Below are 56668 nucleotides of genomic sequence, written 5' to 3'. Positions count from 1 at the left end.
CGCACGCAGGCCGAGATCGGCGTTGACCACCGGCGGGTTCCACAGCAGCACGTGCTTGGGCCCGCTGGGCGCACCGGATTCGGTGATCGCGGTGACCGGCGCTTCAATCAATGCCTCGGCATGCGCCTGCGGATTGCCGATGGTCGCCGAGCACAGGATGAACTGCGGCTCCACCCCGTAGAACGCGCAGATCCGCTTGAGCCGGCGCAGCACGTTGGTAACGTGGCTGCCGAACACGCCGCGGTAGGTGTGCACCTCATCGATCACCACATAGCGCAGGTTCTCGAAGAACTGCGCCCATTTGGTGTGATGCGGCAGGATCGCCTGGTGCAGCATGTCCGGGTTGGAGACCACGATGTCGCCGTGCAGGCGGATCGCCTGGCGCGCATCGCCTGGCGTATCGCCATCGAAGGTGAAGGCTTTCACGCCCAGGTCGCCGGCGCGGTTGAGCTCCAGCAACTCGGCCACCTGATCCTGGGCCAGCGCCTTGGTCGGGAAAAGGTACAGCGCCTTGGCCTTGCCCTGCATCGCGGCGCTGACCACGGGCAGGGTGTAGCACAGCGACTTGCCGCTGGCGGTGGGGGTGACGATGGCCACGTGCTCGCCGCGCTGGCTGGCCTCCCAGGCCTGCGCCTGGTGGCTGTAAAGCTGCTCGATGCCGCGCGCCTTCAGCGCATTGACCAGCGCGGCGGGCACATCGGCCGGGATCGGCGCGTACTGGCCCTCGCGGGCGGGAATCGTGAAGCTGCCGGTGATGCGGTCGTTGTAGCGGCGCTGCAGGCGTGCGGTCAGCAGCGCACCATCGCGCGAGGGCAGCCCATCGGTGGTGGCGAGGCGGCGTTCGGCGTCCTCGGTCCGCTTGGCGAGTTCGTAAGCCATGGTCACAACGGTCTGCAAAGGACGCTATGGAAACATGACCGCGTCTCAATGTCTGAGACATCGCGATGCGGCCCGGTGAATGGTTCAGTGCCCGCCGCGCCGGCCGGACAGGTGCCATCAACGAAACCTGACGCCGGCCTCCGTATGCTTTGAGGCCAGCCCGCAACCAACATGGATGGAGTCGCTGTGGCATTACGTGGAGATCAAGGTGCAGCGTTGCTGGCCGGCCTGGTGCTGGCCGCTGCCGTGCAGGCACAGCAGGTGGCGCCACCCGACGCCGTGGAGCCGCCGCCTGCGCCGACGCAGGGGGATGTCACCACGCTGGGCGAGGTGCGTGCGCTCAAGCCCGACGACGAGCCGCTGGATCTGTACCGTTTCAAGAATCCGGTGCAGGTGCAGCCGAACCGGTTCAGCCGCACCTGGAGCGAACCCCCCTCGCCCGAGCAGGTCAGCATGAGCGGTGGCTATCTGATGATGGGCATCAACAAGGGGCTGGCCGCCGCGGCGCAGGGGGTGAACAAGCTCACCGGCGGACCCGACCAGATCCAGTCCGCGAGCGCCCGCCCACCGCCGGAGTTGACCGACGACGAGCAGCGCCGGGCACAGGAAGTGTGTGTGCAGCAGGGGGGATGCCCGGCGCCGCCGGCGCGCTGATCTGGCAGGGCAGTATCGCTCCGTCGCGCGTCAAGCGGGCCTCGCCCCCCGCCGCCGCTCCATCCACCACAGCAGCCCGGCGGCAAGCACGAAGCCCAGCAACCACGGCCAACGGGCCCCCGGCGTTTCGATCACCCCGGCCGACGTCGTGGCGGCGCCCGCCGCCAGGCGCTGCGCGGTCGCGTCGCGCAGCTGCTGGCGATGCAGCGGGCGTGCCTTGGCCGGATCGAATACGTAGAACGCCTGGCTGCGCTCACCCTGCTGCAGCTGATGCCAGCCAGCCTGGTCGGGCCAATAGCCGGCGCACCGCTCGGCACCGCTGGCTGGATCGATCCGCAGGGGAATGTGCGCGCCATCCGGTGCGCGCACCTGCGCGGCCTCCTGCAGCTGGCACAGCGCCATACGCTCGCCCGCCCATGGGGTGACCGCGTCGATCCGGGGCGCCTGCGCGGCAGCAATCGGGCGGGCCACGCTGGCCAGCACGCCGCTCCACAGCTCGGCGTGGCGATCGTCGCGACCGGCCAGCACCAGTCGATAGCTGTCGGTGACCGGCAGCAGCGCAACACGGCCCCGGCCCAGCGGGCGATAGCCGCCGATCGCGTTGCCCTTGTCATCGTGCAGCAGCGGTGTCGCGTCGTTGACCGTCACACCCAGTCGCTCCAGCACCGGCAGCGCGGCCTGGTGCGAGGCCATGTCGGCTTCGTCGATGTAGGTGGTGGTGTCCGCTGCAGGTCGTTGCGGGCCACGACGCGCCTGCAGCAACGCGGCATCGGCATCGGCCGGCAGTGACAGGGGCGCGGCCTGGTTGCCGCCGGTGACGGACAGTCCCCAGCGGCGCAGCGTCTGGCGCGCGCTGTCGCCAAGCGGGCCACCGGTGCGGACGAGAACGCCCAGCCCGCTACGGACCGCCTGCTGCAGCGTGCTGCGCTGGGCAGCGGACAGGGTGCCCAGGCTGCGCTCATCGAGCAGCACGGCATCCGTCGCCGCCAGCGTCGCCGCGGTGAGCGCGACCGGCGCATCGCCGAGCGACACCCCACCGCCGGCATGGGCGTGCGCTTGTACGGCCAGCCCCGCATCGGTCGCCCAGCGACGCAGGTACTTCAACTCGGGCCCCGGCGCACCGGCGAGGATCAGCAGCCGCGGCGCTGCCGCGCCCACAGTGTCCACCGGTACCTCCAGCGTATCGACCACGTGCTGCCCGGCATCCAGCAGGCGCAGACGGAACGTGCTCTGCCCCGGCACGCGCGCGACACCATCAAGCTGCACGCGACCATCGGCCCCGGGCATTGCGCGGTCAACCACCAGCCCGGCCGGGTCCACCAGCTCGGCGCGTGCATTCGGCACGCCCTGCGCACGCGCGTTGACGGTGAACACCGCACCGGGCGCAGCAACCGGTGGCGGCTGCAGTGCGATCCAGCCCTGTGGTGCGCTGGGCCATTCGATACGCACGCCACGGGGCAGCGCGGCATCGCGATCGCGGGCCGACAGGCCATCGCCGATCAACCGAAGGGAGGTGGGACCGGGATGCTGGCGCAACACGGTGGCCAGGTCGGGTGCGGCGAGGGCGTCTGCTGCTTTCGTCGCTTCCGGCAGTGCGACCACGGTTTCGCCCGGCGCCGCTGACCAGCGCACCTGATCGGCCGCGCCAGTCAGCACGGTCAGCTGGCCACCGGCCACGCGCTGCATCGGTGGCACCAGGGTCAGGTAGAGCAGCACGGTCGCCACGGCCTGCAACACCAGCAGGCTGGCGAACACACCGGGTGCCCGCGCCGGTCCACGCCATTGCTGCCAGCACAGACGCGCGCTGCTCAGCAGCAGCACGGCGAACAGCGCGATCAGGGTCCAGCGCGGGTCGCTCACGGGGTGGCCTCCAGTGCATCCAGGTAGCGCTGACCCATGGCATCGGCGGCGTTGCGCCGGGCGACCTGCGGCAGTGGTCGCAGCAGCGCACGCCACAGCTGCGCGCGCAGGGCCTGATGGCAGTTGGCGCAGTCCGGGGTGATGCGCAGTGTTTCGATGGCGGCGGCCAGGCTCAGCGGGTCCGGCAGGCGCGCTTCATTGCGTCGCAGCCAGTGGGTCAGTGCATCCAGATCCGGCGCGCTGGCCGGATCGGCCAGCTGCTGCCAGACCTGCACGATGGCCTGGTCGGGTGCCTCCAGCGCACGCAGTGGCAAGGTGCGGCTGGCCAGGTCGGCGCGATCGCCGCTCATGCGTCGGCTCTCGTCGATCGGCGGCAGTTCCGGGCCGACCCGTGCCAGGTAGATGCGCTCGGCCTGCTGCACTTCCTTGATGAAGCCCAGCGCCTTGTAGGCGTAGGGCAGGGCACGCTCGGGCTGGCCCTGGCGCAGCTCGCCTTCCGACGACCACATCTGATCGAGCGCCGCCTTCAGCGTGGCGCGCGTCTTGGGATCGAGCAGGGTGGCGGCCTCGGCGTGATCGTGGGTATGGCCGTATTCGGAGAGCACGTCGGTGGCGCTGCCGAACACCGGGGCGCTGCCATCGGTCGGCGCGCCATGATCATGGTCGTCGTGGCCGGCCTGCGCCTGGGTCCTGGCATGGTCGCCATCGTGATCGTGATCGTCATCGTGCGCGGCCGCCGGTGTGTCACTGGTCGGCAGGGCATCGCTGGTCGGCGGTGGCTTGGCCCCGCCTTCGCTTTCCTCGCCGAGGAACTGGCCATAGCGCAGGCGCAGGATCCGCTGGTCCACGCCGATCGCATCGGCACGCTTCACGAATTCCTCTGCCGGCAGCTGGCGACGCTGTTTGATCAGCGCTTCAGCGTCGATGATGATCTGGCGCTGGCTGCGGAAATACGCGGGCAGGGTCTTCTTGACCATGCCCTCCATGTCGGTGCCCTGGATCTCCGCTGCGCTGGGCAGGCGCAGGATCACGCTGCTGCTCTGGGCGCTCTGCGCGCCGGGCGTGTGGGTGTCGCGCACGGTCAACTGCGCGATCACATCGTTGCCTTCGGTGGCGCCCAGCGCGGCGAGATCGAGCGTGCGCGCGAAGCGCCGCTGCGTCGCCGGTCCGGTGCCGGCGAGGTTGAAGGTCTGCTCGCGGAAGGTGATGTTCTCGCCGCTGCCCTGGGCCAGGGTGACCTTCAACTGTGCCGTGGCGACCACGCCGTAGTCGTCGGTAGCCTCGAACTGCAGCGGCCACTGGCGTTGGCCGGGCGTCCCCAGCACGAGACTGCGGTCCGGAGCGATCACGCGCACCACGGGCGGGCGATCGGGCACCACATCGAGCCGGTACAGGCGGGTGTCGCGCAGGGCAGGCTCGGTGATCACGCGGTACAGCGCCGGACGCGTGGCGGTCCACTGCGTGGTCCATTGGTCGCCATCGCGTTGCAGCGCGATGCGCTGGCCATCGTGGAACTGGAGCGCAGCGGCCTGCGGTTGCGCCGAGAAGCGCAGCGACCAGTGCAGGCGGCTGTCCTGCGGGACCTTGCCGTCCAGCGTGCTCTGCACCCGCGCGGCCTGCCCGGTGTAGGCCGGGGCGGTGATCTCCAGCCGGGCGGAACGCAGCTGCGGGGGCTGCGCAGCTGTGGCCAGCGGTGCCGCCGTGCCCGGCAACAGGGGCGCCGCGTACGGGCCGCGCGGCCAGCCCAGCGCAAGCGCCATCACCACCACCGACGTGATCACCGAGGCCAGCAGCCACCGGCGCGGCCAGCGTGGCCGCAGTTCGGGCATGCGCGCCTGCAGGGCGGCGGCGACATGCGTGCGCTGCCGCTGCTGCAACGGGTTCAATGCCGCCGGTGGGGCAAACAGCAGGTCGGCACTGTCCTGTGCGACCGGATGGTCGTTCAACCGGCGGACCAGCCATTGGCGATCCAGACCACGTGCGCGCCAGGTCGCCACGCCGGCGCTGACCAGCAACGTCAACAGCAGGACCACCGTAGCCGCGTTGAAGCCGGCCAGCCGCCACGCCACCGCGCTGATCGCCGACGCGACCGGCACCGCGAGCAGGGTGGTGATCCACCACTGGCGCCGGCGCGCGCGCTGCCAGGCGTGCTGGATGGCAGCGTTCATGCGCCTGCTCCGCGGCGCGGTGAGGTCGCCATTGCCCGTTCCAGCGCGAACAGCAGCACGATCAGCGCCAGCAGCCAGGGGCTCAGCTCGCGCGGTGCGGGCAGCGGCGTGGCGCCGCCGCGCAGCGGCTGCTGTGTCGCTGCCGCCGCGAGGGTCGGCGGGGCGGGTGCGGCGAGGACGGCCAGCAACTGGCGCGGGAAACCGGGATCGCGCAGCACCGGCAGGGCCGTCGGTGTCAGCGGCGACGCGAAGCGCAGCAGGCGACCCTGTCCTTCGGACCGCTGTTCCAGCACCACTGCACCCTCTGCATCGCGCAGGATGGGCATCCAGCCGGCCTCCGCAGCACCGGGCGCGACCAGTACGCTGCCGCCCTGGTGCACCCACGCCTGCCAGGCAGCAGGCAGCGGCGCAGCGGCGAGCCACACGCCGGTCTGCCCGGCATCGGGGGCGGTACCGGCACCGCGGGCAGGAGACAACGCCTGGTTGGACCAGGCACGCTGCAGCGCGGCCAGCACGCGCTGCTCGCCTTCTGCGATCTCGCCACCGACCTGCAGCACCGGCGGTGCGGCGGTGCGCGTGCTGGCCGGCGCCAACGGCACCGGCCGCCAATCCACGGCACGCGACAGGCGCGGGCGCTCGCCATCCAGTCCGGGCATCGGGTCGGGCACGTACACCGTCAGCGGTGCGCCGGCAGGCAGTGTCTGGTCCAGCTCACGCAGCAGGCTGGACAGCGCGGAAGCGGTCGCCGGGGCGGCATCGGCCAGTGCGGGGAAGCCCGGAGCCAGCCAGCGCCAATCTCCTTTCGCGTCCTGGCCACGCAGGGCCGTACCGTCCAGACCAGGGGCGACCACCGTGACCGGGTGGATGTCGGAGGCGCCACCGTGCAGTACCGGCCGCGCCAGCAACAGGGCCAGTGCAGCCAGCAGCAGCAGCCGCACCAGCAGCAGCGGCCACGCGTCGAAGCGGATCTTCTGGCGCGGCCGGATCCGGGCCTGCAGCCAGCGCAGCGCGGCGAAGTCGAGTGGCGCGTACTGGTGCCGACGCGCCAGGTGGATCAGCAGCGGGACCAGCCAGGCCGCCAGTGCCAGCAACCCCAGTGGAAACAGCAGGCTCACGCGCCGCCTCCGGCACCGAGCAGCGCACGCAGCGGCTGATCCAGCGGCTGGTCGAGATAGCCGGTGGCATGCACGATGCCGCTGCTCTGCAATCGCGCCTGCAACGCGCGCTGGGCGGTATCGAAACGGGCCAGGTATTCGGCACGGATCGCACGGCCGTCGCCCAGCAGCTCATCGCCGGTTTCCGGATCGCGGAAACGGTGGCCGTCGGTGAACGGGAAATCGCGCTCTTCGGCGGTCAGTACCTGCAGGTGCAGCACCTCGCGGCGGGCGGCGGCCAGCCGCTCCAGCAGCACGATGCCGCCCTCGTCGAAACCGTCGCCCAGCGCGACCAGCAGGTCGCCGGCCTGCACCCGCTCCCAGACCGGGGCCAGGGAAGTGACCGGCGGCCACGTGCCGCTGGCCCGGAGCTGGCGCAGCAGCAGGTGCACGCGGTCGCGCTGGCGCGGGCCGTGCCCGGCGGGGACCAGTTGCACGCCCTCGCCGCTGATGGCGATCACGCCGAAGCGGTCGCTTTGCTGCAGGGCCAGTTCAACCAGGCAGGCGGCGGTGGCGCAGAGGTGGTCCAGGCGCGACCAGTCCGGTCGCGCACGGTCGCTCTGGCGCGCCGAGGCGGTCGCATCGATCAGCACCCAGGCCGTGATCGGGCTTTCGCGTTCGGATTCACGCACGAAGAAGCGGTCCGAGCGCGCGTAGAGCTTCCAGTCGATCTGGCGCAGTTCATCGCCAGGCTCATAGGCGCGGTACTGCGCAAACTCCAGCCCGGCGCCGCGGCTGCGGCTGGCGTGCTGGCCGATGCCGTGCGCGCCGCGTGCACGCCGTGGCAGCAGCCGCAGCGCCTTCAGGCGGCTGCGGACATCGGCGGGGATCGCGATCGGTGCGTTGCGGCTCACGGTGTGCGGATCAACCCGGGAACGGCACGGCCTGCAGCAGCGCGGCGACCACGTCGTCGGCGCTCTTCTGCTCGGCCTCGGCAGCGAAGGACAGCAGCAGGCGGTGACGCATCACCGGTGCCGCCAGCGCCTGCACGTCCTCGCGGGTGGCCGCGAAGCGGCCCTGCAGCAGCGCGCGCGCCTTGGCCGCCAGCACCAGCGATTGCCCGGCACGCGGGCCGGCGCCCCACTTGATCCACTGGTTCACCGCCGCCGGTGCGTCGCTGCCCGGGCGGCTGGCACGCACCAGGCGGGTGATCCAGGTGAGTACGTCGTCGCTGATGTGGACCTCGCGCACGGCTGACTGCAGCGCCAGGACCTCGTCAGCCTCCATCACCTTGGGGACGCTGCCACTGGCGCTGCCGGTGGTCTGCAGCAGGATGTCGCGCTCTTCCTGTTCGGTGGGGTAATCCACCCGCACGTGCAGCAGGAAGCGGTCGAGCTGGGCCTCCGGCAGCGGGTAGGTGCCGGCCTGTTCGATCGGGTTCTGCGTGGCCAGCACGAAGAACGGCGCCGGCAACGCATAGGTGGTGCCGGCGTAGCTGACGGTGCGCTCCTGCATCGCCTCCAGCAGTGCGGCCTGGGTCTTGGGCGGGGTGCGGTTGAGCTCGTCGGCCAGCAGCAGGTTGGTGAAGATCGGGCCCTTCTGGAACCGGAAGTGGCGGTGCCCGGTGCCGTGGTCTTCTTCCAGCAGTTCGGTGCCGAGGATGTCGCTGGGCATCAGATCCGGGGTGAACTGCACGCGCCGGAACTGCAGCTCCAAGGCCTGGCCTAGCGAGCGCACCAGCAGGGTCTTGCCCAGCCCGGGGGCGCCCTCGAGCAGGCAGTGGCCGCCGGCCAGCAGGCCGATCAGCAGCTGTTCGACCACCGCGTGCTGGCCGACCACGGCCTGGGCCAACGCACCGCGCAACTGCTGCAGTTTGGGGAGAAGGGCATCAAGGCGGTCGGTCGTCATAAGGCACTCGCAGGATCGGCGTAGAGCCACGCCATGCGTGGCTGAAAAAGCAGGAAGAAGCTCAGCTGTTCAAGGCATACATCACGATGTTGACCGCAAAACGGGTGTTGTCTTCGGCCAGGAAGCGCTTGTTGCGCCAGTCGTAGTCCCACTCGCACCCGTAATCCTTGTTGCTGTAGAGCACGCCGAGGCGGCCATCGATCTGGATGCCCTTGAGGTAATCGTGGACCAGATCATCGCCCCAGCCATTGAGCTCGAACCCGGTGGCCGGCGGGCCATCGGGGAAGCGGAAGAAACTGCGGTAGAGCGCGTGGTTGTTGGGCAGCTTGTTCAGCGCCTTCGGCCCGAACAGCTTGGCCATCTGTGCTTCGAAGGACTTCGCGAACAGACCATCGATATCGTGGTTGCAGTCATCGACGAACACGAAGCCGCCATTGCGCACGTAACGCACGAAGTTCTGCCGCTCGGCGGCATTGAACTCGACCAGCTTGTGCCCGGCCAGGTAGCAGAACGGTGCCTCCAGCATGCGCGGATCGGACAGCGCGATCACGTGCTCTGTCGGGTCAACGCGCAGGGTGGTGTAATCGATCAGCGAGGTGATCACGTTGGACGGCATGCGCGCGTCCACGTCCCAGTCGCCGGAGTCGTACTTGAGGCGGGTGAACCAGAAGTCGTACCGCCCGGCCTGGGCGCGCGCCGGCGCGGGCAAGGCCGCGAACGCGGCACTGCCCAGCATCAGCCGCAGGAACTGTGCACGGTTCATCGCCGCGCACGTTCCCGGAAGCGACCGGCCAGACGAAGAGACGGCCAGTGGCCGTCACGACCGTTCATCAGACCGCGTCGGACAACGAGGTGAAGGTGAAATCGCGCAGTTTCATCGGCGGGATCATCATCACCAGGCTGGATTCGTCACCGGCCACACGCACCGGCTTGCCCAGCTCTTCGATGTTGTTGAGCATGATCACCGGCGACTCGTTGAAGCGGAAGTTCTTCACCGGGTGCTTGATCTGGCCGTTCTCGATGTAGAAGGTGCCATCGCGGGTCAGGCCGGTCAGCAGCACGGTCTGCGGATCGACCATGCGGATGTACCAGGTGCGCGTGACCAGGATGCCCTTCTGGGTGCCACGGACCAGCTCGGCAGTGCTCTTGTCGCCACCGGACATCAGCAGGTTGCCCGGGCGCGCGTTGGCGGTCTTGCCCTGCTTCTGCGCCCAGAAGCGCGAGTAGTTGAGGTTGGCGATCTTGCCGTCCTTGATGATGTCCAGCTTCTCGCGCGGCTGGCCTTCGTTGTCCCACGGCAGCACGGCGGCTTCGGGGTGCCACGGGTCGGCGACCATGGTCACGCGCGGGTCGTAGACCTGTTCGCCCAGCTTGTTGCCGCCGCCCTTCCTGGACAGGAAGCTGCGGCCTTCATCGGCCGAGCGCGCATCGAAGAAGTTCATCATGAAGCTGATCAGGCCGGCCGCGGCCGCCGGCTCCAGGATCACCGTGTACTTGCCCGGCTCCAGCGCCTTGGCCTCGGCCGATTCGGTGGCCTTGCGCATGGCGATGCGGATGTCCTGGTCGGCCTTGAAATCGGCGGCATCCTTGAGGTTGCGACCCACCCAGCCCGAGCCGCGGCCGTCTTCGGTGCGCACGGTGCAGGTGTAGTCGAAGTTGGTGCCGCGCTGGTAACCGAAGTTGCCGTTGCTGTTGGCGGTGGCGTAGAAACTCTGGCCGTCTTCCAGGAAGCCGGCCGCGATCAGACCGTTGCCACGGCACGGCGCGATCGAGTCGGCGGCGACCTTGGCGCGGAAGGCCGGGTCGATCGCCGCAGTGGATTCACTGAAGGTCGGGCTGGGCCGGTAGGTCTGCTTGCCGATCGCCGGCAGGAACTCCGGGTTCTCCGGGGCCAGGCGGGCCAGATCCTCGGCGCGGCGCACCACGCGTTCCAGCGCGGCATCGTCGAACTCGTTGATCGAGGCGGTGCCGACGCGCTTGCCGAAGGCGACCGTGACGGCCAGTTCGGTGTTGTCGACGATGCCGCTGGTGGAGACATTGTTCAGTGCGAAACGGATGTTGCCGTCGATCGAGCCGGCCAGCACGGCAGTGCATTCATCGGCCTTGGAGAGCGCGATGACCTTGTCGAGGATGGCCTTGGCCTGGGCTTCGGTGAAGATACTCATGGATTGGGGCTCCTGACCGGTCAGCCGAGGCTGCGCGCGGTGTTGATGACGTTGATGCCGTTGAAGCGCGCGGTGGACGAACCGTGCGAGACCGCCGAGACCTGGCCCGGCTGGCCCTTGCCGTCGAAGAACGAGCCGCCCAGGCGGTAGTCGCTTTCATCGGCCACGGCGGTGCAGGCGTTCCAGAACTCCGGCGTGCGGATCTGGTAGGCCACGTCCTCGAGCATGCGGGTGATCTGGCCGTTCTTGATTTCATAGAACAGCTGGCCACCGAACTGCGCGTTGTACCGCTGCTGATCGATGGAGAACGAGCCGTCGCCGATGATGTAGATGCCGTTCTCGACGTCCTTGATCATGTCGGCCACGCTCAGCTTGGTCTTGCCCGGTGCCATGGAGACGTTGGCCATGCGCTGGAACTGCACGCTGGACCACGAATCGGCATAGCAGCAACCATCGGACTCGGTCTTGCCGAGGATGTGGGCCTGGTCGCGGATGGTCTGGTAATCCACCAGCTTGCCTTCGCTGATCAGGTCCCAGCGCTTGGTCTTGACGCCTTCATCGTCGTAGCCGACCGCGCCGAGGCTGCCCGGCTGGGTCTTGTCGGCGAAGATGTTGACCTTGTCGCTGCCGTACTGGAAATGCTGCTCGCGCTTGTCCAGCGTGGCGAAGCTGGTGCCGGCGTAGTTGGCTTCGTAGCCGAGGACGCGGTCCAGTTCCAGCGGATGGCCGACCGACTCGTGGATGGTCAGCCAGGTGTGCGACGGATCCAGGATCAGGTCGTACTTGCCCGGCTTCACCGACGGGGCCTTGAGCTTCTCCTGCGCCTGCCTGGCCGCGGCGATCGCATCGGCCTTCATGTCGTAGGAGTTGCGGTAGTTGACCACGCCGTTGGGCGAGACCGCCTTGCCGGTGCCGACGCCATCGAGGTACTCGTAGCCCAGGCCCATCGGCGAGGACAGCCCCGAGCGCGTGCGGAACTTGCCGGTGCTCTTGTCGATGGCGGTGACCGTCATCGGTGCCCAGATGCGGTGCACGTCCTGGTCGATGTAGGAGCCGTCGGTGGAGGCGAAGTACTTCTGCTCGTTGACCAGGAACAGCATCGAGTTGACGAAGCTGGCGCCGGCGCCCATCGCGCCAGCATTGACGTCCAGCAGCAGCTCGACCTTCTCCTTGATCGGCACGTCCATCGCGTTCTTGCGGATCGGGGTGCGCCAGGACACCTCACCCACGCCGGGCGCGGCAGCCAGCTGCACCGGGGCGGTCTGCACGCCGGCGTTGGCCTTGGCGATCGCCGCGGCCTGCTGTGCGGCGCGGGCCACGTCGGTGGTGCCGAGCTGGTTGGTGGCGGCAAAGCCCCAGGCGCCGTTGACGATCACGCGGATGCCCACGCCGGTCGACTCGGTGTTCACCACGTTCTGGACCTTGTCCTCGCGGGTGATCACGTACTGACGCAGGTAGCGGCCGATACGGACATCGCAGTAGGTCGCGCCCGCCTGGCGCGCAGCGGCCAGGGCGGCGTCGGCCAGGCGCTTTTTCAGGGCCGGGTCGAGGCTGCTCTGCAGTTGCTCGGCGGCAATGACCTTGCCGAAGAACGACGGCACGATCAGTCCGCCAGCGGTAAGCCCGGTCAGGGCGAGAAAGTCACGTCTTTGCAAGGCAGCTCTCCACGTCGGTGTGGGGGTGGCAGGGAAACAGCGACATCAGGGCGACCGCCGCGGCGGCACAGCCGATTCTTGCGGCCATGCGTGCGCCGCGGTAGTGACATTCGGCACGGAGCAGGGACGGGCTCATCCCAGGCTGCGTGCGGTGTTGATGATGTTGATGCCATCAAAGCGCGTGGTCGCCGAGCCATGCGAGACCGCCGAGACCTGGCCCGGCTGGCCCTTGCCATCGAAGAACGAGCCGCCGAAGCGGAAATCGCGCTCATCGCAGATCGCGCTGCAGGCATTCCAGAACTCTGGCGTGCGGATCTGGTAGGCGGCATCCTCGACCATGCCGGTGATCTCACCGTTCTTGATCTGGTAGTACAGCTGGCCGCCGAACTGCGCGTTGAAGCGCTGCTGGTCGATCGAGTACGAGCCGCGGCCGTGGATGTAGATGCCGTTCTCCACGTTCTTGATCATGTCGGCCACGCTCAGCGGGGCCTTGCCCGGCGCCAGTGACACGTTGGCCATGCGCTGGAACTGCACGCTGGACCACGAATCGGCGTAGCTGCAGCCGTGGCTTTCCTTCTCGCCGAGGAGGTGCACCTCATCGCGGGTGGCCTGGTAGTTGACCAGGATGCCGTCCTTGACCAGGTCCCAGCGCTTGGTTTTCACGCCTTCATCGTCGTAGCCCACCGCGCCCAGGCTGCCCGGGGCGGTCTTGTCGGCGAAGAAGTTGACGATGTCGCTGCCCCAGCGGAAGCCCGCCTCGCGCTTGTCCAGCGTGGCGAAGCTGGTGCCGGCGTAGTTGGCTTCGTAGCCGAGCACGCGGTCCAGCTCCAGCGGGTGGCCGACGTTCTCATGGATGGTCAGGAACAGGTTGGACGGGTCCAGCACCAGATCGTACTTGCCCGGCTTGACCGACGGCGCCTTGAGCTTTTCACGGGCGTGGCGGGCGGCAGCAATGGCATCTTCGACCGGGTCGTAGGAATCGCGGTAGGCGACCACGCCGCCCGGCAACGCGATCTTGCCGCGCGCGTCGCCATCGAGGAATTCGTAGCCCATGCCCATCGGCGAGGACAGCCCGGCGCGCGTACGGAACTTGCCGCTGGCCTTGTCGATCGCGGTGGCGGTGAACGGCAGCCAGATCCGGTGCACGTCCTGGTCGATGAACGAGCCGTCGCTGGAGGCGAAGAACTTCTGTTCGTTGACCAGGAACAGGGTGGAGTTGATGAAGTCGGCGCCGGCATTGAGCGCGGCCGCATTCAGCGACAGCAGCATCTCGACCTTGTCCTTGATCGGTACCGCCATCGCGTTCTTGCGGATCGGGGTCTTCCAGCTCACGTCACCCACGCCGGTCACCGGCGCCAGCTGCACCGGGCGGCTCTGGATGCCGGCGTTGGCGCGGGCGATCGCCGCGGCCTGCTCGACCGTGGCCAGCACCGCGGCCGGGGTCTGCTGGTGGGTGGCGGCAAAGCCCCAGGCGCCGTTGACGATCACCCGGATGCCGATGCCCGAGGATTCGCTGTTGGTGACGTTCTGGACGTTGGCCTCGCGGGTGATGATCGCCTGGTTGAGGTACCGGCCGATGCGCACATCGCAGTAGCTGGCACCGGCGCGTTTGGCGGCGGCAAGCGCGGCCTCGGCCAAGGCCTTGCGGCGACCCACATCGCCCGGTTCGAGCAGCTGCTCGGCGGCGATCAGCCGGCCATGCGGCAGTACCAGGCCCGCCAGGCCCATTCCAGACAGCGCTAGAAACTCACGACGTTGCACAGCTCACATCCCCCAAGGACGGCCGGCGGCGCGCAGGCGGCCGGCGTTGGACAAGTCTTCGACTTTCGGTGGCATCGCACAGTGGCACAAGTGACTGCGGTCATGGTTGGATGGACATCGATTCCCTGCCGATGTGACATTGCGATGAGCCAGATACGCTGGTCCGAGGCCTGCGACCGCAACCGCGCGCCGATCCTGGCGGTGCTGCAGCGCCACCTCGCCGACCGCCACCGGGTGCTGGAGATCGGCAGCGGCACCGGCCAGCACGCCGAGTCCTTCGCGGCGGCACTGCCCCACCTGCAGTGGCAGGCGAGCGACCATCCGGATCACCTGCCGGGCATCGCCGAGCGGCTGGACGCCGCGGGCCTGCCCAACACACCGGCCCCGTGGCCGCTGCAGGCCGTGTTGTCCCCCGCGCCCGGGCTCGGGCCGCTGCCGCCGGACGCGCCGTTGGCGTTCGATGCGGTGTTCAGCGCCAACACCCTGCACATCATGAGCTGGGCGCACGTCCAGGCGCTGTTTGCCGGGCTGCCGGCAGTCATGGCGGCCGGTGCCGTGCTCTGTATCTACGGTCCGTTCAATGCCCATGGCGAGTACAGCAGCGACAGCAACCGCCAGTTCGACGCATGGCTCAAGGCGCGGGACCCGGCCTCGGGCATCCGCGACGCCGAGGCGGTGGATGCGCTGGCGGCGGGGGCGGGCCTGCAGCTGATCGAGGACGTGGCGATGCCGGCCAACAACCGCCTGCGGGTGTGGCGGCGCGCCGGCTAGCGCCGACCGCTGGTCGGCCGCGCTTGGTGTCCGGCGCATGCTGCGGTTAGGATCAGGAGGGGAGGTTGTTGTGACAACCTGGGGGAGTTTGCATGGCAATTGCAAGACAGATGGTGGCCGGCGTGATGCTGGCCATGGGGGCGTGTGTGTTCAACGCGTCGGCGCAATCGCTGCCGGCCGTGCAGGAGTTCTACTTCGACAACGACGTGGCGGCCGCCCCGATGGTGGTGGTGCAGGGCCAGGGCGGGGAGCTCGTCGACCAACTGATGAAGCAGCGCGAGCGCGGCCGCAAGAGCCTGGAAGCGACCGTGCAGCTGGCCGGCGTGGCGATCGCGCAGGGCCGGCCCGAGTTGGGGCGCAGTCTGTACGAACAGGCCGCGACGACCGCATCGGCCAGTTCGGTGCCCGGTCGGTCGGTGCGCTGGAACTACGGCTGGGATCTGTTCCGGCTGGGTGAGGCCGACGCGGCGTTGGTGCAATGGACCGCGGCGCAGAACACGCTGCGCGGGAATCCGGCGTGGGTGCCGCCCACCTTCGCGCTGGCGCTGTGGACGCTGGGCCGCAAGACCGAAGCCGTGCAGTGGTACGCCGCCGCCGTGCGCACCGAGCCGCAACAGTGGAGTGGGGCCGATCGCTACGCCGAACTGCTGCCTGGTTGGCGCGACAGCGAGCGCAGCACGCTGGCCGAGGTGCAGCGTGCGTGGGCCGAGAAGCCACCGGCCTGGCCATGATTCCGCAGGCCGGCCCGTGCAGGCGGGCTGGCCTGCCATAGCGCGGGCGATGCGGGCTTCGACCATGGTCGGAACATGCCATGCAGGCGATTGGGCTAGGCTGTCGCGATGGCTTTCGAAGCATTCGCTCTGATCCTGACCATGCTCGGCCTGGGCATGGCGTTCTCGCGCCTGCGCGCGCTGCCGGAGAACACGGCCGATGTGCTCAACCGCATCGTGCTGTACGTGTGCCTGCCGGCGGCGGTGCTGATCTATGTCCCGCGGCTGCATCTGGACACCAGCCTGATCGGGGTGGTCGCCACGCCGTGGCTGTTGATGCTGTGCACGCTCGCACTGGTGAGCCTGGCCACGCGCGCGTTCGGCTTCGCCCGGGATGTGCATGCGGTGCTGCTGATCTGTGTGGCGCTGGCCAATTCCAGCTTCATCGGCTATCCGATGGTGCGTGCCCTGCTCGGCGATCACGCCCTGCCCTATGCGGTGGTCTACGACCAGTTCGGCACCTTCGTGCTGCTGTCCACCTTTGGTCTGTACGTGATCGCGCGCTACAGCGGCGACACCCCGCCCACCGCCGCACAGATCCTGCTGCGGATCGCGAAGTTCCCGCCGCTGTGGGCGTTGCTGTTCGCGCTGACCCTGATGCCTGAGCAGCCGCCGGGCTGGATCGGCACCGGGCTGAAGCAGCTGGCCGATGCGATGCTGCCGCTGGTGATGTTGGCGGTCGGTTTTTCGATCCAGCTGCGCCTGCCATTGGACGAGCTCAAGCCGCTGGGCATCGGGTTGCTGTTGAAGCTGCTGGTGATGCCGGCGCTGGCGCTGCCGATCTCGTGGGCGTTCGGCCTGCAGGGTTCGATGCTGCAGGCCAATGTGCTGGAGTCGGCGATGCCGACCATGATCACCGCCGCCGCGCTGGCGATGTCACATCGCCTGGCCCCGCGCTTGGCTGCCGCGCTCGTCGGCTACGGCATCCTGCTGTCGCTGGTGACGCTGCCGGCGTGGGTGTGGGTGCTGCAGCGCGGGGCCGGTCTTCATGGATCGCCGTGATCCGGCAGCCGGCCAACGGTCGGGCGCTACCCGTCCGCGCTGACGGTGCGCCCGCGGGCCCACTCGCGCAGCGCGGTGACCTGCTCGGCCATCAGCACCGACAACGGCCGGCTGCCGCGGATCTCCTGCATCAGCAGCTGGGTATCCAGCCCGCGTGATTCGGCGTGCGCGGCGTACAGCCCGGCGACCACCGCCTGTTCGATCTCCGCCCCGGAGAATCCGTCCGCCGCGGCCGCCAGCGCCGGCAGCGCGAAATCGTCGGCGTTGAGCTGGCGCTTGCCCAGGTGCAGGCGCAGCAGTTCCACCCGGGTGTTGGCATCGGGCAGGTCGACGAAGAAGATCTCATCGAAACGCCCCTTGCGCAGCAGCTCGGCCGGCAGCTCATGGACCTGGTTGGCGGTGGCGACGATGAACACCGTGCCCTTGCGTTCGGCCAGCCAGGTCAGCAGGTGGCCGAGCACGCGGCGCGAGACGCCACCATCTTCGCCGCCACTGGCCAGGCCTTTCTCGATCTCATCGATCCACAGCACGCACGGCGCCAGCTGCTCGGCCGAGGCCAGCGCATCGCGCAGGTTCTTCTCGGTCTCGCCGTGGTATTTGTCATACAGGCTGCCGAAATCCAGCCGCAGCAGCGGCACGCCGAAACCGGCGGCCGTCGCCTTGGCCAGCATCGACTTGCCGCAGCCCTGCACGCCCAGCAGCAGCATGCCCTTGGGCGGGTCCAGGCCCGCCGGGCCGGCGCCGCCGAGGAAGACCGGGCGGCGCTGGTTGACCCAGCGCTTGAGCCGGTTGGCACCGGCCACGTCGGCGAAGCGGGTGGTGTCGTATTCGTAGTGCAGGTGGCCGGCGCGGTTGAGCAGCTCGAACTTGAGCCGGGCCAGCTGCGGCAGGTCGTCCTGGCTGAGCGCACCGTCGGCGAAGATCAGCTGGCGGGCGATCCGCCGCGCGTCGACCAGGCTCAGCCCGCGCAGGTTGTGCAGGATCTTCTGGACCGCCTCGTTGTCCACCTCCACGCGCCGCCCGCCATGTTCGCGGGCATAGGCTTCGGCTTCCTCGCGCAGCATCTTCAACAGCGCGTTGAGGTCGGGCAGGCGCGGATTGAAACGGGTGGCCAGCGCTTCCAGCTCGGCCGGCAGTTCCACCTTGGCCCCGATCAGGACCAGCACGTGGGCCTGGCAGTGGCGCCGCTGGATCAGGTCGCGCAGGGCGCGCTGGTGGCTGGCATAGCCCAGGTAGGGATGGAAATCGAGCAGCAGGTAGATGCCGCGCTGCTCGGCCTGGCGGATCATCTGCAGGGCCGCGCTGGCGTCGGGCGGGCCGACCGGGTCGTCCTCGCGGTCCATGTCGATCCGGCGCAGCCCCTCGGTGATCGACCAGCGGTGCAGGGCGCGCCAGACATGCATTAGGGTCTGCCGGAACAGCTCGACCACGCGGCCTTCATCCTGGGTCTCGATGATGATCAGCGGCGTGTTGGCGCGGATCAGCGCGCTCAGGTCCTGTAGTTCGCTCATGCGGGCGGTCAGTCCATTGGAACCATCCACGATAGCAAAGCCGTGGGCGCCGGTTCTGGTTCAGCGCCGCGACTATCTCCGTCACAGGCGCCGGTGTAGGCTGCGGAAACGTTCCCCGGAAGCGAGGCCTGCATGAAGACGATCCTGGTGGCCGGTTCCAAAGGCGGGGTGGGCAAAACCACCGTCGCCACCCACCTGGCGGCGCATTCGGCATTGGAAGGCAAGCGGACCGTCCTGGCCGATGCCGATCCACAGGGCTCCAGCACACGCTGGGCACAACGCCGCTCGGTCCTGGAAAGCGCCGTGCTGCCGATCGACGTGTACCGCAAAAAGAGCTGGGAACGACTGGTTCCCGACGGCACCGACGAAGTCATCATCGATGCGCCGGCCGGTGCGATGGCCGACGATATTCCGCATTTCCTTGACGTTGCCGATGCGGTGGTGGTTCCCGTGCTGCCTTCCGCGCTGGACATCGAAGCCATCGTCGGCTTCCTCAACAGCCTGTCGCGCGTGGCCCGCGTCCATGACCGCAGCCTGCCGGTCGGGTTGGTGCTCAACCGCACCAAACCCTGGACGCAGACCTCGCAACAGGCGATACAGATGTTGGCCGATTGGCCTTACGAGGTCGTTGCGCAGTTGCGCGACAGCCAGAGCTATGTGGTGATGGTCGGGCTGGGACGGAGTCTGTTCGACTACCGCTCGGCCCAGGTGCGCGAGCACCAGAGTGACTGGGAGCCGCTGTTGAAGTGGCTGAAGAAAGCCTGACACGAGAGATCCCATGCGAGAACTGATACTGCTGCGTCACGCCCATGCCGAAGCCGCCAGCACCGGCCAGGCCGATCTGGACCGCCCGCTGTCGCCGGTCGGTCTGGCCGAAGCCGAGGCCGCCGGCCGCTGGCTGAAGGAAAACAACCTGCTCCCCGACTGCGTGCTCTGCTCGCCGTCGCGGCGTACCCGCGAAACCCTGGAGGCCGTGCTGGGCATCACCGGCTTCGTCGAAAAGCGCCTGGAGGATGCCGTCTACGAGGCCACCCCGGGCACCTTGATGGGGCTGATCGATGCGCGCCGGGACGTCGACCGCCTGCTGGTGGTCGGGCACAACCCGGGCCTGGAACAACTGGTCGCCCTGATGAGCGAGGGCACCAGCAGTGACTACCGGGGCATGCCACCGGGCGGAATCGCGGTCCTGGCCTTCGACCGTGAGGCTGCCATCGAGCCGGGTGTGGCCAGCCTGACCGCCTTCTGGTGGCCGTAACCCGTGTGGGCAGTCCGCGCGGCGTGGGTCGGGCTGCTGTTGATGGCAGGGGCGGCCCATGCCGCCCCGCCCTCATCGGTGCCGGCCGCCACCAGCCAGGCCCTTGCCTTCGATACGGCCACCTCGCGCTTCGGGTTTGAGATCCGGACGCGGCTGGGGCAGCGCATCGAGGGCATCTTCCCCCGCTTTGAAGGCAACATCGAAGTGCTCTCCGACGGCCGCCACCAGGTGCACCTGCGGATGTTCACCCGCTATGTCGAGATTCCCGGCAAGGCCCGCTACACCGGCTGGATGCGGGGCGAGGAGTTCTTCGATGCGGCCCGCTACCCGGTCGTGGAGTTCGACTCGCTGCCCTACTGGCCCGAGGTGGTCGATAAGGGGGGCAGCATCCAGGGCCGGCTGATCCTGCGCGGGGTCAGCCACCCGGAAACGCTGCGGGTCGAGCCGCCGCAGTGTGCCCGGGCCGGGTATGATTGCGACGTGGTCAGCCGCGGTACCGTCCAGCGTGGCCGGTATGGAATGGACAGCTGGCAGCTTGCCCTGAGTGATCGAGTGACCTTTGTATTGCGTGCGCGTCTGAGCGAGGCGCCGAAACCGTGAACCCATTGCTGCGTCTGTTGGTGCTGGCAACGCTGTTGCTGGGCAGCGGCTGTGCTTCGCTGTCCAACGCCGAGCGCGACCGTGCCGCCGGCATCGCCGTACAGGCGCGTTCGACCGTGGTCGACTGCGCCCAGCCGGACCGCTGCGCGCTGGATTCGCCGCTGCGTGCCCTCGGTGGCCGCGCCTTCGCCGAATCGCACGCCGGCCAGCCGCGGCACTACGCCACCATCCTCGACGAAGGGGAAGTTTCCCTCGTCGCGCGCTTGAACCTGATCCGCAGCGCCACGCGCAGCATCGACCTGCAGACCTACATCTTCGACAAGGACGACAGCGCCCGGCTGGTCCTGGACGAACTGCAGGCGGCCGCACGCCGCGGGATCAAGGTGCGGGTGCTGATCGACCAGCTCTCGGCGATCTCCGACCTGGAGATCCTCGGCGCCCTGTCCGGCAGCCATGCCAACTTCGAACTGCGGGTCTACAACCCGACCTTCGGCAAGGCGCGCCTGAACTACTTCGATTACGCCGCCAGCGTGGTGTGCTGCTTCCGCCGTTTCAACCAGCGCATGCACAACAAGCTGCTGGTGGTCGACGATGCACTGGGCGTGGTCGGTGGGCGCAACTACCAGGACGACTATTACGACTGGGACAGCGAATACAACTTCCGCGACCGCGATGTGATCGTGGCCGGCCCGGAAGTGCGTGAGATGGCCGCCAACTTCGATGCCTTCTGGCGCGCGCCGCGCAGTGTGCCGGCCGAGCGCCTCAACGATGTCGGCCGCACGCTGCTGCGCCAGGGCGTGCCGGCCATGCCGCCGGCCGACTTCCGGCGGCCCGAGCGGGTCGAGCGGGTCAGTGAAGAGGCCGACGATCCGGACTACGTGCGCCGCACCTTCGTCGATACCGCCCTGCCCGTGGCCTCGGTGCAGTACGTCGCCGATCTGCCGCGCAAGCATCGCCGCGAACGTGCCAGCCAGCCGGCCAACGGCCAGCACGTGACCGAGCCGCAGCTGGATGCGCTGATCGCCAGCGCACAGTCCGAAGTGCTGCTGCAGACGCCGTACCTGGTGTTGTCCAAGCCGGCGCAGCGCCTGTTCCGCGACCTGCGCAAACGCGAGCAGGCACCGCGCGTGGTGGTGTCCACCAACAGCCTGGCCGCCACCGACAACCCGATCGTCTACGCGCTGTCCTACAAGTACAAACGCCGCAACCTGCGTGAGCTCGGGTTCAACATCTACGAGTTCAAACCGTTCCCGCTCGATGCCCCGGTGGACTACCGCAACCTGCTGCCGGCACCGCTGGGTTCCGAGGCGCCGCCGTCGCAGGGCAAGCGCAGCAGTCTGCTCGGGGGCAGCGCGGCCGGCAGCAATGCGCGCGCTGGCAGCGACGGCCGTGCCAGCGATGGCCCGCGCCGTGGCAACGCCGACCGCAACAGCGCCAGCGGGCGCCGCCGCAGTACCGATGGCAGCGAAGTGGAGCGCCGCGTGCTGCGTGCTGAAACCCGGCCCTCGTTCCTGGGCACCAAGGCGGTCAACAAGCCGCTGCCGGTCACCCGCAAGGGCGCCCGCATGGGCCTGCACGCCAAATCGATGGTGGTGGATCGCCGCATCGGCGTGATCGGCACCCACAACTTCGACCCGCGCAGCGAGAACTACAACACCGAAGGGGCGGTGATCATCGATGACCCGGTGTTCGCCGAGGCGCTGGCGCAGAGCATCCTGCGCGACATCCACCCGCAGAACTCCTGGGTGGTCGCGCCGCGTGCCAAGCCGCCGGTCCTGTCCGGCCTGAACTACAGTGTCGGCAAGGCCTCCGAGGCGCTGCCCGTGCTCGATTTCTGGCCGTGGCGCTACGCCACCGATTACGAGTTCCAGCCCGGGCCCGAGTGCCCGGATCCGCTCAAGCGGCAGGACCCGGCCTTCCACACCTGCTACGTCGCCGTCGGGGATTTCCCCGAGGTGAATGTCGGGCCGAAGTGGCTGCTGGTGCGCATGCTCACCGCCTTCGGTGCCGGGCTGGTTCCGATTCTGTAAATCTGCAACCCCACGGAGAAGCTGCATGCCCCAGGTATTCCGCGACGCGGTGTCGATCCAGGCGCTCAACACGCTCAGCCGCAACACGCTCATCGAGCACCTGGGCATCGTGTTCACCGCCGCGGGCGAGGACTGGATCAGCGCCACCATGCCGGTGGACGAACGCACCCGCCAGCCGTACGGCATCCTGCATGGCGGGGCGTCGGTCGTGCTGGCCGAAACTCTCGGCAGCAGCGCCGGCAACCTGTGCGTGGATACCACCAGGGAGGTCTGCGTCGGGTTGGAGATCAATGCCAACCACATCCGCGCGGTGCGCGCCGGCACGGTCACCGGCACCGCGCGTGCGGTCCATGTGGGGCGCAGCACCCAGGTGTGGGACATCCGCATCGAGGACGCGGCCGGCAAGCTGGTCTGCACGTCGCGGTTGACCCTGGCGGTGGTGCCCGCGGTGCGCCCGGGCTGATCGCACGCATGGCACGGATGCTGTGTTGCGTGGCCCATGACAGTGCGCCGGCGCATGTGCGCACGGCCGTTGTGCCGCCGGTGGCCGTTGGCTTGACAGCGTGCGGCGGCTGGCTTGGGCCTGCCATCGATTTGTCCGGATTCCGCTGGCAGAGCCTGCGGCGCTCGGGTATCGTTCGCGGATGAATTCCCCCACTCCGGCCTCACGTGGCGGCGTGGCGCGTGTGTGCCGTTACCTGTACCGCGTACCGCTGCTGCTGGTCCACCTGTTGCTGTTCCTGCCGATGCTGCTGATCGCCATGCTGCCGCCGTGGGGGCGCGTGCGCGTGGGCCAGCGCACGTTCGAGCATGCGGCGGTGAACGCCTGGTCGGGCGGGCTGATGTGGATCTTCGGCTTCCGCCTGCACCGGATCGGCACACCGCTGCCGGGTGCGGTGCTGTTCGTGGCCAACCATGTCAGCTGGGTCGATATTTCGATGCTGCACAGCCAGCGCATGATGGGCTTCGTGGCCAAGCAGGAGATCGCCGGCTGGCCGGTGGTCGGCTGGCTGGCCGCGCGCGGGCAGACCATCTTCCACCAGCGCGGCAGCACCGAGTCGCTGGGTGGGGTGATGCAGGAAATGGTCGTGCGCCTGCGCGAGGGCAAGGCAGTGGGCGTGTTCCCGGAAGGGCGCACCCGCGGTGGCCATGAAGTCGGCCCCTTCCATGCGCGCATCTTCCAGGCCGCGGTCGAGACCCAGGTCCCGGTGCAGCCGGTCGCGTTGCGCTACGGCTGGCGCGGTGACGCGCAGACCATTGTCGCGTTCGGCCCGAAAGAGAGTTTCTTCGCCAACTTCCTGCGTCTGCTGGGAGAGCCGGCACGGCGGGCCGAGGTGCACTTCCTCGCGCCCATTGATACCCACGATCTGGAAGGCCGTCGCCGCATCGCGGAAACCTCGCGCGCGCGCATCCTGGCGGCCATGTCCGCCGAGTAAGCGGTGGTGGTCCTTCACACGCCAGCGTCGCGGCCGGGAGCAGGCTCGCGCCCATGTTGACCGCTGCCGACTATCACCCCCCGCGTTGGCTGCGCAACCCGCACCTGCAGTCGATGCTCAGCTCGAGCCGGATGCGGATGCAGCGCGGGCTGGTGCTGCTGGCGGCGACCGGCGCGCACACCGACGAGCTGATCCTCGATGGCGGTGAAGGCGTGCGCCTGCAGGGCTGGCACAGCTACCTCCAGGGGCGCCAGCCGGTCGGCATGGCGCTGCTGCTGCATGGTTGGGAAGGCAGCGCCGAATCGAGCTACATGCGCATGACCGCCGCGCGGCTGCTGGAAGAGGGCTACGACGTGGTGCGGCTGAATTTCCGCGACCATGGCAATACCCACCACCTCAACCCGGGCATCTTCCACTCCAACCGCATCGATGAGGTGGTGCACGCAGCCGGTGACATCGCCCGCCGCTGGCCCGAGCTGCCGCTGGTCGCCGCCGGCTATTCGCTGGGCGGCAACTTCGTGCTGCGCCTGGCCCTGCGCGCGCCCTCGGCCGGCGTGCCGCTGCGCCGCGTGGCCTCGGTGTGCCCGGTGCTGGACCCGGCGATCACGATGGAGAGCATCGAGAACGGCCCGGCGATGTACGATTGGTACTTCCGGCGCAAATGGGCCGGCTCGCTGCGTCGCAAGCGCGATCTGTTCCCCGAGCTGAGCGACTGGGACGACCGCGTGCTCAAGCTGGACATCCGCGCGCTGACCGCCTGGCTGGTCGAGCACCACACCGAGTTCGGTTCGCTGCAGGCCTACTTCGATGGTTACTCCATCGCCGGCGACCGCCTGGCCGGGCTGCAGGTGCCGGCCGACATCCTGATGGCGCAGGATGACCCGGTGATCCCGTTCGCCACCTTCAACGGCTGGCGGCTGCCGGCCCATGCCCACCTGGAAATCGCCCCGTGGGGTGGCCACTGCGGTTTCCTGGAAAACTGGCGTGGTGATGGCTTCTCCGAGCGCTGGGTGGCCCAGCGGCTGCGGATCGAGGCGAACACGCCGGCCTGACAACCGTTCTGGCCGGCCGGCCCCGCTACAATCGGGGTTTGCCCTCGAGTTCGGACCGTCATGCAAGACCAGATTCTCCAAGCCCTGCGCCGCAATGCGGTGGACGATGCCGTGCAGCTGGCGCGCGAGTGGATCGCGGCCGAGCCGGAGCAGCCGCAGGCGCACCGCTGGCTGTCGCTGTCGCTGCAACAGCAGGGCCAGTTCGATGACGCGCTGGCCAGCCTGCAGCAGGCCCTGACGCTGGCGCCGGACAACGCCGACCTGCATCTGCAGCAGGCCGGCCTGTTGCTGGCCCTGCGCCAGTTCGACGCGGCCGGCTCGGCGCTGGACCGCACCGCCGAACTCAACCCCAACGAACTGTCCGCGTACGTGATGCAGGCGCACCTGGCGCTGGCCCGCAATGACGTGGACGACGCCGACCGCCTGACCCGCCTGGGCCTGCGCGTGGATGAGGAACATCCGGAGCTGGCCGCCCTCTCGGGCATGGTCGCGCTGCGCCGGGGTGAGGTGGATCGCGCGCTGGCCCAGCTCTCGGCGGCCAGCCAGGCGCTGCCGGATGATGCCCGGGTGCTTTACGCACTGGGCTTTGCCTACCTGGGCAAGGACATGCTGGCCTTCGCCGAGCAGGCCTTCCGCCGGGTACTTGCCCTGAATCCGGCCACCACCGCCCTGCAGGGGCTGGTCGTCCAGCTCGCGCTGCGCCAGGGCAACCTGGAGAGCGCAGCGGACATGATGCGCCAGGTCCTGGCCGTGCCCGGCGGCGATACGCCGGCCATGCGCCGCCTGGCCGGCGAGCTCGAACTGCAGGCCGGCCAGCCGTTGCAGGCGCTGGAGCACCTGCTGCCAGTGCTGGCGCAGTGGCCCTCCGATCGGCACACGCTGCAGCTGCTGCTGATGGCGTGGCAGCGCCTGGGCCGTGAACAGCAGGCCCGCGAGACGCTGGATGCGACCCTGGCCGATCATCCCGAGGTGCATGACCTGTGGATGGCGCGCCTTACCGTGGAACCGGTGGGTGGCCCGGAAGCGGTGGCCGTGGGCGAACGCTGGCTGCAGGCCATGCCGGAGCACCTGCCGGCACTGGAGACGCGTCTGCGCCTGCACGACATGAACAACGAAGCCGACCAGGCCGAGGCCGTGGCCGAGCGCATCGTCGCGCTGGAGCCGGGCCGGGTTTCCGGTGAAGTGCGCCTGGTCGATGGACTGCTCACGCGTGAGCCGGCTGCCGCGATCGCGCGCGTGCAGGCGCTGCTGGACACGGCCCCGGAGGATGCCCGGGCGGGGCTGCGCGCCTGGCTGGGCTCTGTGCAGGACCGTGCCGGCCAGTACCAGGATGCGCTGCGGACGTGGGTCGAGCTGCATGCGGCCGAGGCGCCGCAGCGCCTGCCCCTGCCGCCGCAGGCCAAGGCACCGCTGAGCTGGCCGGACCTTGCGCCGGTGGCTGAAGACAACGCGATCGCCCCGTTGTTCATCTGGGGCGCACCCGGCTCCGGCGTTGAACGCGTGGTCGCCGCGATGGCCGCCGCCAGCCCGGTGATGCGTGGTGACCGCTTCGGGCCGACGCCGCCCAACGATCCCTTCCAGCGCTATCACACGCTGCAGGAGCTCTCGACCGGCAAGCTCACGCCCGAGGCACTGGTGGAGCAGTGGCGCAGCCAGTTGCCGGCCCGGGGCATCGCCGACGGGGCGGTGATCGATTGGCTGCTGTGGTGGGACAACGCGCTGCTGTGGGCGCTGCGCCCCCAGCTGCCGGAGGCACGCCTGGTCATCGTGCTGCGCGACCCGCGCGACATGCTGCTGGAGTGGATCGCCTTCAGTGCCCCGGCCCCGCTCGCGGTGACCTCGGTGCACGAAGCGGCCGAATGGCTGGCGCGTGCGCTGGCCCAGGTCGCCACCCTGCACGAGCAGAGCCTGTACCCGCACGCGCTGTTGAAGATCGACGAGATCGGCAACGATCCGCAGGCGATGGCCGAGTACCTCGGTGCCCACTTCGGCATGCGTTTCCCGCCGGCCGGCACGCTGGGCCCGGCCCGCATGGCCCCCGGCCACTGGCGCGATTACCGCGAGGTGATGGGGCCGGCGTTCGCGCTGCTGACCTCGGTCGCGGTGCGCCTGGGTTACCCGGAAGAATGAGGAGACCTGTATGCATCTGAGCAGTGACAGCATCACCAACGGCCAACCGATCGCCGCCACCTTCGCGGCCGGCGATGCCGAAGGCTTCGCCCCCAACCGCAACCCGCAGCTGGCCTGGCACGATGTGCCGGCCGGCACCCGGTCGTTCGCGCTGCTGTGCATCGACCCGGATGTGCCGACCGTGCCCGATACGGTCGGCCGCCAGGATTGCACGGTGCCACGCGATCAACCGCGTGCGCACTTCGCGCACTGGGCGATGGCCGATATTCCGGTCGATGTGCGCGCGCTGGCCGCGGGCAGCTGCAGCGACGGCTTCACCGTGCGCGGCAAGACCCAGCCGGCCGGCCCGGCGGGCAGCCGCCAGGGCCTGAACGATTTCACCGGTTGGTTCGCCGGCAATCCGGACATGGCCGGCCAGTACCTGGGCTATGACGGCCCGTACCCGCCGTTCAACGACGAGCGCGTGCACCGCTACTTCTTCCGCGTGTTCGCGCTGGACGTGGCGCAGCTGGAGCTGCCCACGCCGTTTACCGCTGCCGATGTGCTGCATGCGATGCACGGGCACGTGCTGGCCGAAGCATCGCTGCATGGCACGTATACGTTGAACCCGGCGCTGGCGTGATCCCCCGGTGGGTGCCGACCGTTGGTCGGCGTTACATCCGGTAGGTACTGTCGGGAGCCGGCCAGCGGCCGGCACTACAGGATGAAGAAGGGCGGCCAGCGGCCGCCCTTCTGCGTTCTTATTTCTTCTCGTTCGCCGACTCGACCACCATGTCCAGCACGTAAGCGTTGGACGAGGCATCGGCCGGTGGGTTGGCGATCGTGTAGCGCTTCACGCGCACCACGTTGCGCACGCCGTCTTCGTGGGTGTAGCCCTCGATGACGTCGTAGAAGTTCTGCCACTCGCCCGGCTCGCCCTGCTTGATGCCGTTGGCGTCGTAGCGGATCTCGCGCGTCTGCAGGCACTGCTTGTCGCGGATCAGCGGGTGCGGGCACGGCTTGGTCTGCGCGGCCACCTCCAGGAATACCGTTTCGCCTTCGCCGCCGTAGCGGGTCTCAGCGGTCGGCTCCGGGGTGAACACCAGCACATCGCCGTTGGCGGTACGCAGGGTCAGTTGGCCGGCATCGCCCAGCTCGGTCGTGAGCGCGCCTTCCAGGCGGCTGCCCACGGCCTGGTCCAGCGCCATCAGGTTCTTGTCGGTGCAGGCCATCATGGTCGAGGCCATCGGCGAGACGGTCAGCGAACCATCGGCCAGCGTGTAGCCCCCGCCCATGCGGTTGCAGGTGTTGCTGATCGCGATGCGGTCATCCTTGAAGTCCAGCGTGACCGGCTTGTCCGCGCGGGCGAACAGCGCATCGATGCGCTTGCCGCTGGCATCGGTGGCAGATTCCAGGCGCCAATGGCTGCCCTGCAGGCGCTGCACATCCAGGCGGGCCACGGCAGCCTGGTCGGCGGCGGCGGTCGGTGCCGGGGCGAGGTCATCGCGGCCGGCCGGGGCGGTGGAAGGGTTGCTGCAGGCGGCCATCAGGGCCAGCGGCAGCATCAGCATCAGGGTGCGTTTCATGTACATCTCCTTGGGAACCTGGGGAAAAACGCCGGCGCGCCCCCAACGGGGTCAGGCCGGCGCCGGGCTGTTCAGTTGCCAGCGGGCAACCAGAGCAGCAAGGCCGCGCCCAGTGCGATGCGGTAGACCGCGAACGCCGTGAACTTGTGCGACTTGATGTAGCCCAGCAACCACTTCACTACGATGAAGCCGGTGACGACCGCGGCAAGGAAGGCCACGCCGACGTCGGTCCAGTTCTCACTGGCGAGCTTGCCGTCCTTGGCCAGTTCCAGGAAGGCATAGCCGCTGGCGGCGAACATGGTCGGGATGCCGACCAGGAACACGAACTCGGTGGCTTTCGCGCGGCGGCTCAGGCCGAACAGCATCGCGATGAAGATCGCCGCCGCCGACCGCGAGGTGCCCGGAAACACACCGGCCACCACCTGCGCCACACCGACCAGGATGGCGACCTTCCAGGTCACCTCATCGCGCTCGGGCAGGCGTGCGGTGTAGGCCTCCACCAGGATCATCCACAGGCCGCCGATGATCAGTGCCCAGGCTACCGGCGTGACCGTCTCCGGCAGTTCCCAGCCGGCCAGGCGGACCGGGAGGCCGACCACGGCGGTGACTAGGAAGGCGGTGCCGAGCTTGAGCACGTAATCGCGGTTGGCGCGCTCATGCAGGCCGGTCGCCAGGGTCCACAGCCGCTGCCGGAACACCAGCGTGATCGCCAGGATCGCGCCGGCCTGGATGATGATGTTGAAGAAGTCCGAGCGTGCGCCCAACCAGTGCTGGGCGATCAGCAGGTGGCCGGTGCTGGAGATCGGCAGGAATTCGGTGAGGCCTTCAAGAATGCCCAGAAGGAGGGCGGAGAGCAGGTCGGACATCGGGGGGGCTGGGGCTCGGAATGGGTGAAATCGGGAGGCAGCATAAAACATCCGCGTCCCGCACCAAATGTGTGCGTGGTGCAGGGGGCGCACTATTTTGGTGCGGATGGGCGTGCGCCGCGGGGTCGGGCAGCCCAGTGAAATCAAGGGTTTGTGAAGTCTGAAAAGTTGGCACGGGGATTGCTCTATCCACTCAGGCAATCACCCATCTGAGGTTTCACCGATGTCCGTGGAAAATGTTGAGAAGCTGATCAAGGACAACCAGATCGAGTTCGTCGACCTGCGTTTCGTCGATATGCGTGGTATCGAGCAGCACGTCACCTTCCCGGTCAGCATCGTGGAGCCGTCGCTGTTTGAAGAAGGCAAGATGTTCGATGGCAGCTCGATTGCCGGCTGGAAGGGCATCAACGAGTCGGACATGGTCCTGCTGCCGGACCCGTCCAGCGCCTACATCGACCCGTTCTACGCCGACCCGACCCTGGTCATCAGCTGCGACATCCTCGATCCGGCCACCATGCAGCCGTACGGCCGCTGCCCGCGCGGCATCGCCAAGCGCGCCGAGGCCTACCTGAAGTCCTCCGGCATCGCCGAGCAGGCCTTCTTCGGCCCGGAGCCGGAGTTCTTCATCTTCGATTCGGTCCGCTTCGCCAACGACATGGGCCACACCTTCTTCAAGATCGATTCCGAAGAAGCGGCCTGGAGCACCGGTGACAAGTACGACGGCGCCAACAGCGGCTACCGTCCGGCCGTCAAGGGCGGCTACTTCCCGGTCCCGCCGACCGATTCGCTGCACGACCTGCGTGCGGAAATGTGCAAGACCCTGGAACAGGTCGGCATCGAAGTGGAAGTGCAGCACCACGAAGTGGCGACTGCCGGCCAGTGCGAAATCGGCACCAAGTTCAGCACCCTGGTGCAGAAGGCCGACGAACTGCTGCGCATGAAGCACGTCATCAAGAACGTTGCCCACCGCAACGGCAAGACTGCCACCTTCATGCCCAAGCCGCTGGTCGGCGACAACGGCAGCGGCATGCACGTGCACCAGTCGCTCTCCAAGGGCGGCACCAACCTGTTCTCCGGTGATGGCTACGGCGGCCTGAGCCAGCTGGCGCTGTGGTACATCGGCGGCATCTTCAAGCACGCCAAGGCGATCAATGCCTTCGCCAACTCCGGCACCAACAGCTACAAGCGCCTGGTCCCGGGCTTCGAAGCCCCGGTGATGCTGGCCTACTCGGCCCGCAACCGTTCCGCCTCGTGCCGCATTCCGTGGGTGTCCAACCCGAAGGCGCGCCGCATCGAAATGCGCTTCCCCGATCCGATCCAGTCCGGCTACCTGACCTTCACCGTGCTGATGATGGCCGGCCTGGACGGCATCAAGAACCAGATCGACCCGGGCGCACCGAGCGACAAGGATCTGTACGACCTGCCGCCGGAAGAAGAGAAGCTGATCCCGCAGGTCTGCTCCTCGCTGGACCAGGCCCTGGAAGCGCTGGACAAGGACCGCGAGTTCCTCAAGGCCGGTGGCGTGATGAGCGACGACTTCATCGACGGCTACATCGCGCTGAAGATGCAGGAAGTCACCAAGTTCCGCGCGGCGACCCACCCGCTCGAGTACCAGATGTACTACGCGAACTGAGCAACAGGTGACGATGACGAAGGATTTCCCTCCCACCCTTCGTCATCGTCGCCGCTTTTCCGGCTGGGGAGCCGGCAAGGCGACCATGTTGTAGAGCGGACCGTCGGTCCGCTGCAGAAGGTAGAGCGGACCGTTGGTCCGCTCTACCCCCAGGGGCAAGAGAGACCGGACGCGTGTCATGGGCCCTTCCTCCCTCCCGCGTCACCGCTGGCGTCGCCCTTCGGGCGTCGGCAACGGCGTGGCCCATGCAACGTTCGGCGCAACGACCGGCGGCCATGTGCAAGTGGCCGCCGGTTGACCTGACATCGGCCCCACGCGGGCCGGTTCCATCCACCATCGGGATATGCGCATGAAACTGATCTCCGCCATCATCCGGCCGTTCAAGCTCGACGAGGTCCGCGAGGCCCTCTCCGACGCTGGCGTGTCGGGCATCACCGTGACCGAAGTCAAAGGCTTCGGGCGCCAGAAGGGCCACACCGAGTTGTATCGCGGCGCGGAGTACGTCGTGGATTTCCTGCCGAAGATCAAGATCGAGACCGTCGTGACCGACGATCGCCTGGAGGCCGTGGTCGAGGCCATCCAGACCGCGGCCGGCACCGGCAAGATCGGCGACGGCAAGATCTTTGTCACCGCGGTCGAACAGGTCGTCCGCATCCGCACCGGCGAAATCGGCGCTGACGCGCTCTAACCCCACTCGGAGCCCACAATGAAGACCTCTTTGTTCACCGGGTGGCAAGCCCGGTTCCATGCCGTGTGCCTGATGATGCTGCTCAGCGCGCTGGCCGTTGGTGCGTTCTCCAGCAGTGCGCACGCCCAGGCCCAGGTCACCCCGGCGCCGTCGGAGACGGTCGCGGTCGAGCCGCTGCCGGCCACGCCGGAAGCCACGGCCGCCCCGGTCGCCGAAGCCGCCGCGGCGGCCACGTTCGATCACGGCGATGTCGCCTGGATGCTCACCTCCACCCTGCTGGTGCTGCTGATGGTGGTGCCGGGCCTGGCCCTGTTCTACGGCGGCCTGGTGCGCTCCAAGAACGTGCTGTCCATCCTCAGCCAGATCCTGGTGGTGTTCTCGCTGGTGCTGATGCTGTGGGTGGCCTACGGCTACAGCGCGGTGTTCAGCCAAGGCAACGCCTTCTTCGGCTCGTTCACCGAGTTCGCCTTCCTCAAGGGCTTCGGCCCGGATACCGTGGGCAACACGCCGATCGCCGGCCTGCCGGACTACCTGTTCGTCGCCTTCCAGTCGACCTTCGCCGGCATCACCACCGCGCTGATCGTGGGTGCCTTCGCCGAGCGCATCAAGTTCAAGGCCGTGCTGCTGTTCTCGGCCCTGTGGTTCACCCTGAGCTACATCCCGATGGCGCACATCGTGTGGGGCGGCGGCTATCTCGGTGAGATGGGCGCGATCGACTTCGCCGGTGGCACCGTGGTCCACATCAATGCCGGCGTGGCCGGCCTGGTGGGCGCCTACTTCGTGGGCAAGCGCATCGGCTACGGCCAGACCGCATTGAAGCCGCACAACGTGCCGTTCACCTACATCGGCGCGATGCTGCTGTGGGTGGGCTGGTTCGGCTTCAACGCCGGCTCGGCGGCTGCGGCTGACACCGTCGCCTCGCTGGCCTTCATCAACACCATCCTGGCCACCGCTGCTGCCGTGCTGGGCTGGACCCTGGTCGAAGCGGTCAGCAAGGGCAAGCCGTCCGCGCTGGGCGCTGCCTCCGGCGCCGTCGCCGGCCTGGTCGGCATCACCCCGGCCTGCGGCACCGTGGGTCCGCTGGGCGCGATCGTGATCGGCCTGGTCGCCGGCGTGGTCTGCGTCTGGGGCGTCACCGGCCTCAAGCGCCTGCTCAAGGTCGATGACACCGCCGATGTGTTCGGCGTGCACGGCATCGGCGGCATCGTCGGTGCACTGCTCACCGGTGTGTTCAGCGCGCAATCGCTGGGCGGCACCAAGGCCGACCTGGACATCGGCCACCAGGTGTGGGTGCAGCTGGTCAGCGTCGGCTTCACCATCGTCTGGTGTGCCGTGGCCACCGTGCTGATCCTGCTGGTGGTGCGCATGGTGTTCGGCCTGCGCGTCACCGAAGAAGCAGAGCGCACCGGCCTGGACGTCACCTCGCACGGCGAGTCGGCCTACGAGGCCTGATCCGCGCGCGCTACCGCATTAGAAACGAGAGAGAGATGTTTTACCTTTGCCGGCGGCCTTCGGGTCGCCGGTTTTTTGTGGGCGCCTGCCGGGCATTACCGTGCTTTGGCAGCTGATCGTGCAATCACGCACAATGCAGGCATGCACGTGACCCGTACTTCCCTCGCACTGCTCGCCCTTCTGCTGCTCGCCGCCTGCGCCAGCACCGAGGTCCGCAGCCCGCTCGCCACCTGGGTGCCGTCGCCGAACCACAACGCGCGCGCGCCGGTGGTGATCGTGCTGCACCACACCGATCAGCATTCCGTGCAGCAGAGCCTGGACACGCTGCGCAGCGCCAACAGCGGCGGCAAGGTCAGTTCGCACTATCTGGTCGGGGCCGATGGCCACATCTACCAACTGGTCGGCGATGACCGGCGCGCCTGGCATGCCGGTCCCGGTCGCTGGGGGACGATCACCGATCTCAACTCGGCCTCGATCGGCATCGAGATCGACAACGATGGCGACACGCCGTTCGCACCGGCACAGATCGCGGCCTTGATCCGCCTGCTGGATGACCTGTGCACGCGCCTGCGCATTCCGCCTAGCCAGATCATCGCGCATGCCGATCTGGCGCCCTCGCGCAAGCAGGATCCCAGCCGTTTCTTCCCGTGGCAGCAACTGGCCGAAGCCGGTTTCGGCGTATGGCCACGCGCAGCCGATGGCCCGGCACCGGCCAGCTTCGATGTCTGGATGGCCCTGCAGGCCTTCGGCTACCCGATGGACGACCGGGCGGCCGCCGTCGGCGCCTTCCATCGCCGCTTCCGCGGGCGCGACGATCTCCCCGCAGATCTTGATGCCGAAGACGCCCGCATCCTGCACTCGCTGCTGCTGCAACAGGAACGCCGCCCATGAAGTCCGATTCCCTTCGCCACGCACTCAAGCACGCCGCGCTGTCGGGGGTCGGGTTGGCCATGTTGAGCGCCTGCGCGGTCGCGCCGCAGCGCCCTGCGTCATCGCCAGCGACCGTGCCCACCAGCACCTACGCAAAGGCGAGTTGGAACGCATTGCCCGCCGTCGCGGACGCCGATCTGCAGGCCGGCTTCGCCGCCTGGCGCAGTGCCTGCCCGCGCCTGAAGACAGAGGCCAACTGGGCACCCATCTGCGCCGCGGCCGCCAAGGTTGCCACCACGCCGGCCGCCATCCGCCAGTTCCTGCAGGCGAATCTCGACGTCTATGCCCTGCGCGCCGGTGGCAACCGGGCCGATGGCCTGATCACCGGTTACTACGAGCCGATCTATGCCGGCAGCCTCACCCGCACCGCCAAGGCGGCGGTGCCGGTGTACGGTGTGCCCGACGACATGATCAGCGTCCAGCTCGAGAGTCTTTATCCCGAACTCAAGGGCAAGCGCCTGCGCGGACGCGTGGAAGGGCGCGTGCTCAAGCCGTATGACGATGCCGCGCGGATCGCCGCGAACGGCGTCAAGGCACCCGTACTGGCCTGGCTGACCAGCCCGATGGACCTGCAGTTCCTGCAGATCCAGGGATCGGGCCGCGTCCAGCTGGCCGATGGCCGTCAGCTGCGGATCGCCTACGCCGACCAGAATGGCCATCCCTATCGCCCCATCGGCCGCTGGCTGGTGGAGCAGGGTGAGCTGAAGCAGGCCGACGTCAGCATGGCCGCCATCCGCGCCTGGGCCGATGCCCACCCGACCCGCGTGCCCGAACTGCTGGCCAGCAATCCCAGCTATGTGTTCTTCACCCGCGGCCCGGACAGCGACGAAGGCCCGCGCGGCTCGTTGAACGTGCCGCTGACCGCCGGCTACAGCGTCGCCGTGGATCGCAACGTGGTGCCGTTGGGCAGCCTGCTGTGGCTGTCCACCACGCGCCCGGACGGCACCGCGCTGGTGCGCCCGGTCGCCGCGCAGGATACCGGCGGCGCCATCACCGGCGAGGTCCGCGCGGACCTGTTCTGGGGCACCGGCGATGCCGCCGGCGAACTGGCCGGGCACATGAAGCAGAAGGGCACGATCTGGATGCTGTGGCCGAAGGGTGTGGCATTGCCGAAGGCGCCGGTCGCGGCGAACTGACGACGCGCGGATCTTGTGGAGGCGGGTTTACGCTCGTCTGTTGCAGCGCCCGGAGGACTCATGAACGTCAAACGCATCATCGCCAACATCGCCGCGTCCGATCCGGCCGCCGCGGACAGTTTCTATCGGGACATCCTCGGCCTGGAGCTGGTCATGGATCACGGCTGGATCCGCACCTATGCGGGATCCGCGGATATGACTGTCCAGGTGAGTGTGGCGTCCGAAGGCGGCTCCGGTACCGCCGTGCCCGATCTCTCCATCGAGGTCGACGATCTGGACGAAGTGCTTCGTCGGGTGAACGCGGCCAACCTCCCCATCGCCTATGGCCCAGCCAGCGAACCGTGGGGCGTGCGTCGGTTCTACCTCCGCGATCCGTTGGGCCGGCTGGTCAACCTCCTGCAGCATGCGTGAGCGAGGCAGGAAAACGGGATCAACAGGCCTGCCGTTTTGCACTACATTGGTGCAATGACCACCGTGCTCCCGCCTCCCGCCCTCGACGCCCTCGGCACCCCGGTCGCTTGGGCCGACGCCAGCGGCCGTGTGGTGGGCTGCAATCCCGCGTTCGCGCGCTGGCTGGGCGTGAGCGTGCGGCGCCTGCTGGGCCAGCCGCTGGCCTCGCTGGAGGCACAGGGCGACGCCCTGGCCCACTTCCTGGCCCGCGATGAGCGCGACACCCTGCGCCTGCACCGGCTGGCCCTGGCGCTGCCGGGCGATGCGCCGCGCTTTGCCGAGGGGTGGCTGAGCCGCTGGGACGAGGGCGGCTGGCTGCTGGAGGCGCATCCGGTCGATGAGTTCCCGGGGTTGGACCCCACCCAGGCGCTGCCCAGCGCACTCAGTGCCGCGCTCAAGGGCCTGGCGCACGAGCTGCGCAATCCGCTGGCCGGCTTGAAGGGCGCGGCCCAGCTGCTGGCGCGGCGCAACGCGCAGCGCGATCCGGACGAGCGTGAACTGATCGAGCTGATCGGCTCGGAGATCGAGCGCCTGAACGGCCTGCTCGAGCAACTGCTGTCGCCCGCGCCGGCCGCGCCGCACGCACCGCTCAATATCCATGCCTCGCTGGAGCGCGTGCTGCGGCTGGCCGAAAGCGAAGGTGGCTGGGCGGTCCGGATCCAGCGCGATTACGATCCCAGCATTCCCGAGTTCGATGGCGATGCCGACCGCCTCACCCAGGCCGTGTGGAACCTGGTCCGCAATGCGATCCAGGCCGGTGCGGGCACCGTCACCCTGCGCACGCGCGTGGAGCACGGCGTGCGGATCACCGATCAGCTGCACCCGCTGGCACTGCGGCTGGAAATCGCCGATGACGGCCGTGGCGTGCCCGAAGACCTGGCCGAGCACCTGTTCCTGCCGCTGGTCAGTGGTCGTGCCGAGGGCACCGGGCTGGGCCTGGCGCTGGCCCAGCAGGTCGCGCGCGAGCACCGCGGCACCCTGACCTACCGCTCGCGCCCGGGCCATACCGTATTCACCGTGCTGCTGCCGATCGGGCAGGGCACCCCCGCCGAGGACACCGCCGCCCATGGCTGACCAGGTCGATACCACCGCCCAGCGCGTCTGGGTGGTCGACGATGACCGCGCGGTGCGCTTCGTACTGTGCACCGCACTGCGTGAGGCCGGCTACCGCGTCGAAGGGTTCGACGGCGCGGCGGCCGCCTTGGCGATGCTGTCCGAGCAGCCGCCACCGGATCTGCTGTTCACCGATGTCCGCATGCCCGGCGATGACGGGCTGGTCCTGCTGGACAAGCTCAAGGCGGCGCATCCGCAGCTGCCGGTGATCGTGATGTCGGCCTATACCGATGTGGCAAGCACGGCCGGCGCCTTCCGCGGTGGTGCGCAGGAATTCCTGTCCAAGCCGTTCGATCTGGATGATGCGGTCGCGCTGGCGCAGCGGGTGCTGCCCGCGCCGGATGTCACCCTGGCCGAGCCGAGTGAGACCGCCAGCACGACGCCGCCCGATCAGCGCCCGCAGCTGGTCGGCGATACGCCTGCGATGCGCGCGCTGTTCCGCGCGATCGGACGCTTGGCGCAGGCACCGCTGTCGGTGCTGATCAATGGCGAGACCGGCACCGGCAAGGAGCTGGTCGCGCATGCGCTGCACCATGAGTCGCCGCGCGTGCAGGGCCCGTTCGTCGCACTCAATACCGCCGCCATTCCGTCCGAACTGCTGGAGAGCGAGTTGTTCGGCCATGAGGCGGGCGCGTTCACCGGTGCGCAGCGACGCCACATCGGCCGTTTCGAACAGGCCAATGGCGGCACGCTGTTCCTGGATGAAATCGGCGACATGCCGTTGCCGCTGCAGACGCGACTGCTGCGCGTGCTGGCCGAGGGCGAGTTCTTCCGTGTCGGCGGGCGTGAGCTGATCCGCGTGGATGTGCGTGTGATCGCCGCGACCCACCAGGACCTGGAAACGCTGGTGGCGCAGGGTCGCTTCCGTGCCGACCTGCTGCACCGGCTGGATGTGGTGCGGCTGCGGTTGCCGCCGCTGCGCGAGCGTCGCGACGACATCGCGCAGTTGGCCGAGACCTTCCTCGCGGCCGCGGCACACAAGCTGGATACGCCGCCCAAGCGGCTCACTGCCGCCGCGCTGCAGGCGCTGCGCGAACATGATTGGCCCGGCAACGTACGGGAGCTGGAAAACGTGTGCTGGCGCATGGCCGCGCTTGCCGCCGCCGACAGCATCGGCGTGGCCGACGTGGACAGCGCGCTGCACCGCGGTGCCGGTGCGCCGCGCGCGCGCAGTGCCGGCGACCCGGGGCAGTGGGAAACGCTGCTCTCGGCATGGGCGCGCCAGCGACTGGCCGAAGGTGCCGAAGGCCTGCACGCCCAGGTGCGTGACCGGGTCGACCAGGCCCTGCTCGAAGCCGCCCTGCAGATCACCCACGGCCGCCGTGCCGAGGCGGCCGCGCGGCTGGGCATGGGTCGAAACACGCTCACCCGCAAGCTCGGCGCCGGCCGCCGGCGCGGCGGATGAACCGCATGTCCACACCGCGTGTGCGCCATGTCCGGGCTGCTTTCATGGCCTGTGGACGAGCACACGGTTAGTTTGCAATCAAGGAGTCTTCCCATGCGCAGTTCCCATGTCGTCCTCGCTGCGGCGGTCGCGGTCGGTCTGGCCGCCTGTGGCAGCACACCGCCGCCGCGTCCCGCCGCCCCCGTCGTGCCGGTGGTCAGCACCGCGCAGATGGCAGAGGCCAATCTGTCGCCCGCCTCGGCCAGCCTGGTCAGTGGGCGCCTTGCGCTGGTTCCCGATGCACGTGGCGTACACATCACCGGTGTCATCGGGGGCCTGCAGCCGCTGCAGGTGGCCGGGTTCCACGTGCATGAGCGCGGCGACTGCAGTGCGGTCGATGCCAGCAGCGCGGGTGCGCATTTCAATCCGGCCGGGCAGCCGCACGGCCGCAACAGTGCCGGCGCGCACCACGCCGGTGACATGGACAACCTGCGTGCCGATGCGCAGGGACGCGTCAACGTCGACATCCGCCTGCCAGCGGTTACCCTTGGTGGCGGCGCAGCCACCGATATCGCCGGGCGTGCACTGATCGTCCATGCCAATGCCGACGATTACCGCAGCCAGCCGGCCGGCAACGCCGGCGCCCGAATTGCCTGCGGCGTCATCCGGGTCGTGCGCTGATCGCGCCGTCCCACGACGCCGTTTCTTCCAACGCTACCCGCAAGGAGATCCACATGCGCCTGATCCACACCACGCTGTTCGCGGCCATCGCCGCGCTCGGCCTGACCGCCTGCAACAAGCCGGCCGACACCACCCCGGAAGCCACGCCGGCTGCCGAAGCCACCGCGTCCCAGCCGACGGCCGAAGCGACCCCCGAGGCACCGCCGGCGATGACCAGTGAGGCCCATGCCAACCACACTGCCAGTGCCGACCTTGCGCCGACCCAGGGCAATGACGTCAAAGGCAACGTGACCTTCAGCATCGTTGACGGCAAGGTTCATGTGAAAGGCCAGGTCAGCGGCCTGAAGCCGAACAGCGAGCACGGCTTCCACATCCATGAGAAGGGCGATTGCAGCGCGCCGGACGGCGCCAGCGCCGGTGGCCACTTCAATCCGGGCAAGGAAGACCATGGCAGCGTCGCCAGCGAACCGCATCACGGTGGCGACATGCCCAACATCAAGGCTGATGCCCAGGGCAACGCCGTGGTCGACGCCCCGGTCTCGACCAACGTCAACATCGGCAAGGGCGATGATTTCGACATCATTGGCCGCGGCCTGATCGTCCATGCCGACGCGGACGACTACAAGACCCAGCCGACCGGCAATGCCGGCGCACGCCTGGCCTGCGCGGTGATCAAAGCGGCCCCGTAACCCGGGCCGTATCTGACGAAAAACGCCGGCGAACGCCGGCGTTTTTTTTGAACGTTGGTCGAGCCACGCCATGCGTGGCTGCCATGAGCGATATCGATTTTCCCGAGGAGCCGGCCAGCGGCCGGCACTACCGTCAGCGGGCCAGCAGCTCGCGCGCGTCCTGCCCGGCTTCGCAATGTACGAACAGCACCGGCAGGCCGTGCGCTTCCAGCACGGCGGCCATCTGCCGCTGGCGGATCAGGTACTGATCGTAGATGCCCTGCAGGCGATCACAGTCGCCGGTGCCGTGGTTGTAGTACGCGCACCAGCCGGCGGGATCGAACAGCGCCATACGCACTTCGCCGTCAGCGTATCGAAGCAGCGGCTCCGGCGCGGCATCCAGCCACTCTTCCACGTGCGGTGCCATCAGTGCGGTTTCGATCAGCGGCCACAGAATCGCCAGGCCCTGGTTGTCGTACTGCATCGACATCATCGCGGCGAGATCATTCACCGTGAAATACCGCGCGTGTTCGATCTGCGCGCCGAAGGCGTTCTGGGCCTGCAGCGCGGTATCGGCCTGCGCCATGCCCTGGGCCAGCAGCACGTCTTCCAGCGCCTCGGCCACGGCCTGGGTCTGGGCGACTTCAGTGCCCGTCAGCAGGAACGGGACGACCCGCAGGCCGCCGCCGGTGAGGCTGGCATCAGCCTGGAACGGCAGCGGTACGTCGCCATCGGCGCCGGCACCAAAGGCCAGCACGCGCGGGCCCTGGTTGCGGCCCGGGGCGCGCATCTGCAGTTCTTCCAGGCGCCGGTGCACCGGCCAGCCCGGACGCAGGATTTCCGCCGGATCGAAGTGGGCGCCGGCGAACACGAAGTCCAGCCCGCTGACGCCGGGCACCAGCTTGGCCAGATCGCGGCCGACGCGTTCGGCCAGTTCACCAGCCTGTTCGGAGGACAGCGCGGCATGGCGCGGGGCGTCGCCGCCGGCCAGTTCCAATGCCAGTACGCCAATGGCATTCATGCCGTGGTCGGGTTTGCTCATGGTTTCACGGTTGGCCCATCACAGGGCGGCAGCTACACTTGGCCCCATTATGCCTGCTCCTTCGTGCAGGCCATGTTGCAGACACCCCTCCCATGCCAGGTATCTCCATGCCCAACGCCCGTCCCGTCGCCATCCTCGGCGGCGTCCGCATTCCGTTCTGTCGCCAGAACACGGCTTATTCGGACGTCGGCAATCTCGGTATGTCGGTGCGCACACTCGGTGCGCTGGTCGAGCGCTTCGGCCTGCATGGCCAGCAGCTGGGCGAAGTGGCGATGGGCGCGGTGATCAAGCACTCCAGCGACTGGAACCTGGGCCGCGAAGCCACGCTGTCCTCCGGCCTGTCCCCGCTGACCCCGGGCATCACCATGCAGCGTGCCTGCGGCACCTCGCTGGATACCATCATTGCGGTGGCCAACAAGATCGCGCTGGGCCAGATCGACTCGGGCATCGGTGGCGGCTCGGACACCACCTCCGATGTGCCGATCGTGTACGGCAAGAAGCTGCGTGCGCGCCTGCTGGCGGCCAACCGCGCCAAGAGCACCGGCGACAAGCTCAAGGCACTGACCCGCGGCTTCAAGCTGAGTGAACTCAAGCCGGAATTCCCGGGCGTGGCCGAGCCGCGTACCGGCAAGAGCATGGGCGACCACTGCGAAGACATGGCCAAGGAGTGGAACATCTCCCGCGACTCGCAGGATGAGTGGGCGGTGTCCTCGCACAAGAAGCTGGCCGCCGCCTACGAGCGCGGGTTCTTCAACGACCTGATCGCGCCGTTCCGCGGCGTGGAGCGCGACAACATCCTGCGCGCCGATACCTCGCTGGAAAAACTGGCCACGCTGAAGCCCGCCTTCGACAAGGTCTCCGGCCGCGGCACGCTGACCGCCGCCAACTCCACCCCGCTCACCGACGGCGCCTCGGCGGTGCTGCTGGCCAGCGAAGAGTGGGCGCGCGCGCATGGCCATGAGCCGCTGGCGTACCTGCGTGATTCGCAGGTGGCGGCCGTTGATTTCGTACACGGCGAAGGCCTGCTGATGGCGCCGACCATCGCGGTGCCGGAGATGCTCAAGCGCAATGGCCTGACCCTGCAGGATTTCGATCTCTACGAAATCCACGAGGCCTTCGCTGCACAGGTGCTGTGCACGTTGCGCGCGTGGGAAAGCGAAGACTACTGCCGCAACCGGCTGGGCCTGGAGGCGCCGCTGGGCAAGATCGATCCGGCCAAGATCAATCCGCTGGGCTCCTCGCTGGCCACCGGCCACCCGTTCGCCGCCACCGGCGCCCGCGTGATCGCCACGGCGGCCAAGCAGCTGGCCGAACGCGGCGGTGGCCGCGCGCTGGTCTCGATCTGCACCGCCGGCGGCATGGGCGTGGTGGCGATCGTCGAGCGCTGATCGCCCCGCTGCATGGAACGAAGAAGGCCGCCCAAGGGCGGCCTTCTTTTTTGTATCCGGCGGAGGTGTACACCAGTCGGCTCTGGTCGTGCCGGCCGCTGGCCCGCTCCTCCATACCGTTTCGGGGAGCCTGCATGCTCGGGGAACCCTCATTTTCAGGGACCGCGCGTTGCCGGCCAGCGGCCGGCACTACCGGGAACCACGGCGCTGTTACGGCAGGCGCGGGTTGCCGAACTCGTCGCGTTCCACGTGCAGGCGATCTTCCTCCACGTGCATGCGGCCCTGCTCCACGTGCAGGCGATCGTGCACCGGCGCCGGTTCACCCATCAGCGATTGCTCTTCGACGGTGGCGCGCTCGGGCACGATCGGGTCCAGCGGCGTCGCGGTCGCGGCACGGGCCAGCGCCACGCTGTCATCGCCGCGCTGCTGGCGCAGCGCATTGGCGAAGCACTGCGAGGCCAGCGCGGTTTCGCCGCGTTCCAGGAACAGCTCGCCCAAGGCTTCCCACGCGGCCGGGCCGGCACCAGCGGCAATCGCGCGGTGCAGGTAATCCTCGGCCAGGGTGTGCTGGCGCTGGCGGGCGGCAATACGGCCCAGCGCCAGCAGCAAGGCCGGGCTGGAGGGCTGGGTGGTCAACCAGCGCTGCAGGTTGGCCTGGCGCGTGGCCAGCTTCTCCACCGGCATCTGGCCGTAGAGCGTCACCACCGATTCGTCCCAGCGCGTGTCCAGCGCCTGCTCCAGGTTCAGCAGGGCCGGTTCGTCCCAGTCCAGGGCAACCGCCCGCAGGGCATAGGCCGAAACCACGTCCGGATCGCTGCGCAGGGCCTTCGGCGTGGCCTCCCACTGCGCGGCCAGTGCGTTGACATCACCGGCCTCCAGCAGCGACTGGGCCGCCAGGCGGATTTCCAGTTCGGCCACGGCGGTGTCCGGCAGCACCTTCTGCTTGCGCAGCGCGCCCAGCTGCCCGTACGCCTCATGCGCGCGATCGGCACGGGCCAGTGCCTCGGTGCGCAGCCACAGGCCGCGCGGCGGCAGCGGCTGGATCGCGGCGATGTCGAGCACGTTGATCGCATCCACCGGACGCTCCTGTGCCAGCAAACGTTCGGCCTGCAGCAGGGCATGGCTGGTGGCGTCTTCGGCGGCCAGGCGCTGCAGATACTGGTTGACCGCGTCGTCGTCGTCGCGCGCCTGCGCGCTGCGCACCGCAGTGACCAAGGCGACAGCACTCACTTCCTTGTCTTCGGCGGCGCTGGTCAACAGCTTTTCCGCACGCTGCCAGTGGCCCTGTTCATGGGCCTGCAGGCCCTCGGTCAGGCGCGCACGGCCCTGCTTGCGGCGGTAGCGGCCCCAGGCGCGGAACGGCGAGGCCAGCAGGCTCCACAGCAGCCACAGCACCAGCAGACCCACCAGCACCATCAGGGCGACCTGCGGCACGGTGGAGCGGTAGTCGGTGCCGCCGTAGCGGTAGATCACTTCGCCGAACTGCCGCAGCTGTTCGGTGCCGAGCCACTGTGAGGCGATCACGCCCAGGGCGACGGCCAAGAGCAGGACCACCAGAGATTGAAAGGGCTTCATCGATTACCTCCCGTTACGCATCGAGCGCAGTTGCTGCAGGGTGCTGCCCAGTTCGGGCAGCGATGGACGCAGCTCGCAGGCGCGTAGTTGATGCAGTTCAGCACGTTGCTCGCGCAGAGCAGGTGAATCCGGCCTCAGCCGCGGCAGCCACAGCGCCACGCGGTCCAGCGCCTGCACGTAGCCGGGTTGATCGCCGCGCTCCACCGCGGCCCGCGCCAGGGTCAGTTCCAGCTGCAGCGAATCCCACGCGGCCACCCGCTCGGCCTCGGTCAACGGGCCCTGCAGGCGGGTCGGGGTGATGGTCACGAACGGTGCCAGCACCTGGTGCCACCAGGGGCTGCCAACGGCGGTATCGGCCGGGGCGTCGATCTGCTCGGGCAGCGCGGTCAGCGCCTGGGCGAACCGGCCCAGCCGTGCCTGGGTCTGCGCACGCACCCCGGGGCCCAGTGCATCCACGGCATTGCGCTCCTGCATCAGCGCCTGCCGCAGGTTCAGATACTCGCTGCCCTGCACATCGTCCAACGAGGCGGCCGCCAAGGCATACAGGCGTTTGGCGCCGTCGGCGTCATCGGCATAGGCCAGCCGCTGGCCGGCCTGGCTCAACAACAGCTCGGCCTCTTCCAGCTGCAGCGCCTGGGCACCGTGGCGGGTGCTGTCGGCCAGCTTGGCCAGGTTCTCTTCGAGCAGGGCGTTGCGCTGGCTCAGGCCGAGCATTTCATCGCGCAGCACCCGGTTGGTCGCGGCGGCGTCCTGCACGCGCTGGGAGGTCGAGCGCTGATCGCGGCGCAGCGCCTCGACACTGTCCAGCAGGCCCTGCATCTGCAACTGGGCATTCTCCTCGCGCACACGCTCCTGCGCCTGTCGCGACTGCCACTGCGTCCAGCCCCAGGCACCGCCGCCGGCCAGCACGGCCAACGCCGTGACCGGCACGATCCAGCGCAGGGGGCGGCGCGGAGAGGAAGGCGAAACAGGGTCATTCATACGGGCATCCTTGTCGCGCGCGCCGGGCAATCCGCTTGGCTGGCGAGCGACGTGGTGCACAGCATCGCCCGCCGCCCGAGCCGCCTGCAAGACCGCTCCGGCGCCCTGTTCAGGAAGATGCGGGCGGGATGAGCACGGCGTGTGCAGCGGCAACCAGCTGCGAAGGCAACGGCCCTGCCGCCAGCTGCACCTGCCCGAAGCCGACCGCGCGCGCCTGCGCGGCCAGCCGCTCGCTGGCGGCCACCACGAGGGCCTCGCGCAGGGGGGCATGCAGATCGTCCGGCAACTGCGCCAGCAGCAGGGTCAGTGCCTCGCCGCTGCTCAGTGCCAGCACCCACGGCGTGGCCGCGTGCCGCAGCCGCTGCAGCATGCGCGGCGCAAGGGGCAGCGCACGGCGGACATAGACGTTGGCCCGCAGCAGCCGGGCACCGCGTTGCTCCAGGGTCTGCGCGATCACCCCGCGCCCGCCGGGCGCGGTCACCAGGCCGGCGCGCAGGCCATGCAGATCCGCCAGGGCCGGCAACGCGAGCAGGCCCTCGCTGTCCATCCGCGCCGGCGCGGCGATGCCCTGTGCGCCCTGCCGGTCCAACGCCGCCGCCGTGCCGGCGCCCACCGCAAGCCACTGCCCCGGGTGGGGTGCGGCCAGGTCCACCAGGCGCGCGGCCGCCTTAACCGCCGCCGGGCTGCTGAAGACCACCCGCTCGGCCGCCAGCGCGGCCTCCAGCGCGGCGCGCGTGGCCGTATCAGCGCAGGCCTGCAGCGCCCAGGGCGAGAGTGCGATGACGCGCGCCCCGGCGGCAGCGGCCGCACGCCGCAGCGGCGCATGCTGGCCACGCGGGCGCAGCGAGATCAGGGTCCAGGGCGCGACTTTCGTTTCGGTGTTCATTGCGGGCATTATGCGAGCCCTTCGATGTGACGTGATCAACCAGATGTCCGCAACCGATTCCCTGCCGGCGCAGTTGTCCGCGCTGCAGCATGTCCTGGATGCCATGCCGCCGGTGGCGGCCATGCAGATCCGTGTCCACGACTATCGCGACGGCGTCCTGCACATCCATGCCCCGCTGGCGGCCAACGTCAATGACAAGGGCAACGCCTTCGGTGGCAGCCTGGCCTCGGCCCTGACCCTGTCCGGCTGGGCCCTGGTGACGCTGCGGCTGCGCCTGGCCGGGTTCGATGCCGATGTCTACGTGGCCGACAGCCACATCCGCTACCTGGCGCCGGTCTACGGCGATCTGCATGCGCAGGCCCAGGCGGATGCGGAAACCGACTGGGACAGCTTCCTGGCCACCTTCGCCCAGCGCGGCAAGGCCCGCATCAGCCTCACCGCCCGGCAACCGGGCGAGGGCGACAAGGCCGCCGCTGAACTGAGCGGCCGTTTCGTGGCCTTCGCCAGGCGGTAGGATGGGCGCCTTGCCTATTGGGGAATTCGCATGCGTCGTACGCTTCAGATCCTGCTGCTGGCATTGCTCGCGCTGACCAGCGTGAGTGCCCTGGCCGCCGAGCAGAAAACCACCCGGAAGCAGCGCAAGGATCTGGAGGAAACCCAGATCAAGTACGACGCCACGATGCGCTGGGGCACCGTTGAAGACGCGTTGCCGTACCTGGACCCGGAATACACCCGGGTCCACCCGCTGACCGATCTGGAACTGCGCCGCTTCGAGCAGGTGAAGATCTCCAGCTATCGCGCCAGCGACAACGTGCCCATGCCCGATGGCCGGGTAGGGCGCACCGCCGAGGTGCGGGTGATCAACAACAACACCCAGGCCGAGCGCACGGTGCGGGTTCGGGAGATCTGGCGCTGGGACGCCGAAGACAAGCGCTGGCTCCAGGCCAACGGGCTGCCCGACCTCTGGCAGGACCGCTGACGCCCGCCCACACGGGGCTGGACGCCGATTCGCCCGCATGTGCGACAATCGGCGCCCGCTTATCGACCCGTGATCTTAGTGAATTACGAAGAGTTGCTGGCCTTTGCCGGCCGAAACCCGATGTTGTCGATGGCCCTGGTGGGCCTGACCGTGGCCATCATCGTGACCGAAGTCCGCCGTCTGTTCCGTGGCTTCAAATCGCTCAAGCCGGCGGAACTGACCCAGCTGATGAACGCCGGTGGCGCCATCGTGGTCGATCTGTCCTCGAGCAGCGATTTCGAGAAGGGCCATATCGCCGGCAGCCGCAATGTGCAGCCGAGCCAGTTCGGTCCGGAGCACAAGCTGGTCGCCAAGGCCCAGCAGAGCCCGGTCGTGCTGGTCTGCCGCAGCGGCAACGCCTCCGAGACGGCCGCCAAGGCCCTGAAGAAGGCGGGTTTCACCCAGGTCAACGTGCTCGATGGCGGCATCCCGGCGTGGCAGCAGGCCGAGCTGCCGCTGGTCAAGGGCCGCAACTGATCCCCGTCGGATTGCAGCGCACGCCTTGTACGCGGCGCACAGCGCCCCCATCGCAGGGCATGTAACAATCCGTTTTTACAGCATTCATTTTTGGAGCAACAGGAAATGTCCGAAGAGAACACCAACGGCGCCGTCGCGCCGGTCGACGCCGCCACCGGTCCCTCGTTCACCGTCGAGAAGATCTACGTCAAGGACGTTTCGTTCGAATCGCCGAACGCTCCGGCCGTCTTCAATGACGCCGTGCAGCCGGAACTGCAGCTCAACCTGAACCAGCGCGTGCAGCGCCTGGGCGAGAGCGCCTTCGAAGTCGTGCTGGCCGTGACCCTGACCTGCAAGGCCGGCGAGAAGACCGCCTATGTGGCCGAAGTGCAGCAGGCCGGCGTGTTCGGCCTGGTGGGCCTGGACCCGCAGTCGATCGACGTGCTGCTCGGCACCCAGTGCCCGAACATCCTGTTCCCGTACGTGCGTTCGCTGGTGAGCGAGCTGATCCAGGCCGGTGGCTTCCCGCCGTTCTTCCTGCAGCCGATCAACTTCGAAGGCCTCTACGCCGAAACCCTGCGCCAGCGCCAGGAACAGGGCGAGACCTCGCTCGCCGATTCCGAGCCGGCCGGCAACGCCTGATCGGCGCTGCAGTCGTACGGATGAGCAAGCACGCAGACAAAATCGCGGTTCTCGGCGCCGGCTCCTGGGGCACTGCCCTGGCCAGCCTGCTCGCGCGGCACGGTCACCCGACCGTGCTGTGGGGGCGCGATGCGGCGATGGTCGAGGCCATCGACCAGCGCCACGAGAACACCCGTTATCTGCCGGGTATTCCGCTGCCCGAGTCGCTGCGCGCGACCACCGACCTGGCCGCTGCCGTCAAGGACGCCGCCTGGATCCTGGTGGTGGTGCCGTCGCACGCCTTCGGTGAAACCGTGCGTGCACTGGCGCCGCTGCGCCCGGCTGATGCCGGCGTGGCGTGGGCGACCAAGGGCTTCGAACCCGGCTCCGGTCGGTTCCTGCACGAAGTGGCGCGTGAGGTCCTCGGGCCGGACGTGCCGCTGGCGGTGGTGACCGGCCCGTCGTTCGCCAAGGAAGTCACCCAGGGCCTGCCGACCGCGATCACCGTCCACGGTGACGCGCCGGACTTCGCCCAGCAGGTGGCCGATGCCATGCACGGCCCGGCGTTCCGCGCCTACACCGGCGATGACATGGTCGGTGCCGAGCTCGGCGGCGCGATGAAGAACGTGCTGGCCGTGGCCACCGGCGTTGCCGATGGCATGCAACTGGGCCTCAACGCCCGTGCCGGCCTGATCACCCGTGGCCTCAACGAAATGCTGCGGCTCGCCGCGGCGATCGGTGCCAAGCCGGAAACCCTGATGGGGCTGGCCGGCCTGGGCGATCTGGTGCTGACCTGCACCGGCGACCTCTCGCGCAACCGTCGGCTGGGCCTGGCCCTGGGCCGTGGGCAGACGCTGCAGGATGCGGTGCGCGAGATCGGCCAGGTGGTGGAATCGGTGCAGACCGCCGATGAAGTGATGCGCCAGGCGCGGCGTCATGGCATCGACCTGCCCATCTCCGACCGGGTGCGCGCCGTGCTGCACGGTGAGCAGACCCCCGAAGAAGGATTGCGTGCGCTGTTGGCACGCGAGCAGAAGCCGGAGTATCCGGACACGCTGTTCAAGTGAGGCACCCAAAACCCCGGCAGATGCCGGGGTTTTTTTTGGGTCTTCGTCCATCCTTTTCAGGCGCGACGGCGGATGGGTCGGGCGCTGGGCCACGCCAGAACGAAACAACCCGGCACGTGGCCGGGTTGTTTCGTGGCGTACCGACGAGGGTGTCGCCATGCCAACCGCAAAAAAACCGCGACGGCCGTGCAGGTAGAGCCGACCGTTGGTCGGCTGCTGTAAAAGTGAAGCCCGGCGTGAGCCGGGCTTCATGGCGCAGGGGAGAGAGACCGCGCCATCCAACAACGTACCGCGGTGTTGCGTAACGCGTATTACCAGGTGAAGCGCGGACCGACGAACCATTCCTTGTCGCCGCCCTTGGCCAGCTTCACTTCGCCGGCCAGGCCCCAGTTCTGGTTGAGCTTGGCCTGGGCGCCGACGCGGCCGTAGAACTCGCCGTCCGGATTGATGCCGTGCTTCTTGCTGTAATCCTCGTAACCGGCCATCACGTAGCCTTCGAAGTTCGGGGTGAACGCGCTGCGCACGCCGACTTCGGTGGAGTAGCCGTTGAAGTCCGGGCCGTGCTTCGGGTCGAACTTCTGGTAAGCAACGCGGGCGACCAGATCGGTGGTCGGGGCGATGCCGTAGTTGTAGCCCACACCGACGCGCCACTGGTCGACGTCGTTGCTGCCGCGCTTGGTTTCCTGCGCGTTGTAGTCACCGAAGACATGGAAGTTCGGCGCCACGGCGACCGAGCCCTTCACCGCCCAACCATCGGCGTCGCCGCCCTTGGCATCGGTGTTCACGTAGCCGCCTTCGACATAGTTGTACGACAGGCCGTCGGTTGCCGACGCAGCGAACGGCAGTGCAGCGAGCAGACCCAGAGCAAGCAGGGAAGTCTTCATTTTCGGGAACACCTTTTTATTTTTTGGTTTTGTCCGCCAGCAGAGGGAGGGGGAATCGCTGCTGGCGACAGGTGTGAATTATCCGTTAGTCACCCGAATTAGCCCTGAATATCAAACTGAGCAGTACATAAATGAAGCGGCGATATCGGGAACTCTTCGTTCGCTATCTGCTACGCACGCGCAATACGTCTCGTGCGTAACGCGCACACACGACAGGACACCATCGCGATGACGTGCATCGCATGGGTATCGAAGAAAAAAGAGCGCGCGTCCGCAGGCGGACCGGGATCAGCGTTCGCCGTCGCGCAGGTAGTCGAACAGCTCGGCGTCGCCCTTCAGCCCGAGCTTCAACATCGCATCGCCTTTCTGGCGGCTGATGGTGCTGACGCTCTTGTGCAGATGGAGGGCGATCTCCTTGACCGTCATGCCGCTGCCGAGCAGCCGCAGCACTTCCACTTCGCGTGGCGACAAGGGACGGGCTCCGCCTTCCTCGACACTCTCCGTGCCGATTGCGTCAATGCGTTCCTTCAGCGACAGGCTGACGTAGGGCACGCCGCGCTGCACGGTCTGGATCGCCAGTGGCAGCTCATCCATCGAGGAGGTCTTGTCGACCAGGCCAAGCACGCCGGTCGCGACCACCATGCGCAGGATCGCCAGGTTGTTGGACACGCTGAGCATCAGCACCGGCAGCTCGGGAAAACGCCGGCGTATCATGGCGATCATCGCGAAGCCATCGGCCTGCGCGCCGCCGGGCATGGAGTAATCGGTGACCAGAACATCGCACTCGTGGTCGCCCAGTACGGTCATCAGCTCGGCCACGGTACTGGCCTCGGCCACCACCTGACCAACGCCGCTGGACTCGATCACGGCCTTCGTGCCGATCCGTACGACCGGATGGTCATCGGCGATGATAATGCGCAGGGTCATGGACTAGTATTGCCTGTGAGGCAGCCGTCGGGCCGTGCCGGGATGGGGATGTCATTCTACGGAGATCAGGCAGCATGCGTACCCACGTCATTCGCTGGCTGGTTCTGTTCGTGCTCGCGATGGCGACGGGCATGCAGGTATCCGCGGCTGCGTCGCCTCCCTTGCCCCCCCACCAGAGCGAGTGGCTTGGCAGGCACCCTACCATCATCCTGGGCATGTACGACAGCGGTTGGCCGCCGTTCGAGTCCATGCAGAACGGCAAGCCGGTCGGCCTCGGCTACGACTACCTCAGCCTGCTGACCCGGCAGCTGGGGGTGCAGGTGCAGGTGCGGATGTATCGCGACTGGACCGAGGTCCTGGAGGCGGCATGCCGGGGTGAAGTCGATGTGGTGATGAACATCACGCTCACCGCCGATCGTACGCGCTGCATGGTCTACACCCGCCCCTACGCCCAAGCCCCACTGGCGCTGGTGGGTCGCCCCGGCGAAACCCGGGCATCGTCTGATCCTGACCTGCGCGGCCTGCGCGTGGTCACCGAGCGTGAGTTCGTCACCAGCGACGAAGTGCGCTCGCGCTTTCCCGGCGCCCGGCGCGTGACCGCGGCCAGCACCACCGCCGCATTGGCCATGGTCGGCAGCGGCGAGGCCGACGTCTACATCGGCAACGCGTATGTGGCCACGACCCTGATCGCCGAGCGACGGCTGACCGATGTCAGCCTGCTGCGCCCCAGCGACCTGCCACCGGAGCGGCTGCATTTCGGTGTGCCCAACGCCAAGCAGCCCTTGGCTGAAGCGCTGGACATGGGCCTGGCCGCGCTCGCCGAGACCGAGCGCGAGCGCCTGGAACGGCGCTGGCTCCCGACGCCGCGATGGTCGGTGCAGTCGCAGGTGATCCTGGGCAATGCGGAGAGGCGTGTCCTGGCCACCCCCCTGCGCCTGGCCTTCGCGCCGAACGCGGCACCGCTGGCCTTCATCGACAGTGCCGACCGGCCCAGCGGTGTCTCGGCCGAGTACCTGCGCCTGCTGCGCACGGTAGGGGCGCAGCTCACGCGGGTGCCGGCGCACGACTGGTTCGATGTGCGCGAGCAGCTGCGCCGCGGCGAGGTCGACGCGATCATGGGCATCCCCAACGATTCGAACTACCTGGGCGACGGCTGGGTGTTCAGCCAGCCCTTCATCACCGTTCCCAACGTCGTGGTGACGGCCAGTGGCAGTGCGTCGGTGCTGGGCGTGCCCGATCTGGATGGCCGCAGCATCCTGCTGTCCGATCCGGAACGGTTGCGCGGGTATGTCCTGCAGCAGGCCCCCAATGCGCGCATCGTGCCCGCGCGCAGCGCCGAACTGGCGCTGTCACGGCTGGCCAAGGGAGACGCCGATGCGTACATCGGCAACCTGGCCGTCATCGATCGCATCGTGCGTGATCACTATCCCGCGCAGCTGCACGTGGCAGCGCCGGCGGGATTCAGCGATCGCCTGTCGTTGGCGGTCAAGCGCCAGTACGCACCCCTGGCCACCACGTTCGACCGCCTGCTGGTGAACATGAGCGCGCGCGAGCACGAAGCGATCCGCAGCGACTGGTTGTCGGCCGAGTACCGCAGCGATCTGGACTGGCGCGCGACCGCGCGCTGGGCGGTGCCGCTGGCCCTGGTGCTGCTGACCGCACTGCTCGTCCATGGGTGGGGGCACTGGCGCCTGCGCAGTGAGGTAGCGATGCGCCGCCGTGCCGAGCAGCGCCTGGCCGACGTCACCGACAATCTGCCGGCGATCGTGTACCAGGGCCGTCGCGAACGGGATGGCCGGCTGTCGCTGCCGTACATCGCCGGTGACACCGAAGCGCTGTTCGGGCTCACCGCGGCCGAGGCGATGGCCGATGAAAGCGCGCTGATCGCGCGCATCGACGAGCGTGATCGCGCCAATGTGCGCCAGGCCCTGGAAAGCGCCACGCGGGACTTCGCCCCGGTGGACATAGAATTCCGCACCCGCCCAGGGGGCATGCTGCGTTGGGTGCGTTCGCGCGCGCTGCCCTACGACGCCGAGGACGGGGTGCTGCTGTGGAGCGGCTACTGGATCGATGTGACCGAGGCGCGCGCACAGGCCGACGCGCTGGCGCTGGCCAAGGCGGCCGCCGAGCGCGCCACCGCCGCCAAATCCGAATTCCTGGCCACGATGAGCCACGAGATCCGCACACCGATGTCCGGCGTGCTGGGCATGGTGGAGGTGCTCTCGCACACCTCGCTGGATGGCGAACAGCGCCGCATCATCAGCGTGATCGAGGACTCGGCGCAGATGCTGCGGCAGATCCTCGATGACCTGCTGGACTACTCCAAGATCGAGGCCGGCGCGCTGTCCCTGCAACCGCATCCGGTCGCCCTGCGCGCATTGCTTGGCAACGTGCAGCAGCTGCTTGCCCCGCAGGCGGTGGCCAAGGGGCTGGAGCTGCAGATCCAGATCGACGACGCGCTCGCGGCCATGCACCTGGTCGACGGCATGCGCCTGCGGCAGATCGCATTCAACCTGCTCAGCAATGCCATCAAGTTCACGCGCGCCGGCGAGGTCGGCATCGCGCTGGAGGTGCTCGACGGTGATGCCCACGGCGCGCAGCGGCTGCGCCTGACCGTTTGCGATACAGGCATCGGCATCTCGCCCGAGCAGCGCGAACGGCTGTTCGCGCCGTTCGTACAGGCCGACGCGGCGACCAGCCGCCAGTACGGTGGCACAGGGCTGGGGTTGAGCATCTGCCAGCGCCTGGTGGCGATGATGCATGGCACGCTGACGCTGCACAGCGTCCCCGGCGAGGGCACGCGCGTGGAGGTGCTGCTGGCCGTACCGGTGGTGCCGGTGGACGAACAGCCCGGCGCCGCCGAAGAACACACGCAGGCGGTGCCGTTGCCGGCCGCATTGCAGCAGCGGCGCATCCTGATCGTGGAGGACCATCCCACCAACCAGGCGCTGATGGGGTGGCGCATGCAACAGCTGGGCCTGCCACACGTGCTGGCCGAGAACGGCGAACAGGCACTGGCGCTGCTGGCGCGCACCCGTTTCGACCTGGTGCTGACCGACTGCCGGATGCCGGTCATGGACGGCTATGCCATGACCCGCCGCATCCGCGAGCAGGAGCGTGACCGCGGCGGTGCCCGGCTGCCGGTGATCGCGCTGACCGCCAGCGCGATGGAGGACGATCTGCAGCGCTGCCGCGAGGCCGGCATGGACGATCTGCTGGCCAAGCCGGTCTCACTGGGCGCCTTGCGCCAGGCACTGCTGCAGTGGCTGCCGGACGGGGATGGCCCCTTGTCCGGCGCGGAGCAGGCACCGGGTGCGGATGACGCGCCGCCGGACCGGGCCGCGCTGGTGCGCCGGTTTGGTTCGGAGCATGTGGCCGGCGTGCTGATCGAGAGCCTGTGCACCGCCTCGGCCGAGGATCTGGTGACGCTGCAGGCAGCCCTGGATGCGCAGGCCGGGCCCGCACTGGTGAATGTGCTGCACCGGCTGGTGGGGGGGCTGGCAACGCTGGGGGCCGACGCGCTGGCGCTGCAGGCGCGCAGCCTGATGGAACGCGTCGACGACGAAGGCGTGGCGGCGCACGCCGAGGCGGTCAGCGCATTCGATGCGGCGTTGCGCGCTTATCTGGTGCAGCTGCAGGCGTCCTGACCGGCGCCTGCCGGTCATCGCTGCTGCTGCAGATACTCGATCACCTGCCGCCGGCGCTCCGGGTCAGCGGTGGAGTTGACCATGCGCGTGCCCGGCACCGCCTGCGTGGGCGAGCGCAGGAACGCATCGAGGGTCTGTTCGTTCCAGGTCAGCCCTGCATCGCGCATCGCGTTGGAATACGGATAGCCGGCGACACTGCCGGCACGCCGGCCGATCACGCCATGCAGGTTCGGGCCGAACCGATGCACGCCACCCGGGCTGACGGTGTGGCAGCCGGCACAGATCGCAAAGGCGCGCTGCAGGTCCTGCTGATGGGCCTGCTCCGGCGTCTGCGGGGTGCGCGAACACGCCGCCAGCAGCAGGCAGGCCAGTAACGCCAACGTCGATCGGAAAGCAGGGGCCATGGCGCCACGGTCACGTCCAACAGGACGCTCAGGATAGCCAGCGCGGCGGTGCCTGCCGCGCCTGATGGCCTGCGACCGGTGGTCGCAGGCCATGCCGATCACATGCCCGAGTAGTTCGGGCCGCCGCCGCCCTGGGGGGTCACCCACACGATGTTCTGGGTCGGGTCCTTGATGTCGCAGGTCTTGCAGTGCACGCAGTTCTGCGCGTTGATCTGCAGCTGTTCGTGCCCATCGCTGCCGACGAACTCGTACACGCCGGCCGGGCAGTAGCGCGCTTCCGGACCGGCGTACTCGGCCAGGTTGATCCGCACTGGCACGCTGGCGTCCTTGAGGGTCAGGTGGCTGGGCTGGTCTTCGGCGTGGTTGGTGCTGCTCAGGAACACCGAGCTGAGCCGATCGAAGGTGAGCACGCCATCCGGCTTGGGATAGTTGATCTTCGCATGCTTGGAGGCCGGCTCCAGGCAGGCGTGGTCCGGGGTGCTGTGGCGCAGCGTCCACGGCGGATTGCGGATGCCCAGCTTGGGCAGCAGCCACTGCTCGATGCCGGTCATCAACGTGGCCACGGTCTGGCCCTTCTTGAACCACTGCTTGAAGTTCTTGGCCTGCTGCAGTTCGGCATGCAGCCAGCTGGTCTCGAACGCCTGCGGATAGGCGCTCAATTCATCGTGCTGGCGATCGGCCACCAGCGCATCGAAGGCGGCATCGGCGGCGAGCATGCCGGTCTTGATCGCGGCATGGCTGCCCTTGATCCGGCTGACGTTGAGATAGCCGGCCTCGCAGCCGACCAGCGCGCCACCGGGGAACACCGTCCTGGGCAGCGACATCAGCCCACCGGCGGTGATCGCGCGCGCACCGTAGCCGATGCGCTTGCCCCCTTCCAGGTGCTTGCGGATGTCCGGGTGTGTCTTGAAGCGCTGGAACTCTTCGAACGGGCTCAGCCACGGGTTCTTGTAATCCAGGCCGACCACATAACCGATCGAGACCTTGCCGCCCTCGGCGTGATACAGGAACGCGCCGCCGTAGGTGTCGTTGTCCAGCGGCCAGCCGGCCGCGTGCACCACCAGGCCCGGCTCATGCTTGGCCGGATCGATCTGCCACAGCTCCTTGATGCCGATGCCATAGGCCTGCGGATCCTTGCCGGCATCGAGCTGGAAGCGTGCGATCAACTGGCGGCCGAGATGGCCGCGCGAGCCTTCGGCGAAGATCGTGTACTTGGCGTGCAGCGCCATGCCGCGCTCGAACGCGGGGCCGGGCTGACCGTTCTTCTCGATGCCCATGTCGCCGGTGGCCACGCCGATCACCGCACCGTCCTCGCTGTACAGCACCTCCGCCGCGGGGAAGCCGGGGAAGATCGCCACTTCCAGCGCCTCGGCCTGCTGCGCCAGCCAGCGGGTGACCTCGCCGAGGCTGACGATGTAGTTGCCTTCGTTGTGGAAGCACTCCGGCAGCAGCGCGTTGGGCGTGCTGCGCGAGCCGGCTTCACTGAGGAACAGGAATTCGTCGCGGGTGACCTTCTGCTTCAGCGGTGCGCCGCGCTCGGCCCAGTCCGGGAACAGTTCGCTCAGTGCCCGCGGATCCATCACCGCACCGGAGAGGATGTGCGCACCGGGTTCAGAGCCTTTCTCCAGGATGCACACCGACAGCTCGCGGCCGGCTTCGATGGCGCGCTGGCGCAGCCGGATCGCCGTGGCCAGGCCAGCGGGACCGCCACCGACGATCACCACATCGAATTCCATCACTTCACGCGGGGGCAGGACGTTGATTTCTTCGCTCATGGGGCTGCGTAACTCGTGGGTAGTGCCGCGGGTTGAACGGCGGCGGTTGCCTGGGAATCGCGCGTGTCACACCACGGCGAAACGGTGGATCATTGCGCCAGAGTACCGGCACGGCGCATTTAAGCCTAGATCGCCGACGATGACAGCGGTGTCGCCGCGCGTTCGATACCAGGATGCTGCGGCGCAGCATCCGCGCTGCCGCGCCGTCCCTTGGCCGCTTCGCGCACAACGACCACAATGGGAGCCTGTTCCACCGCCACCTGCCGGGATGCCATGTCACTGAATCCGTTCGATCTGTTCGATATCCGTTCGCTGCTCAGCGAGGAGGAGCGCGCGGTGCAGACGACGGTGGCGCGTTTCACCGATACGCGGGTGCTGCCGATCATCGGCGATGCGTTCGACGACGGGCGCTTCCCGGACGAATTGATTCCCGAGATCGCCGCGCTGGGCCTGCTCGGCTCCAGCCTGCCCGAGCAGTACGGCGGCGGCGGGCTCAATGCGGTGAGCTACGGCTTGATCTGCCAGGAGCTGGAGCGCGGCGATTCGGGCCTGCGCAGCTTCGTTTCGGTGCAGAGCTCGCTGTGCATGTACCCCATCTACGCTTACGGCAGCGAAGAACAGCGGCTGCGCTGGTTGCCGGACATGGCCACCGGCAAGGTGATCGGCTGCTTCGGGCTGACCGAGGCGCATGGCGGCTCCGATCCGGCGGCGATGAAGACCCGCGCGGTGC

Annotated in this window: 52 protein-coding genes (2 of these 52 only partly in view); 31 read left to right on the top strand and 21 right to left on the bottom strand. The window is 68.4% G+C overall.

Annotated features, from left to right (window positions below; translation table 11 throughout):
* Positions 1-879, bottom strand: the beginning of a protein-coding gene (locus PV764_RS18140; protein WP_026070064.1) for a DEAD/DEAH box helicase. It extends 1602 nt beyond the left edge of the window; only the first 879 of its 2481 coding nucleotides appear in the window; the start codon lies at positions 877-879; its stop codon lies beyond the left edge, outside the window.
* Between the two features lie 171 nt (positions 880-1050).
* Here PV764_RS18140 and PV764_RS18135 point away from each other — a divergent pair, with 171 nt between their 5' ends.
* Positions 1051-1533, top strand: a complete 483-nt coding sequence (locus tag PV764_RS18135; protein WP_421117224.1) for a hypothetical protein — start codon at positions 1051-1053, stop codon at positions 1531-1533.
* A 30-nt stretch (positions 1534-1563) separates the two neighbouring features.
* Here PV764_RS18135 and PV764_RS18130 read toward each other — a convergent pair whose 3' ends face one another.
* The 9 genes from PV764_RS18130 to PV764_RS18090 all read right to left on the bottom strand — a co-directional run bounded on the left by PV764_RS18130 (position 1564) and on the right by PV764_RS18090 (position 14144).
* Positions 1564-3393 (bottom strand): hypothetical protein, encoded by a 1830-nt coding sequence (locus PV764_RS18130; protein WP_421117223.1) that lies wholly within the window; start codon positions 3391-3393, stop codon positions 1564-1566.
* Complete coding sequence (locus PV764_RS18125; protein WP_421117222.1) at positions 3390-5561, bottom strand: hypothetical protein; 2172 nt, start codon at positions 5559-5561, stop codon at positions 3390-3392. Before PV764_RS18125 ends, PV764_RS18130 begins: the two co-directional genes overlap by 4 nt.
* Complete coding sequence (locus tag PV764_RS18120) at positions 5558-6676, bottom strand: BatA domain-containing protein (RefSeq protein ID WP_421117221.1); 1119 nt, start codon at positions 6674-6676, stop codon at positions 5558-5560. The genes PV764_RS18125 and PV764_RS18120 overlap by 4 nt, the downstream gene beginning before the upstream one ends.
* Positions 6673-7569 (bottom strand): DUF58 domain-containing protein, encoded by an 897-nt coding sequence (locus PV764_RS18115; protein ID WP_399619693.1) that lies wholly within the window; start codon positions 7567-7569, stop codon positions 6673-6675. The genes PV764_RS18120 and PV764_RS18115 overlap by 4 nt, the downstream gene beginning before the upstream one ends.
* 10 nt (positions 7570-7579) lie before the next feature.
* Positions 7580-8563, bottom strand: coding sequence for an AAA family ATPase (locus PV764_RS18110; RefSeq protein WP_070426348.1), 984 nt, complete (start codon positions 8561-8563; stop codon positions 7580-7582).
* Between the two features lie 61 nt (positions 8564-8624).
* Positions 8625-9326 carry a DUF4159 domain-containing protein gene (locus PV764_RS18105; RefSeq protein WP_284128556.1) on the bottom strand — a complete coding sequence of 234 codons (702 nt, stop codon included), beginning with the start codon at positions 9324-9326 and terminating at the stop codon, positions 8625-8627.
* 67 nt (positions 9327-9393) lie between these two features.
* Positions 9394-10728, bottom strand: a complete 1335-nt coding sequence (locus PV764_RS18100; protein ID WP_019184928.1) for a TldD/PmbA family protein — start codon at positions 10726-10728, stop codon at positions 9394-9396.
* Positions 10729-10748: 20 nt separating this feature from the next.
* Positions 10749-12383: a TldD/PmbA family protein gene (locus PV764_RS18095; RefSeq protein WP_019184927.1), complete on the bottom strand. Its 1635-nt coding sequence runs from the start codon at positions 12381-12383 to the stop codon at positions 10749-10751.
* 132 nt (positions 12384-12515) lie between these two features.
* Positions 12516-14144 (bottom strand): TldD/PmbA family protein, encoded by a 1629-nt coding sequence (locus PV764_RS18090; RefSeq protein WP_319624547.1) that lies wholly within the window; start codon positions 14142-14144, stop codon positions 12516-12518.
* A 144-nt stretch (positions 14145-14288) separates the two neighbouring features.
* Between PV764_RS18090 and PV764_RS18085 the strand changes: the two genes are divergently transcribed.
* The 3 genes from PV764_RS18085 (at position 14289) to PV764_RS18075 (ending at position 16687) form a co-directional block, all read left to right on the top strand.
* Positions 14289-14915 (top strand): DUF938 domain-containing protein, encoded by a 627-nt coding sequence (locus PV764_RS18085; protein ID WP_019184923.1) that lies wholly within the window; start codon positions 14289-14291, stop codon positions 14913-14915.
* Positions 14916-15007: 92 nt separating this feature from the next.
* On the top strand, positions 15008-15646 hold the full coding sequence (locus tag PV764_RS18080; RefSeq protein WP_019184922.1) for a tetratricopeptide repeat protein: 639 nt from the start codon (positions 15008-15010) through the stop codon (positions 15644-15646).
* Positions 15647-15754: 108 nt separating this feature from the next.
* Positions 15755-16687: an AEC family transporter gene (locus tag PV764_RS18075; protein WP_421117218.1), complete on the top strand. Its 933-nt coding sequence runs from the start codon at positions 15755-15757 to the stop codon at positions 16685-16687.
* A gap of 26 nt (positions 16688-16713) precedes the next feature.
* Here PV764_RS18075 and PV764_RS18070 read toward each other — a convergent pair whose 3' ends face one another.
* A complete protein-coding gene (locus PV764_RS18070) occupies positions 16714-18198 on the bottom strand; it encodes an AAA family ATPase (RefSeq protein ID WP_019184920.1) in 1485 nt (494 codons plus the stop codon).
* Between the two features lie 132 nt (positions 18199-18330).
* Here PV764_RS18070 and PV764_RS18065 point away from each other — a divergent pair, with 132 nt between their 5' ends.
* The 9 genes from PV764_RS18065 to PV764_RS18025 all read left to right on the top strand — a co-directional run bounded on the left by PV764_RS18065 (position 18331) and on the right by PV764_RS18025 (position 27323).
* Positions 18331-18963 (top strand): ParA family protein, encoded by a 633-nt coding sequence (locus PV764_RS18065; RefSeq protein WP_019184919.1) that lies wholly within the window; start codon positions 18331-18333, stop codon positions 18961-18963.
* A gap of 13 nt (positions 18964-18976) precedes the next feature.
* Positions 18977-19453: a SixA phosphatase family protein gene (locus tag PV764_RS18060; RefSeq protein WP_070426355.1), complete on the top strand. Its 477-nt coding sequence runs from the start codon at positions 18977-18979 to the stop codon at positions 19451-19453.
* 42 nt (positions 19454-19495) lie between these two features.
* The gene (locus tag PV764_RS18055) at positions 19496-20053 is read left to right on the top strand and encodes a YceI family protein (protein WP_051010531.1); all 558 of its coding nucleotides are present in this window, start codon (positions 19496-19498) and stop codon (positions 20051-20053) included.
* The gene (locus tag PV764_RS18050; protein ID WP_261997891.1) at positions 20050-22083 is read left to right on the top strand and encodes a phospholipase D family protein; all 2034 of its coding nucleotides are present in this window, start codon (positions 20050-20052) and stop codon (positions 22081-22083) included. Before PV764_RS18055 ends, PV764_RS18050 begins: the two co-directional genes overlap by 4 nt.
* A gap of 25 nt (positions 22084-22108) precedes the next feature.
* A complete protein-coding gene (locus PV764_RS18045) occupies positions 22109-22546 on the top strand; it encodes a hotdog fold thioesterase (protein ID WP_019184915.1) in 438 nt (145 codons plus the stop codon).
* A gap of 181 nt (positions 22547-22727) precedes the next feature.
* Positions 22728-23519: a lysophospholipid acyltransferase family protein gene (locus PV764_RS18040; protein ID WP_019184914.1), complete on the top strand. Its 792-nt coding sequence runs from the start codon at positions 22728-22730 to the stop codon at positions 23517-23519.
* Between the two features lie 56 nt (positions 23520-23575).
* Positions 23576-24571, top strand: coding sequence for a YheT family hydrolase (locus PV764_RS18035; protein ID WP_026070062.1), 996 nt, complete (start codon positions 23576-23578; stop codon positions 24569-24571).
* A 60-nt stretch (positions 24572-24631) separates the two neighbouring features.
* Positions 24632-26701, top strand: a complete 2070-nt coding sequence (locus PV764_RS18030) for a tetratricopeptide repeat protein (RefSeq protein ID WP_421117216.1) — start codon at positions 24632-24634, stop codon at positions 26699-26701.
* A gap of 10 nt (positions 26702-26711) precedes the next feature.
* Entirely contained in the window at positions 26712-27323 is a 612-nt protein-coding gene (locus PV764_RS18025; RefSeq protein WP_421117215.1) for a YbhB/YbcL family Raf kinase inhibitor-like protein, read from the top strand.
* 118 nt (positions 27324-27441) lie between these two features.
* Here the strand turns inward: PV764_RS18025 and PV764_RS18020 are convergent, their stop codons facing one another.
* A complete protein-coding gene (locus PV764_RS18020) occupies positions 27442-28266 on the bottom strand; it encodes a DUF4377 domain-containing protein (protein ID WP_421117214.1) in 825 nt (274 codons plus the stop codon).
* Between the two features lie 71 nt (positions 28267-28337).
* On the bottom strand, positions 28338-29132 hold the full coding sequence (locus tag PV764_RS18015) for an undecaprenyl-diphosphate phosphatase (RefSeq protein WP_026070060.1): 795 nt from the start codon (positions 29130-29132) through the stop codon (positions 28338-28340).
* Positions 29133-29355: 223 nt separating this feature from the next.
* Here PV764_RS18015 and glnA point away from each other — a divergent pair, with 223 nt between their 5' ends.
* The 10 genes from glnA to PV764_RS17965 all read left to right on the top strand — a co-directional run bounded on the left by glnA (position 29356) and on the right by PV764_RS17965 (position 39288).
* Positions 29356-30765 carry a type I glutamate--ammonia ligase gene (gene glnA / locus PV764_RS18010; RefSeq protein WP_019184908.1) on the top strand — a complete coding sequence of 470 codons (1410 nt, stop codon included), beginning with the start codon at positions 29356-29358 and terminating at the stop codon, positions 30763-30765.
* A 349-nt stretch (positions 30766-31114) separates the two neighbouring features.
* Positions 31115-31453, top strand: a complete 339-nt coding sequence (locus PV764_RS18005) for a P-II family nitrogen regulator (protein WP_019184907.1) — start codon at positions 31115-31117, stop codon at positions 31451-31453.
* An 18-nt stretch (positions 31454-31471) separates the two neighbouring features.
* Entirely contained in the window at positions 31472-32905 is a 1434-nt protein-coding gene (locus PV764_RS18000) for an ammonium transporter (protein ID WP_266084775.1), read from the top strand.
* A 141-nt stretch (positions 32906-33046) separates the two neighbouring features.
* On the top strand, positions 33047-33796 hold the full coding sequence (locus PV764_RS17995; protein ID WP_421117213.1) for an N-acetylmuramoyl-L-alanine amidase: 750 nt from the start codon (positions 33047-33049) through the stop codon (positions 33794-33796).
* Complete coding sequence (locus PV764_RS17990) at positions 33793-34971, top strand: murein transglycosylase A (RefSeq protein WP_421117212.1); 1179 nt, start codon at positions 33793-33795, stop codon at positions 34969-34971. The genes PV764_RS17995 and PV764_RS17990 overlap by 4 nt, the downstream gene beginning before the upstream one ends.
* Positions 34972-35031: 60 nt before the next feature.
* Positions 35032-35382, top strand: a complete 351-nt coding sequence (locus PV764_RS17985; RefSeq protein WP_421117211.1) for a VOC family protein — start codon at positions 35032-35034, stop codon at positions 35380-35382.
* 54 nt (positions 35383-35436) lie between these two features.
* A complete protein-coding gene (locus tag PV764_RS17980; RefSeq protein WP_019184902.1) occupies positions 35437-36495 on the top strand; it encodes a two-component system sensor histidine kinase NtrB in 1059 nt (352 codons plus the stop codon).
* Complete coding sequence (gene ntrC / locus PV764_RS17975; RefSeq protein WP_046273864.1) at positions 36488-37939, top strand: nitrogen regulation protein NR(I); 1452 nt, start codon at positions 36488-36490, stop codon at positions 37937-37939. The genes PV764_RS17980 and ntrC overlap by 8 nt, the downstream gene beginning before the upstream one ends.
* Positions 37940-38032: 93 nt before the next feature.
* Positions 38033-38599, top strand: coding sequence for a superoxide dismutase family protein (locus PV764_RS17970; protein WP_421117210.1), 567 nt, complete (start codon positions 38033-38035; stop codon positions 38597-38599).
* A gap of 53 nt (positions 38600-38652) precedes the next feature.
* Positions 38653-39288 carry a superoxide dismutase family protein gene (locus PV764_RS17965; RefSeq protein WP_046273863.1) on the top strand — a complete coding sequence of 212 codons (636 nt, stop codon included), beginning with the start codon at positions 38653-38655 and terminating at the stop codon, positions 39286-39288.
* 133 nt (positions 39289-39421) lie between these two features.
* On the opposite strand, the gene PV764_RS17960 is transcribed toward PV764_RS17965, so the two are convergent.
* Positions 39422-40309, bottom strand: a complete 888-nt coding sequence (locus PV764_RS17960) for a hypothetical protein (RefSeq protein WP_019184899.1) — start codon at positions 40307-40309, stop codon at positions 39422-39424.
* Positions 40310-40401: 92 nt separating this feature from the next.
* On the opposite strand from PV764_RS17960, the gene PV764_RS17955 reads away from it, so the two are divergent.
* Positions 40402-41697, top strand: coding sequence for an acetyl-CoA C-acetyltransferase (locus tag PV764_RS17955; RefSeq protein ID WP_026070059.1), 1296 nt, complete (start codon positions 40402-40404; stop codon positions 41695-41697).
* A 210-nt stretch (positions 41698-41907) separates the two neighbouring features.
* Here PV764_RS17955 and PV764_RS17950 read toward each other — a convergent pair whose 3' ends face one another.
* The 3 genes from PV764_RS17950 to PV764_RS17940 form a co-directional block, all read right to left on the bottom strand.
* Positions 41908-43272 carry a heme biosynthesis protein HemY gene (locus PV764_RS17950; protein ID WP_421117209.1) on the bottom strand — a complete coding sequence of 455 codons (1365 nt, stop codon included), beginning with the start codon at positions 43270-43272 and terminating at the stop codon, positions 41908-41910.
* A 3-nt stretch (positions 43273-43275) separates the two neighbouring features.
* Positions 43276-44253, bottom strand: coding sequence for a uroporphyrinogen-III C-methyltransferase (locus PV764_RS17945; RefSeq protein WP_421117208.1), 978 nt, complete (start codon positions 44251-44253; stop codon positions 43276-43278).
* Positions 44254-44362: 109 nt separating this feature from the next.
* A complete protein-coding gene (locus PV764_RS17940; protein ID WP_421117207.1) occupies positions 44363-45139 on the bottom strand; it encodes a uroporphyrinogen-III synthase in 777 nt (258 codons plus the stop codon).
* Positions 45140-45182: 43 nt separating this feature from the next.
* On the opposite strand from PV764_RS17940, the gene PV764_RS17935 reads away from it, so the two are divergent.
* The 5 genes from PV764_RS17935 to PV764_RS17915 all read left to right on the top strand — a co-directional run bounded on the left by PV764_RS17935 (position 45183) and on the right by PV764_RS17915 (position 48301).
* Complete coding sequence (locus PV764_RS17935; RefSeq protein WP_026070058.1) at positions 45183-45653, top strand: YiiD C-terminal domain-containing protein; 471 nt, start codon at positions 45183-45185, stop codon at positions 45651-45653.
* A 30-nt stretch (positions 45654-45683) separates the two neighbouring features.
* Complete coding sequence (locus tag PV764_RS17930) at positions 45684-46118, top strand: hypothetical protein (RefSeq protein ID WP_019184893.1); 435 nt, start codon at positions 45684-45686, stop codon at positions 46116-46118.
* Between the two features lie 78 nt (positions 46119-46196).
* Complete coding sequence (locus tag PV764_RS17925) at positions 46197-46634, top strand: rhodanese-like domain-containing protein (protein ID WP_019184892.1); 438 nt, start codon at positions 46197-46199, stop codon at positions 46632-46634.
* Positions 46635-46739: 105 nt separating this feature from the next.
* Entirely contained in the window at positions 46740-47255 is a 516-nt protein-coding gene (gene secB / locus PV764_RS17920) for a protein-export chaperone SecB (protein WP_019184891.1), read from the top strand.
* A gap of 20 nt (positions 47256-47275) precedes the next feature.
* Positions 47276-48301 carry an NAD(P)H-dependent glycerol-3-phosphate dehydrogenase gene (locus PV764_RS17915; RefSeq protein ID WP_019184890.1) on the top strand — a complete coding sequence of 342 codons (1026 nt, stop codon included), beginning with the start codon at positions 47276-47278 and terminating at the stop codon, positions 48299-48301.
* Positions 48302-48612: 311 nt separating this feature from the next.
* Here PV764_RS17915 and PV764_RS17910 read toward each other — a convergent pair whose 3' ends face one another.
* Entirely contained in the window at positions 48613-49185 is a 573-nt protein-coding gene (locus PV764_RS17910) for an Ax21 family protein (protein WP_019184889.1), read from the bottom strand.
* A gap of 288 nt (positions 49186-49473) precedes the next feature.
* The gene (locus PV764_RS17905) at positions 49474-50112 is read right to left on the bottom strand and encodes a response regulator transcription factor (RefSeq protein ID WP_019184888.1); all 639 of its coding nucleotides are present in this window, start codon (positions 50110-50112) and stop codon (positions 49474-49476) included.
* A gap of 74 nt (positions 50113-50186) precedes the next feature.
* On the opposite strand from PV764_RS17905, the gene PV764_RS17900 reads away from it, so the two are divergent.
* On the top strand, positions 50187-53759 hold the full coding sequence (locus tag PV764_RS17900) for an ATP-binding protein (RefSeq protein WP_421117205.1): 3573 nt from the start codon (positions 50187-50189) through the stop codon (positions 53757-53759).
* A gap of 14 nt (positions 53760-53773) precedes the next feature.
* Here the strand turns inward: PV764_RS17900 and PV764_RS17895 are convergent, their stop codons facing one another.
* Entirely contained in the window at positions 53774-54163 is a 390-nt protein-coding gene (locus tag PV764_RS17895; RefSeq protein ID WP_019184886.1) for a c-type cytochrome, read from the bottom strand.
* Positions 54164-54261: 98 nt separating this feature from the next.
* Complete coding sequence (locus PV764_RS17890) at positions 54262-55938, bottom strand: electron transfer flavoprotein-ubiquinone oxidoreductase (RefSeq protein ID WP_019184885.1); 1677 nt, start codon at positions 55936-55938, stop codon at positions 54262-54264.
* Between the two features lie 273 nt (positions 55939-56211).
* Here PV764_RS17890 and PV764_RS17885 point away from each other — a divergent pair, with 273 nt between their 5' ends.
* Positions 56212-56668, top strand: partial view of an acyl-CoA dehydrogenase family protein gene (locus PV764_RS17885; RefSeq protein WP_421117204.1) — the beginning only. The gene runs 707 nt beyond the window's last position; only the first 457 of its 1164 coding nucleotides appear in the window; it begins with the start codon at positions 56212-56214; its stop codon lies beyond the right edge, outside the window.

It is taken from the genome of Stenotrophomonas sp. AS1 (assembly GCF_048957655.1).
GTDB classification, from domain to species: Bacteria; Pseudomonadota; Gammaproteobacteria; order Xanthomonadales; family Xanthomonadaceae; genus Stenotrophomonas; species Stenotrophomonas bentonitica_A.
The sequence above is the reverse complement of the archived record's forward strand: the minus strand, read 5'-3'. Positions and strand labels throughout refer to the sequence as shown.

What these genes read in the sequence shown, in the direction of transcription:
- PV764_RS18135 (WP_421117224.1), top strand. Translation starts at nt 1,051, where the DNA reads ATGGATGGAGTCGCTGTGGCATTACGTGGAGATCAAGGTGCAGCGTTG.
- PV764_RS18125 (WP_421117222.1), bottom strand. Translation starts at nt 5,561, where the DNA reads ATGAACGCTGCCATCCAGCACGCCTGGCAGCGCGCGCGCCGGCGCCAG.
- PV764_RS18110 (WP_070426348.1), bottom strand. Translation starts at nt 8,563, where the DNA reads ATGACGACCGACCGCCTTGATGCCCTTCTCCCCAAACTGCAGCAGTTG.
- PV764_RS18105 (WP_284128556.1), bottom strand. Translation starts at nt 9,326, where the DNA reads ATGAACCGTGCACAGTTCCTGCGGCTGATGCTGGGCAGTGCCGCGTTC.
- PV764_RS18100 (WP_019184928.1), bottom strand. Translation starts at nt 10,728, where the DNA reads ATGAGTATCTTCACCGAAGCCCAGGCCAAGGCCATCCTCGACAAGGTC.
- PV764_RS18085 (WP_019184923.1), top strand. Translation starts at nt 14,289, where the DNA reads ATGAGCCAGATACGCTGGTCCGAGGCCTGCGACCGCAACCGCGCGCCG.
- PV764_RS18080 (WP_019184922.1), top strand. Translation starts at nt 15,008, where the DNA reads ATGGCAATTGCAAGACAGATGGTGGCCGGCGTGATGCTGGCCATGGGG.
- PV764_RS18075 (WP_421117218.1), top strand. Translation starts at nt 15,755, where the DNA reads ATGGCTTTCGAAGCATTCGCTCTGATCCTGACCATGCTCGGCCTGGGC.
- PV764_RS18070 (WP_019184920.1), bottom strand. Translation starts at nt 18,198, where the DNA reads ATGAGCGAACTACAGGACCTGAGCGCGCTGATCCGCGCCAACACGCCG.
- PV764_RS18065 (WP_019184919.1), top strand. Translation starts at nt 18,331, where the DNA reads ATGAAGACGATCCTGGTGGCCGGTTCCAAAGGCGGGGTGGGCAAAACC.
- PV764_RS18060 (WP_070426355.1), top strand. Translation starts at nt 18,977, where the DNA reads ATGCGAGAACTGATACTGCTGCGTCACGCCCATGCCGAAGCCGCCAGC.
- PV764_RS18055 (WP_051010531.1), top strand. Translation starts at nt 19,496, where the DNA reads ATGGCAGGGGCGGCCCATGCCGCCCCGCCCTCATCGGTGCCGGCCGCC.
- PV764_RS18045 (WP_019184915.1), top strand. Translation starts at nt 22,109, where the DNA reads ATGCCCCAGGTATTCCGCGACGCGGTGTCGATCCAGGCGCTCAACACG.
- PV764_RS18040 (WP_019184914.1), top strand. Translation starts at nt 22,728, where the DNA reads ATGAATTCCCCCACTCCGGCCTCACGTGGCGGCGTGGCGCGTGTGTGC.
- PV764_RS18030 (WP_421117216.1), top strand. Translation starts at nt 24,632, where the DNA reads ATGCAAGACCAGATTCTCCAAGCCCTGCGCCGCAATGCGGTGGACGAT.
- PV764_RS18025 (WP_421117215.1), top strand. Translation starts at nt 26,712, where the DNA reads ATGCATCTGAGCAGTGACAGCATCACCAACGGCCAACCGATCGCCGCC.
- PV764_RS18020 (WP_421117214.1), bottom strand. Translation starts at nt 28,266, where the DNA reads ATGAAACGCACCCTGATGCTGATGCTGCCGCTGGCCCTGATGGCCGCC.
- PV764_RS18015 (WP_026070060.1), bottom strand. Translation starts at nt 29,132, where the DNA reads ATGTCCGACCTGCTCTCCGCCCTCCTTCTGGGCATTCTTGAAGGCCTC.
- glnA (WP_019184908.1), top strand. Translation starts at nt 29,356, where the DNA reads ATGTCCGTGGAAAATGTTGAGAAGCTGATCAAGGACAACCAGATCGAG.
- PV764_RS18005 (WP_019184907.1), top strand. Translation starts at nt 31,115, where the DNA reads ATGAAACTGATCTCCGCCATCATCCGGCCGTTCAAGCTCGACGAGGTC.
- PV764_RS18000 (WP_266084775.1), top strand. Translation starts at nt 31,472, where the DNA reads ATGAAGACCTCTTTGTTCACCGGGTGGCAAGCCCGGTTCCATGCCGTG.
- PV764_RS17995 (WP_421117213.1), top strand. Translation starts at nt 33,047, where the DNA reads ATGCACGTGACCCGTACTTCCCTCGCACTGCTCGCCCTTCTGCTGCTC.
- PV764_RS17990 (WP_421117212.1), top strand. Translation starts at nt 33,793, where the DNA reads ATGAAGTCCGATTCCCTTCGCCACGCACTCAAGCACGCCGCGCTGTCG.
- PV764_RS17985 (WP_421117211.1), top strand. Translation starts at nt 35,032, where the DNA reads ATGAACGTCAAACGCATCATCGCCAACATCGCCGCGTCCGATCCGGCC.
- PV764_RS17980 (WP_019184902.1), top strand. Translation starts at nt 35,437, where the DNA reads ATGACCACCGTGCTCCCGCCTCCCGCCCTCGACGCCCTCGGCACCCCG.
- ntrC (WP_046273864.1), top strand. Translation starts at nt 36,488, where the DNA reads ATGGCTGACCAGGTCGATACCACCGCCCAGCGCGTCTGGGTGGTCGAC.
- PV764_RS17970 (WP_421117210.1), top strand. Translation starts at nt 38,033, where the DNA reads ATGCGCAGTTCCCATGTCGTCCTCGCTGCGGCGGTCGCGGTCGGTCTG.
- PV764_RS17965 (WP_046273863.1), top strand. Translation starts at nt 38,653, where the DNA reads ATGCGCCTGATCCACACCACGCTGTTCGCGGCCATCGCCGCGCTCGGC.
- PV764_RS17960 (WP_019184899.1), bottom strand. Translation starts at nt 40,309, where the DNA reads ATGAGCAAACCCGACCACGGCATGAATGCCATTGGCGTACTGGCATTG.
- PV764_RS17955 (WP_026070059.1), top strand. Translation starts at nt 40,402, where the DNA reads ATGCCAGGTATCTCCATGCCCAACGCCCGTCCCGTCGCCATCCTCGGC.
- PV764_RS17950 (WP_421117209.1), bottom strand. Translation starts at nt 43,272, where the DNA reads ATGAAGCCCTTTCAATCTCTGGTGGTCCTGCTCTTGGCCGTCGCCCTG.
- PV764_RS17945 (WP_421117208.1), bottom strand. Translation starts at nt 44,253, where the DNA reads ATGAATGACCCTGTTTCGCCTTCCTCTCCGCGCCGCCCCCTGCGCTGG.
- PV764_RS17940 (WP_421117207.1), bottom strand. Translation starts at nt 45,139, where the DNA reads ATGAACACCGAAACGAAAGTCGCGCCCTGGACCCTGATCTCGCTGCGC.
- PV764_RS17935 (WP_026070058.1), top strand. Translation starts at nt 45,183, where the DNA reads ATGTCCGCAACCGATTCCCTGCCGGCGCAGTTGTCCGCGCTGCAGCAT.
- PV764_RS17930 (WP_019184893.1), top strand. Translation starts at nt 45,684, where the DNA reads ATGCGTCGTACGCTTCAGATCCTGCTGCTGGCATTGCTCGCGCTGACC.
- secB (WP_019184891.1), top strand. Translation starts at nt 46,740, where the DNA reads ATGTCCGAAGAGAACACCAACGGCGCCGTCGCGCCGGTCGACGCCGCC.
- PV764_RS17915 (WP_019184890.1), top strand. Translation starts at nt 47,276, where the DNA reads ATGAGCAAGCACGCAGACAAAATCGCGGTTCTCGGCGCCGGCTCCTGG.
- PV764_RS17910 (WP_019184889.1), bottom strand. Translation starts at nt 49,185, where the DNA reads ATGAAGACTTCCCTGCTTGCTCTGGGTCTGCTCGCTGCACTGCCGTTC.
- PV764_RS17905 (WP_019184888.1), bottom strand. Translation starts at nt 50,112, where the DNA reads ATGACCCTGCGCATTATCATCGCCGATGACCATCCGGTCGTACGGATC.
- PV764_RS17900 (WP_421117205.1), top strand. Translation starts at nt 50,187, where the DNA reads ATGCGTACCCACGTCATTCGCTGGCTGGTTCTGTTCGTGCTCGCGATG.
- PV764_RS17895 (WP_019184886.1), bottom strand. Translation starts at nt 54,163, where the DNA reads ATGGCCCCTGCTTTCCGATCGACGTTGGCGTTACTGGCCTGCCTGCTG.
- PV764_RS17890 (WP_019184885.1), bottom strand. Translation starts at nt 55,938, where the DNA reads ATGAGCGAAGAAATCAACGTCCTGCCCCCGCGTGAAGTGATGGAATTC.